The organism is Oscillatoria nigro-viridis PCC 7112 (assembly GCF_000317475.1).
In the GTDB taxonomy this organism is placed as follows: Bacteria; Cyanobacteriota; Cyanobacteriia; order Cyanobacteriales; family Microcoleaceae; genus Microcoleus; species Microcoleus nigroviridis.
Genome location: NC_019729.1, coordinates 173,015 through 229,102, shown reverse-complemented (window position 1 = coordinate 229,102; position 56,088 = coordinate 173,015). Strand labels below are relative to the sequence as shown.

Sequence of the window (56,088 nt, the reverse complement as noted above, 5' to 3'; positions counted from 1 at the left end):
TGCACTGCGGCTAATTTGGCGAACTTCTCCTGACCTTGAGGGTACACGCCAAGCAGTTGATGAAGCCCTAAAATCTGATTACTTCAGTAAAAGTTCAAGACTTAAACAGTTACGCACTGAATTAGATGCTGAGACTATCACCCCTGAAAAGCAAGTGAGATTAGGGGAAGTCTTAGAAAATTCTTCACTCTTTGGTCAGTTTATGACTAGGAGCCGCAAGCGAGAAGTGATGGAAAACAGAGTTCAACGGAAAGCTCAAACCTTAAGTGTGAAGTTTACCCCACAAGAAAAGCAGGTTTATGATTATATAACGCATAAAATTCGCCTCCAAGCTAGGGGACAAAAAGGGGTTTCAGTATTTAGACTAATTGCGCGTCAGCGACAAATGTCAAGCAGTATGGTAGCGGCACTGTCAGCATGGAACAATAAGGGAGTTCTGGATAATTTTTTAGTTACTGATGATGATGATGAAGAATTGCTATACGAAATTTTTGGAGATGAGTTAGAAGAGAACGACTTAAATCTGGACCGAATTTTTAATTATTCCCATCCAAAATCTAAGAATATAGACTGTCCATTTCCCGAAGGGAAAGCAGAATTTGAGCAGTTTATCGAAGACTTAAAAAAAACTGATACCAAGTATCAAGAATTAATCAAGTTTTTCAGGAATGAAATTAGCGCTAACAATGAGGAAAAGTTTGTTCTATTTGCCTTCTTTCGCGATACTCTAACATATCTGCAAAAGCGTCTTGAAGATGATGGAATTAATACCTGTCTGATTATGGGGGGGATAAAACGGGAAGAAAAGCAGGAAGTTTTAGAGAATTTTAAAAATAACAATACTCGCTCTGTATTGCTATCATCCGAGGTGGGGAGTGAAGGGATTGATTTGCAGTTTTGCCGATTTATCATTAATTATGATTTACCTTGGAACCCAATGCGAGTTGAACAACGAATAGGGAGATTGGATCGCCTTGGTCAAAAATCAGCGACTATTTGCATCGTTAATTTTAGCTTCAAAGATACAATTGAAGAGTACATTCTCGAAAAACTTTACGAACGGATTAAAATTTTTGAGGAAAGTATTGGAGACTTAGAAGATATCCTGGGGGAACGCACAGAACAGTTAATTATTGACCTCTTGAGTTCCGATCTCAGCGAGAAGGAGCTAGAAAAAAGAGCCGACGATAACATTCGGGCGATCGCTAGAGAAATAAATGAGCAGAGAAACCTAGAGAATGAAGCGATGAATCTAGTGGCTTTCTCTGATTATATTCTCAGTATGATTAATCAAGGTCGTGACCAAAGAAGATGGCTACATCCAGATGATATTAAAGCTTTTGTCAATGATTTTTTTAGGTTGCAATATCCGGGAACAGTAATTTCTCCTAATCCGAAGCAAGAGGGTTTGTTTGACATCAAGCTATCTGATGAAGCTAAACCTGACTTGAAACTGTTTTGCAATCAGCGCCGTGTTGAGAAAGGGACTCGTTTGCACAGTCAAACTGTTGCTTGTTTCTTCGATCCAAAGATTCCTGGTACTATGGGTAAGCCACATCATGAACTGCTCGCTCCCAGCCATCCTTTAATCCAGTGGATTCGGCATAAGTATGAGCCTGAATCACAAAATGAGGAAGGAGCGCAAACATTTCAACTTGTCTCTGCTTCCCGATTGAAAAGTCAAGATGTAGATGTAGGCTCAGGAGTGTATGTCTATCTTATTCATCTTTGGAAGTTGAAAGGATTACGGACAGAAACTCGTCTTGCTTACCAAGTAATGCGGTTATCAGATGGCTTGATTTTACCGGAAAATCAACCAGAAAGCTTGGTAAATAAGGCTGCATTTACTGGAGAAGAAAAACCTAATGCAATCAATCTAGTTGATGTCGATCGAGTCTTGAGTGCTTATGAAAAATGTGAGGAACATTTGCAAATAGCCTTTACCGAGAATGAAGTTGCTTTTGAAGCTGAAAATCAAGACAAATGTGATGTGCAAGAAGGTAGTGCTAAAGCTTATGCTAAACGCAAGTGGCAAGAATATGAACAACGAATTGAAAACTTGAATAGTCAAGGTAAAACAGGTTTGATTCCTGCAATAGCAGGGTTGGTCGGAAAAAATACTCAACAATTGAATCTGACGCTGAAAAGAATCGAACAGAAACGTAAGATTACAACTTCTAATCCAGCATTATGTGCAGGCTTAATTTTTGTGGAGGAATAAATTAATGGCTATCAACTTAAACTTGGGAATTGACTTCGGTACAAAATTTACAAAAGTTTGTGTACGGGATGCCGATCGGGAACGCTCTTGGGTAATCACCTTTACTAATGGTAGCCCTAACCTAGATGAAGCCCTACTTCCCACTAAGATCGGTATATGTAGCAACGGATCGTTATTAGCAGGTTTAACTGAGTCTGAATGGAAAACACAACCACAGACTCATATAGATGTCGATTTTATAAAGATGCGGTTAGCTAATATTGACCTTGCCCAAGAAGGAGAGGGATATTCATTTGATTCTCTACCAAATTTTCATAACAGTGATTTGAATACACCTGAAAATCTTGAAAATATCTCTGCTTATTATCTAAGCCGTGTTATTTTAAAGGCTATGACTTGGGTTATAAGAAATAATGCTGATTTAGTCAAGGGTCAAAAGATTAGCTGGAGTATCAATATCGGCGTTCCTGTTAAATACTTTGACTCTAATGCTATTAACAGGTTCCGCCAAGTTTTATCCTGGGCTTGCTTACTTAGTGAATCTCACCCTGAATCCTTGACATTTAATCAACTGAACGATTATGCAACCCTGCTCAAGAATGATGCTTCTAATATTCCTTGCTTTGCTAGGGCAGAAATAGCGGCTGCTGTTTATTCTTATACTATTTCACGGCAAGCAGAACCAGGGATATACATTTTATTTGACGTTGGTAGTGGCACAATTGAGGGTGCATCTTTCCGGTTTTTCCGTGAAAATAAGATGCCAAAAATTGAATTTTATACGGGAGAAGTAGAACCAATAGGTATGAATGCTTTAGCTAAACAAGTAAATATGAGAGTTGCTGACATCCCTGAATTTAACCTTGAGAAACAACTGGTTGATAATAGTTATTTGATCTTGCAAAACATTGAGAGTTTATCCAAACAAGTTGGACTGCAATCACCGAATGAGCCTTATCATGTAGCTAACAGTGTTGATGTTGGATTCAATGGAAAAGTAACAACTGAATCCATTGAAAGAGCTTTGAGAAATCAGCCTTCAATTGAAAAGCAAATGATACTTAACTTGATTTTACTAGGACAAAGACGAATCCACAGGCAAGTAGCTGAAGTAGTAGTAACTTGCAAGGAAAAAAACCCAGAGTATTTTAAGTCTTCATCTAGTTTAAGAGTTTTTTTGGGCGGTGGTGGCGGAATATCTGAATTTTATCGACACACTATTGAGTCTACACACACTGCTTTCGATCATAAGTACGCAGGCATACCTGTCTATGATTTAAGGGATGTTCCATTTCCGGGTCAAGGTGGGACTGAAGCAGACAAATTTGACATGAGTGGTATTGAACACAGTCACTTCCATCGCTTTTCCATAGCCTATGGCTTGTCAATTCCAGATTACGAAGCATCTGAAGTTACAGGCTTTCCGAGGCAATTTCCAATTGTACCTCCGCCACCACATCAACCAATTACTCCTGAAAGTGGTAGGTATCCAGACGATCATTCATCTATGTAACTAAAAAGAGCGATCGCCCTTACATCCCAAATTGTCAAAAAGCGCGATCGCGCCTCTTCCCCTGTACTTGCAAAAAAATTACATCCAAGATAAACTAGGAAATAGAAACTAAGCAACCTCTGATGCTGAAAGCAAAAATATAATGAAAACTAAAAGCTTCACAGTCATCATTTACAAAGAAGAAGATATGTACATTGCCGAATGTCCAGAAGTCGGCACAATTGACCAAGGCGAAACCATAGAACAAGCGCTCGCTAATCTCAAAGAAGCTACAAGGCTCTATCTCGAAGAGTGTCCTTTACCCGACGAAATCACTCCCAGGTTTGTAACTAGCATAGAGGTTAGCTATGCCTAGGTTGCCCAGAATATCAAGCCTAGAAGTAATTCGCGTACTAGAGCGTTTAGACTTTTATCAAGCCAGACAAACGGGTAGCCACGTTGTCCTTAAAAAGCCTCTTCCAGACGGAGAAATTGTTTGCGTTGTGCCACTCCACCGCGAGTTAAAAATTGGTACTCTCAGCGGTGTTCTAAAGCAAGCAAAGGTCACACCTGATGAGTTTATAGCTAATTTATAAGTGAGAATAACCGGGTTTCCCAGTAGATGAGTTTTTGTAGCTTGTAGGGGTCGATCGCGATCGTAATGAAATAGCGATCGCCCTTAAATCCCAACTTGTCCCAAAGGGCGTGAAGCGCAGCTATCCCGTAGGGAATCGCCCGTTTTGTCTGGGGAACGCGCCTACTGATATAGATTGTGGTTCGGATCTAACCAGACAATATAAAACAGATCCTCAATAAAAAAACCATGCACTCGACCGTGTTCGTTAGTTGAAAGAGAAAACTGATAAGGAATTGTTACCAATTCTTTTTCATTCGGGATGCCAAACCCATTAGGTTCTGTGGTTTCTCGCCACTTAATCGGATGACAGCGAAGAGATTGACTGCGATTCATCTTGATCTCTTGTGCTGTTAATGTCGATAAATCGCGCAATCTTTCCAGAAAAGCAGTAAAATAATTCGGATCGCGATCGCGAATTGAAAATTTTTCATTCTGGGTTTGCAGGTACTTGAACGAAAATCCCAGACTTTCCGGCGGTTTTGGTTGAGAAGGGACAATTTTAGACAGAGGTTTCTTCTTTGACACGGGCAGAATAATATTTTTTCATCGATTCTTGAGAAATAATCGCATGACAAGATTCGTCTCTGGGTATATCCCCTCTCGCTTCTAGCCAAGGCATTTCACTGCAAATCATTCGTTCCAAAGTTTCATCATCATACTCAAAATATGCCTCACCAACTTCTTCGATAAATTGCCCAATTTTTTGGGAAAGTTTCGGTTGTTCGATTTTCTCTGTAATTGGTTCCCAACTAAATTGGCATTGATACTTTTCTAATAAATCAGGAATAACTGGCCCGTGAATCCAGGCTTGAAAATCTGCATCAAATAGTGGCGTGCCGTAAACTCCTAAATACCAAGCTTGAGCGTAATACAAGAGTTTTTGTAGCTTGTAGACGTTGATTGCTACATTATTTTGCGAAGCTAACCAAATGAAAGCATTTGCAATATCTCGATCGCTGATTTTTTCAGAATTAGTTGGAACCGCAACAACTTTCAGTTGACCTTCGCCTATCTGTTCCAATAGTTCACAAACTGACAAGTTAAATTCTCCGGCTATTTGCTCAACTCTTTGCCATACCGGAGAACTTACAGTTATTTGATATTCAGGAGAACTTACAGTTATTTGATATTCATTTGTTATTGAATTAGCTTGATTCATGGCAGTCCTTAAAGCTGACTTAAATAATTGTAGCAAACAGTGCGGAATAATGACGTAAAGGCGATCGCCCTTACATCCCAAATTGTCAAAAAGCGCGTAGGCGTAACCAGCCGCAGGCAATGGGCGCACAATCGCTATGTCTGTAACAAATCCCCACCAGTCAACAGTTGATACTACTAAACATCGCTCTAAAAAATACTTGACAGTGAAAATCTGGCTGTGTATTATAGAAGTAGTGCAAACAATTAAAAACATGAGACTAAAAAGTTGGGAGTCTCCTCGCAGCGAGGGTAGAAACTCCAAAGGTAAAGGCGGCTCAGCCAGGGCTCGGCAACTCAAAAAGCAACAGCAAACTCTCCGAAAACAGTTAAAAGCTCAACACGATCGACAAAACGATCGACAAAACCACCAACAAAACCATCAAGGGAAGGAAACCAATAATTCCTTCCCTTTTTTTGTATCTTTCCGCTGCTCAATCCCGCTGAATGTTCGGACAAATCGTGCGAGTAATGCTCGCCTGCGAGGGTTGCTCTTGCCAGCAGTTGAGAATGCCTTGCAACTCCCCCTTCAAAGTTTCTAAGGCTGCAATTTGCACAGAAATTTCCTCTACCTTAGCCGTTAGATGCTGCTTCGCTTCAGAGCAAGGCAAATCTCCCCGATCGCGAACTTGTAAAATATCCTTAATCTCATGAAGGCTCAAACCCAAAGCCTGAGAACGTTTAATAAACGCCAACCTGTTGAATACCGTTTCCCCAAACAAGCGATAACCAGCGGGCGAACGCTTTACCGCAGGAGACAGCAAGCCCATCTCCTCGTAGTAGCGAACAGTTTTCACCGACAAACCGCTACAGGCAGCTACAGAGCCAATTTTGTACAGTTTCTCGGCAACAGAAATATTCATAAACTCAGCATCCAATTGGATCGAAAGAGTTTCTTGCCCTCTCTTGTAGTGCCTCAGATCCCCAGGGAGTCGATCGGCACATCGCCCAGTCACCATTGCCCGGTAATCTCAATAAGGAGGATTTTTTTTAGACACGTTAAGCACGGGTAACTGAGGTCTAGAAGACTGAGGAGGAAGATAGTATTCGGGAGCAGGTGCGGTTTGTTCGGCTCCAGAGCGGTAAAATTGCCACCAGCGGAGAGCCATCGCCACCCCAGCGGTGCCAAGCCCAAAAGCCAATAAAGAGCCACTGGCACCGATGCTGCCGATGGCTGCATCGACAACGCCCACTGTCACAACAAAGCTGGTAATTGGCTCTCTACGGTAAGCTGACCTCAAAAGTCGCGTCCACGAAGCATTCATTTGGTTTTACTCTGTTCTATATTTAATTTACAAGCTCTAAAACTTAGAGTTGGCGGAACGATCGGGATTTCTAGCTTAAAGACTAGCTTCACCTAAATTAATCTTCTCGCCTGTGGGGAATTGTACGGGAGCGAGGCAAAATTGCCAAGCTTGTCAAATCAAAATTCCACCCCATATATACCTCCAAAAGCCAGCTATTGCATTCGGGAACAGAACTCTCTAGGCAGAAAAGTCGCTGGGCTTGTTTGTAATTAATATTTTAATCAATTCCCGAATTTGTCGCGGTCAGCAGAAGTGACACCCGCTGCCGTTCGAGTCAAGACCAAGTGTAAGGCTGACCGCGCCATTGCTAAAATTAGTTGAGACCTAACCAGGACAGCAAGCCCTGGCCTGTGACATACTCGATAATTAAAGTTAGAGAAAAACCGATCATCGCGGCTCGACCGTTAAGGCGTTCCGCGTAGCTGTTGAAGCCAAACTTTGGCTGTTCCAGTTTGGGAGTGACGGTGGGTTGTAGTTGTGTCATTGCTTTGGGTACCTGGCGATCGACGCTATTCAAATGTGAAATCCAATGTTAGTTACAAATCTTAAACATTGCTACTTCTATTATAAAGAGGGTTAACCGCCGTCAACCGTCCCCGAAGAGAAAAAACTGCTGCCAACTAATGCCAATTAATTATACCCGCTCAAAATATGACTAATCAGTTAGATAACGATAAGCTTCCTGTTGCCGTACAGCGAGTTGCCTTTGCCCTTCGTACAACAGGCTGGGTTTGCTTCTGGGTACAGTTAGTGCTAGCGGTGGTAGCGGGGATCATTTTGCTCTTTGCCATCCCCTTCGCCATCCCCAGCGCTACCACCGCTGCGGGTTCAAACAGTGCCGGTACAGGCGGGGGGGTATTTTTTGCCATTTGCGGGCTGGCCGTACTCGCTTACAGCGTATATCGCTCTTTCCGCTTCACTCGCTTGTCGAGACAACTGCGATCGCCCGCTAACGCAGTCCGCCCCAAAAAAGCAGATACCATCAAAGAGGTGCGGCTGTCACTGATGAGCAACTTGTCAGGAATGCTGCTGACGCTGATCGGCGCAGAAGCCATCAGCGGCACGCTTTTAGCCAAATCTCTAGCTCAGCCGCAAGCCTTGTTCGGTGCCGCAGTTGATTTGGGGCGATTTATTCAGCCGCTAGATATATTTGTGGTACTCGCCAATACTCACGCCACTGTTGCCCATTTTGTCGGGATTTTCGGCGCTCTTTGGTTGCTCGATCGCATCCACAAGCAATAGAAAATTGGTAAGTGGGAATTGCGCCTCTCCCACTCTCCCACTCTCCCAATCTCCCACTCTCCCACTCTCCCACTCTCCCACTCTCGCCCAACCGACATCCGGAATCACTGCCAACCTGTCGAAGAACGTACTCAGATACCTTCTACCAAGACAACATGAATATCATGGCACTGAAACCCGAGGCTTATTTTGGGGTGACAGATCACCCAACTATTGAAATTTCTCAAGAAAGTTTTCGTTCAGTCCTGGGTCAAATAGAAGCTGAACTCCTCTGTAGCGACACCTACAGCCACGCTCTAGCTAGCCTGCAAACAATGTTGGGCGAAGCAGCCTCCGCTGCCGAAATTTTAATTAGAGCAGTTAGCAGAGAAGCCGTCAAGCTCGCATTTGACCGATTTCCCAAACAAAACAAAATTGAACCGCAAGTAGCCGAACAGAGTTTTGCTGCTGTAAGTCCCGCCATTGAGACGGTGACAGAAATTCAAGAATTGGAGCCACCAGTAGCTGTTCCTGTCTTCTATTGGCGCAGCGCTAGTGTGGAAGCGCCGCCCCAAACCGAGTCCGACACAGAAAATTCCGATCGAGACCCTAACACTTCTGAAGACAGCAAACAAGCGCCCCAAGACGAAATAAAAGTCGAGTCGGCTGCACCTGCAACTGTCACCGTCCCCGGAAAATCCTTCCTAGGGTTCGGTTTTCCCAAGAAGCCGAAAAAACTCACCAAGGAAGAAGCAGCAGCAATAGCTGTTCAAGAGCGAGAAGAGTGCCTGCAGGAGTTGGGTAGAGAATTGCGTAAGGGACGGCAAATTCGCTCCCTATCCCTGCAGCAACTCCACAGTCAAACTCTCGTGCCGCTGCACCACATCGAATCGATCGAAAATGGGGAAATCGAGAAACTGCCGCAAGATATTTACGTGAGAGGTTTTATCCGCAGACTGGGCGACGCCTTGGGACTTGACGGTAGCGCTATGGCGAATGCTTTGCCCAAACCCGATCCGAGTCCAATTCCCAGTATGTATGTGTCTGTTTCCGATTCCGACTCAGGCGAAGGCTTTCAAATGCGTCCGGTGCATTTGTACATTGGCTACACCGCTTTGATGGCCGGGGCTGTAGGGGGTTTGGGTTGGCTGTCGCAGCAACCCGTGGTGCCAGGAGCACAGGCAGTACCTCCAACGCAGGTGACACCGCCAGCCTCAGTTGCACCGGCTCAGAAGACCCCAGAAAAAGCACCTCAACCGGGCTTGAAGAAGTCTCAGAGTCACGGGGGATTGATTATGGGGGCTGACATGGCGCCGCCGGAGGTGATTTTTGGTTAGTGTGTGTCGGGCGAGCGCTCGTCCGACCACTCTCTTGGTGCAGGTGAATTCGGAAACCCGGTTTCCGAATTCACCTCCATAGGGATACTTGCTTGAAGAAATGAATCCTGGAGAGCAATTACGGTTGAGATTTTAGTTCAATCCCCTACCTTCATCCATCTGTAGAGTCAATTCTAAAATCTAAAATCTAAAATCTAAAATCTAAAATCTAAAATCTAAAATCGCCCGCCCGTGTACCCAAAGTGATTTTTCAACTGCATCAGGAAACCCGATATGTGCGATAAACTATCTATTTGACCACTCCTAAAAGAGGTTTCCGATAAGATGAGTTCCCCAGCCACCGCTGCTTTCTCCGATCTCGATCCGCTATCGACTCACTCGCCAACAGTCACGAGTTTGGCGGCACCAGACAGTGCTTTGGTAACGGCGGCTCAACTGCCACAAGCATCTTGGACTATAGAAGATAGTGAGAAACTCTACCGAATTCAAGGTTGGGGCGAACCGTATTTTTCGATCAATGCAGCCGGTCACGTTACAGTATCTCCCAAGGGCGATCGCGGCGGTTCTCTCGACTTGTGCGAACTGGTAGAATCCCTGAAACAGCGAAATTTGGCTTTGCCACTGTTGATTCGATTTTCTGATATTTTGGAAGACCGGATCGAGCGCTTAAATTCTTGTTTTGCCAGAGCGATCGCTCGGTACAATTACAAAAATGTCTATCGCGGTGTGTTTCCAGTTAAATGCAACCAGCACCGACAATTAATTCAAGATTTGGTGCGTTTTGGTGAACCGCATCACTTCGGACTGGAAGCCGGATCGAAACCGGAATTAATGATAGCTTTGGCGACCTTAAAAACCCCAGGCGCTTTGTTAATTTGTAATGGTTACAAAGACCGCGAATACATCGAAACTGCTATTTTGGCGCAGCGGCTAGGGCAAACTTCCGTAATTGTGCTGGAGCAAATAGAGGAAGTAGAACTCGCAATCGCCGCGAGCAAAGCATTAGGAATTAAACCGATTTTGGGAGTGCGAGCAAAACTCACTACCAAAGGGGTTGGCCGCTGGGGAGGTTCCACGGGCGATCGGGCAAAATTTGGCTTGACAATTCCTGAAATTATCCGTGCAGTCGGCGAACTAGAAAAAGCTGGAATGCTAGATTGTTTGCAGTTACTGCACTTCCACATCGGCTCTCAAATTTGCTCAATTAGTGTCATCAAAGACGCCATTCGAGAAGCCAGCCACATTTATGTAGAATTAGCTAAATTGGGAGCTAATATGAACTACTTGGACGTAGGCGGCGGACTCGGCGTTGACTACGACGGGTCTAAAACAAACTTCCACGCTTCCAAAAACTACAATATGCAAAACTACGCTAACGATGTAGTAGCGGGAGTGAAAGATGCCTGCGACGAGCGCAAAATCCCGGTTCCAATTATCATTAGCGAAAGCGGGCGGGCGATCGCTTCTCACCAATCAGTGTTAGTTTTTGACGTACTCGGTACTAGCGATGTCCCCAGAGAAGTACCAGAACCAGTAGATGAAAACGCGCACCAAATTCCGCGCAATCTCTACGAAATTTACCAATCTATCAGTCCCGAAAATTACCAGGAAGTTTATCACGATGCTATCCAATTCAAGGAAGAAGCAGTCAGTTTATTTAACTTAGGCTATTTGGGAATTGCGGAACGGGCGAAAACCGAACAGTTGTACTGGGCTTGCTGCGATAAAATACAGGCGATCGCGCGGCAAAAAGAATATGTATCGGACGATTTGGAAGACTTAGAAAAGGTGATGGCTTCCATTTATTACATCAACTTATCTGTTTTCCAGTCAGTACCGGACAGTTGGGCAATTAACCAATTGTTCCCAATTATGCCAATTAACCGACTCGACGAAGAACCAACTCAACGCGGTATTTTAGCCGATATTACCTGCGACAGCGACGGCAAAATCGACCAATTCATCGATTTGCGAGATGTGAAGTCGGTTTTGGAACTGCATACTCTCAAACCTGGAGAACCTTACTATTTGGCGCTATTTTTGGGAGGTGCTTATCAAGAAATTATGGGCAACCTTCACAACTTATTCGGCGATGCAAATGCAGTTCACATTCAGCTAACACCTTCTGGCTATCATATCGAACACGTTGTGAAAGGAGACACTATGAAAGAAGTCCTCAGCTACGTCCAGTACGATTCAGAAAATTTGGTTGAAAGCATCCGCCGCCAGACAGAAGCAGCTTTGCAGCAAAATAAAATTACTCTTTCCGAGGCCCAACTTTTGCTGCAAAATTACGAGCGGAGTCTCAGCCAATATACTTATCTTCAGTAGTGAAATGTAGGGTGCAACCTAAGCACATTACCAGAATTGAAAGCTGAGATCGTAAATGTAAAAGTAGGGTGCGCCTAGCGCACCTTACCTTGAGCAATTACCAATTACCAATTACCAATTATTCAGGACGGAGAATTTCTGCGATCGCCCGCCGCTCTTCTCCGTGTTGAGTCGGTAAAACTTGGCGAGCGTCAGTAATCAGCCAATCGAGAGCCGCCGCTTGCAAATCGATCGCAGCGCCGGTTTTATCAACGCAGTAGCGCCCGAACACCAGTTTGTCAACCAACCGCACCTCCGGCCCCAAACGGGAATACTCAAAAATCACGCTGTTTTCCACATTGGCGCCACTGCAAAGCCAACAATTTGGGCCGATCATTGTCGGGCCGATAATTTTTGCTCCATCCTCAATGATCGTCATCCCGCCAATGTAAACAGGCCCAGTAATATCAACCTTATCCCAGTTGACAGCTACATTCAAACCAGCGTAAATGCCGGGGCGTACTTCAATTCCCGGAATCGAAACATTTTTAACTTGTCCCAGCAGCACGCTCTGAATAGCCCGCCAATAGTCAGGAACTTTGCCGATATCCACCCACTCAAAGTCCATGGTAATCCCGTAAAAAGGCGCGCCTTCTGCTACTAGGTGGGGGAATAACTGCGAACCGATATCGTATTCCTGACCCGAAGGGATGTATTTGAATATTTCCGGTTCAAAAATATAAATACCAGTGTTAATGTCGGTACTCAGAGCTTCTTCTACAGAAGGTTTTTCTTGGAAAGCTTTAACTTTGCCAGACTCGTCTGTTACCACCACTCCGTAACTGGGAACCTCCTCGCGGGGAACCGATTTCATAACAATAGTAGCGATCGCCCCTTTTTCCCGGTGCCACTTCACGGCAGCAGTCAAGTCCAAGTCAATCAAAGCGTCGCCGCACAGCACCACAAAAGTATCGTCAAAAAACGGCGAGAAGTCCTGAATTCGTTTCATGCCACCAGCCGAACCGAGAGCCTCTCCAATCATTTCTCCCTCCTCAATTCGCCCTTCAAAAGAATAGGCAATTTGTACCCCAAACTTTTGACCGTCGCGGAAGTAGTTTTCAATCACGTCTGCCAGGTGGGAAACATTGACCATAATTTGGTCAAATCCGTGCTGGCGGAGCAATTCAACCAAAAACTCCATCACAGGCTTTTGCAGGATGGGAATCATCGGTTTGGGTATTGTCTGAGTAATAGGACGGACGCGAGTGCCTTTACCGGCCGCCAGAATCATCGCTTTCATTCTTAACTTCCTCAACCCTCTGTTAACTGATATCAACTGAACAATTAGATGCTAGCGGTTGCGATCGTCGAATCGATCGAGCACAGCAAAATCCTGACCTGTTTATAGGCGGCATCGTACCAGGCTATAAATCATTTATTCCGAATTTACCTGGATTTAAGAAACCAGGTATCGGGAACCAGCAATAATTTCACACTCCCGCTCTCCGCATTCGGGACTCAGCAACAGAATGCCAGATAGCGAGATTCTGCCTAGAATCTTAACCGACGCAGTAGCATAGTTATTAGTTTCCCCCGAGAACCTAATACCCTGCGAGCTCAAAGCGCGCGGATTTTGAGGTCTTGGTAAAACTCCTCTTGAAGCAACTCTACTTTAGACTGAGCCGATAGCAGCAACAACGCCCAAAAAATACCCACGCGGTCATGATTTGGCAAGTGAACTTCCCCAGTCGATAGCGGGAGTTCCGGGTTGACAGGAGAGTGCAAATCGTTATGATGCCAGAGCTCTAGCAATTTGTCCAAGTCGAGCCAACCCTCGTCAATTTCCGGGCCGCGCTGAGCCAGAAACCGTTCGAGTTCGCTAGCAGTTTCTACGAGATTTTCTTGGTGAGCTAGCTCAAAGATAGCCTGGGCAGCTTGCGATCGCATTTTTGAGGTAGGGCGGCGCCGGGGAGTAACAGTCTGCTGCTCCATAGCTGCTTTCATTAGCTGCAACTGCTCAATCAGTTCTGGGAGAGTCACCGGGCGTTTTTGCGGTAGTTGAGCTACACCGCGACGGCGCAATTGCCGCTCTAAATGCTGCGGCAAGTGTCGCCCGCCTGAGTGCTCTGCGTCTTCTACTGCCGGCTCGTCGGCAGAGTCGGGATTCGCGGGGGGTTCTGAGAGGACGATACTTTCTGCTTTGAGCAACACCAGCATTGAAGCGTACAAAAACGCTTGGCCGGAGTGGGACAAATCGGAGAAATCCTTACTTTGATCGGCATCGCAGGCGTTCGTAAGCTTGCTCAGACATCGATCGAACACTTCAATTACCTTAACGTCCCAAGGATCGATTTCTCCCCGTTCGGCTAGGTCAATTAAAATTGCGATCCCCTCTGAAATCGTTTCTAAGCCATCTTGGTCTCGGGAAACGGCCATTCGATTTTAAATTTTAGATTTTAGATTTTAGATTTTAGATTTTGCCTCTGAGAAAACCAGAGAGCATATCAAGTTAATTGGCGATCGTTTCAGCAGTTGTGCCCTCAATGGCAGCTATTTCTAAACTTATCGGTTCTGCACTTTCTAACAAAGGTTGTTTGGCTTCTACTTCGGCTTTATAGCGTTCAAGATTTTGTTCTAATTCCTGAATCCGCTGCTCTTTTTCGCGAACTTGGCGCATCTCTTGGCGCAACGCGAGGGTTCGCTGCATTCTCGACCACAGACTGAACAGCCACGCTAGTGTTGCCCCTAATCCAGTCGCTACAATTAGTTCTACGCACAGCGGAGCTTTAACTTGGACGCCTTCGATAACTTGAATCGCGACTGGCTGTGTATTTTCGATGCTGAATAATACTAGAGCCAAGCAAATCAGAAAGATGAAGAAGAAATTTAGCGATCGCATTTTCTCTGTTCCTAATTCTCAATTCAGATTAAGCAAATTCTTGCCCCTTTGTCAACTGTTTTTTGGCAGATACTGCCAGTTTTTTTGATAAGGAATGAGAATTAAATAACTTCCACTCTTGAAAGTGGGATGGGCGTCCCGCCCGTCCTTTTTGGACGGGCGGGACGCCCATCCCACAATAATAATTAAAATTGTAAGTTATTTAATTCGCGATCCTAAGATCAAATCGGGTCAATTAACCAAAATATCCGGGGACGGGCGGGTTTATTGGAGCTCGCGAGAGTTGATTGAAGATATTGGTTAACCCGCCCCTGCACGACATATCCTGTTTAGGTTTGACCGATGTTTTGCGGTTTCTTGCCGATTGAGAGTGCCGGCAATATTTGATATTTCAAAGCAATGCCCGTAGCTACAAATAAGGCAATAATCAGCGCCCCAATTCCTACGGGACTCGGAATCCAGAATATCGCCTCCAAATAGTTAACTTCCCCGGGTTTGAGCTTCCAAACTAACTGTTTTCCCTGCTGATAGCTTTCGGGAACCAGCGCACCGGCGACAGTTTCAATACTTTCGGCACCCCAAGGCGTGTTCAAACGAAACTCTAGCTCCAACAGTCCCCCCGGGCTCAGCAGCAGACTGCCATTAGAAGAAAGCAGTGAAAGAGAGCGCAAATCCAATTCCAAACTCAACCGATTTCGCAGCACCAATAACAAATTATTCTGCTTGACACTAAGGTGAGATTCAAACTTCGGCAAATCTGTTTCTAGCGGACTTGCGACCCGATATTTTGCGGTTGGTGCGATCGGATTGTAAAATTGGTTAAATTTGTCTTCCAACTCGGCTCCATTATTGAAAGGAATCCTCACTAGAACTTCTGTGGGCGAAAGCCGTTTAGTTTTTCCGTCAAGCAACCTCACCCGGCGTTCTACGCTTTTCAACCATTCTGCAACAGTTTCGCTGCTGAAGCTCGTCAACCTTTCCCCCAGTTTAATGTGCTGCACGATTTCGCCGCGAGTTTGACTCTCAAAGTTAACCCCGACATCGTACTGAACGCATCCAGTCACTAGAGTTAAAAGGCAAAAAACCAAAGGTAAAAGAAAGAAAAAATTCTTTTTATTCTTCCCAGTTCCATCCTTGACATTTTGCTCTTTCATGATACATTTTTCCCTATTTTTACGTATTTGCATGAATTAGCAAAGCGTTGAATTGCCGACACTGTTTCTATGTTTGTTCTGCACGTTTGAACTGGTTCCTAGGCTCTGCCGGGGAACCCATGTCCAGAGGCTTTGGCTCGCAAGCTTTCATCCAAATTCGAGGCAGAGCCTCACGATATGTATTACCAGGCAGAGCCTGGTAACGAGTAAAACCGCACTGAACTTATTGTCTCGAAGCTACACCCAACTGTTGAAACAGTATACTCGGCAAATATGCCGCACCGCCTACCCATTCGGCTTCGCTGCTCAAATCTGCCAAATTTTTAAAGGCTTCAAAAATGCTGCCTGCCACCATTGTATTCTTGACGCGGCCGACAATTTTGCCTTTTTCTACTTTATAGCCTAAGTCCAAATTGACAGAAAATTCGCCAGCTAACTGATTGGACTGACCGGCACCTAAAACCTGCTCTACTATTAGACCTTCGTCCATGCTAGCAATCAAGTCTTGAGTGGCGGTATTTCCTGGGGAAATGCAAAAGTTAGTCAAATCCGGGCCTGGGCGAGACAATCCGCTGCGAAAACCGTTGCCAGTCGATCGTACACCAGCGCGAGCGGCCCACCTGCGATCCCAATAAAATCCGGTGACAGTACCTTTGTCTATCAAGACTTTGCGGGTGGTGGGCGTACCTTCGTCGTCAAAGGGACAAGCAGAAGGGCCTAAAGTGGGGTCTTCAAAAAAGGTAAAGCGTTTGTCAAATAAGGTTTCGCCGATTTTGTCGGCTAGGGGAGAGGCTTTTTGAACTACTGTTTGACCTGAAAGGATGGTATCAAACAGGCTGCCGAGGGTGCTAGCGGCGGCTCTGGGGGTAAATAATACTGGGTAGGAACCGCTGGTGATGGTGGCTGGATGTTCGGCGAGGCGGTATTTTTCGAGGAGTGATTGGAGGATGCTGTCGGTGTCTAGGGGACGATCGCGCGCTACGTCGTAACTGTATGCTTGCATAAAGTCTTCTCCCTTGACCAAATTGCCAGCAATAGTGCCGCTGACTATTTGGCTGTACATTTCGGCGTCAACGTCTCGCGTCGTGGCAACTTTCACGCGACTGGTGCGGACGTGAAAGCCGACATCTACCATAATATCGGGATTGTAGGCGTGAACTTGCTCGATCAGGTTTTTGCCGTTTTCGACTAATTCTTGAGTTGTGGGCGGAGTGTAGGTGGTTTCCGGGCCTTTGAGGTGGAAGTTGGAGGCGAGTTCAAATTCTGCGGGGTCGCCGATTTCGGCTGTTTGAATCGCTGCATCTACTAAATCGTCTATCCGCGTCAAATCTGTGGAACTGGCAAAACCGATTTTGCCATTGTAAATCAGCCGGAGTGCTACGCCTCGGAGGGCTTTGGTTTGCAGGGATTTGAGGCGATTGTTTTCAAATTCGATGGGGGTGTCTTGACTCGACAGGTAGTATACTTCAGCCGCACCGGCGCGCTGAGAGGCCAATTTCAAAATCTGGTCTACGGTTGAATCGCTCACAATAATCGCCTTTCTGGTTTGGTCTTTTTTTTATTTTAGCAATTATCGCTATTCAACATCTGACCAAGAATTTCAAAGGTCGTACCCGCCACGTGATTTATCCGTGGAATCAATCCAAAATCTAAAATCTAAAATCCTCAAGAAAGAGCATTTATCTCGCGCAAGTCAATCTCAAATCTCAAATCCTCAAGAAAGAGCATTTATCTCGCGCAAGTCAATCTCAAATCTCAAATCTAAAATCGCGCAATCGATTGACTCCTGCCTCATGCTCGATAATTAATCCGTGTATCAGTGTCGTTCCTTACTTCTTCCTTGTCCTCTAATTGTAATTCACACTGTTTAAAAACATAGTTAACGGCTGCAAACAGTCGTTCTAAGTCCTGAATAGTATAGAAAATTTTATTTTGAGTAAACATATCTAATTTGAACTTGCCAAACTGCCAAACTGCCCCATTAGAAACAATACCAAAGATAGTTTGTTCCGGTTCATTGTTAAGTCGCTGCACGGCGATCGTTTCTGCCAAACACTGCCCCCATCCTTCATCAAATGCGCTCTCTTTCTTGGCTTCAACTAATATGAAATAGGGCTTGTCAAAAACTACTGTGCCAAGGGGGGAGCGCTTGGCCAATATATAATCTAGAATTCCTGACAGATTCTCATTATAGACTAAGGTTTGGTGACTCCAGATTAGAAAATTACTGCGATATTTTTTCCAAACTTCTTTTAATACAGGATAAATGATATTTTCACAAATGGCGATTTCCGAGTTGTCAAATACTCCCTCATTGAAAATCAATTCTAATTCATTCCGAAAAACGTCGCTGACTGCAAATTCTGTTTCGACAATGAAATTATCTCGCAGGTAATTAATTTGGAATTCTTTGGCGACCGCACTGATACTTTTATAATTGCTAAAAGGCATTGCTTAACTTCTCTCAGTAGGGGTAAGGTGCGCCTCGGCGCACCCTAGAGATAGAGTTGGTGAGAAGGAAAAAAATTATTAATAACTAATAAATAAGCCGATCAAAATTAGCCCGATCGCGATTAACGCCACCCAGATAAACCGATTGTCTTTCGTATTAACCTGACTCAAATCTACAGGCTCTGGTACGACTGGCTTGGGTTTAGCGTACTTGATATCAGCGTTCGGATTGGCTTGAAAACTGATTGATTGATTTTCATCTAAAGCTGCCAAATCGGGGATTTTCACCATCCATTCAGGAGGTATAGTGAGTTTGGGAGCTTCGAGAATGAACAGCAAGCGCTTTGCTTGCTGGCGGGTTTCTAGGCGGGGATGGCGGGTGAGTTGCCTGCAAAGCTCGATCGCCCTTTCTGTATTGCCAGAGGCTTCGTAGGCTGTCACTAACCACATCTGCACCTCACCGCCCAACCGCGAATTTCGATCGACTAAACCGGTAGCTGTTTCTAAACTCTGCACAGCTTGAGCATACCGGCCACTCTCAAAAGCTACTTGCCCAGCTTGGTACTCAGTTTGAACAATTTCTAACTTTTCTGAAGTCACGAGCACCCACCCAATTCACAAATATTAATTCCCAAATTCCCCAAACGCTAGAATTCGCTGTTGTGTTGCGGCATACCCGACTCGTTGTCGCGTTTGGAACCCAGCAAGTCTAAATGGTCTACTTTAATTACCGGCTTCGAGCGATTTGCTCCGCTATTGCGGTCTTGCCAGCGATCGAACTTCAAAGAGCCAGTTACGCCAATTAGAGAGCCTTTGCGAACGTAGTCAGCAGCAATCTGCGCTGTTTTGCCCCAGATTTCCAGATTGAACCAGTCTGGTTGATCGCTGTTCTTGGTTCTGCGGTTCACTGCCAGCGTCAAATTACACTTAACTGTACCCGACTCAAAATACTTTACGTCCGGGTCGCCGCCGACGCGGCCTACTAAAGTTACAACATTAAGACTCATAAACTTTTTTGGGAATGTGGTCGATCGGTGATGTAGTTAAACAGTCCACACGCGCATTAGCCTCCAAACTGAACTTGGAACAGCGCTTGTGAGGCTTCATCCTGATTGTACACCCAGTTAGGAGAACATATTGATTGTGGATGATTGGCAAGTCTGCGCTCACCTGAGCTCGACAATGTACATTTCTGACTAGACTCAGGATGAAAAACGTAATAGAATCCACCTCGGTTACACTTTTGTAACAACATTATTGCACACAATAGTATTTTAGTTTTTGGGGGGGGGTACAAATCAGTGGGTCTTCTCAATCGATTTTCGTTATCTAGAGATATGGGTATCGACCTCGGTACTGCTAACACGCTCGTTTATGTATCGGGCCAAGGTATTGTTCTGCAGGAACCTTCTGTAGTGGCGATCGACCAAGATTTAAAAATACCGCTGGCTGTTGGAGAAGAAGCAAAAAAAATGCTCGGGCGCACGCCAGGGAATGTCATCGCACTGCGCCCGCTTCGCGACGGCGTAATTGCAGACTTCGATACGGCAGAACTGATGCTCAAGACTTTTATCCGCAGGGTTCACGAAGGCCGAAGCTTAGTTTCGCCGCGGATCATTATTGGCATCCCCAGCGGTGTCACCGGAGTCGAGAGGCGTGCTGTCATTGAGGCGGCGACTCAGGCTGGTGCTAGAGAAGTACGGTTAATTGATGAACCCATCGCGGCGGCGATCGGGGCTGGACTGCCTGTTGCTGAGGCGACTGGCAATATGATTATAGATATAGGCGGAGGTACTACGGAAGTTGCGGTTTTGAGTTTGCAAGGTACGGTGATCAGCGAGTCTGTGCGGGTAGCCGGCGACGAACTCAATGAGGCGATCGTCCAATACATGAAAAAAGTTCACAATTTGGTCATCGGCGAACGCACTGCTGAAGAAATTAAGATTCAGGTTGGTTCTGCATATCCAACTCCAGAGGATGACGATGTAATGATGGAAGTGCGGGGCTTGCACTTACTGTCTGGTTTGCCGCGAACTGTTACTATCAAAGGCCCAGAAATTCGCGAAAGTATGTCGGAACCGCTTTCAGTAATTGTGGAAGCTGTCAAGCGTACTTTGGAACGCACCCCGCCGGAATTAGCAGCAGATATTATTGACAGGGGAATTATGCTGGCTGGTGGCGGCGCGCTGATGAAAGGTTTAGATACTCTGATCAGTCACGAAACAGGAATTGTCACTCACGTGGCAGCCGATCCGCTGTGCTGCGTGGTTTTGGGAACTGGTCGAGTATTGGAAAACAAACAGTTGGAACGGGTTTTCAGCGGGCAGTCGTCGCGTAATATGTAGTTAAAAAATTTGGGATTGTGGATTTAGCAATAAATACGGCTGCAATCTCAAATCTAAAATCCTGACTTAACAATTTTAGATTAGTGAAATTATGCTAAAAAATACATTCCGAAAGTGGTGGGATCTGCGGCTGCAAATTGCTCTTTTAGGTTTAGCTGTAACTGCCGCTTGGGGAGTTCGACAAACACAAGGTGCGGCAGTATTTGAAGTTTACAATTGGGTGACTCGTCCGTTTCACGCCAACGGATCTGCACAAGAGGAGCTCATCTCGGCGCGCACTCAAGAATTGCAAGCGCAGCTATTAGAATCAGAGACTCAAAATCAGAAGCTAAAAGAGCTTTTAGGTTACGTTTCTGCTAAGAAACCTAAAGGGATTGTAGCTCCTATTGTCGGTCGCAGCGCCGACCACTGGTGGCAGCAAGTAACCTTGGGGCGCGGCAGTAAGGATGGCATCAAAACAGATTTTACTGTGATGGGCCCCGGCGGTTTAGTAGGCAGAGTTGTCAGCGTTACTCCTAATACTAGCTTGGTGCTGTTAGTCAGCGACGCTACGAGTCAATTGGGTGTGGGAATTACCCGCAGTCGCCACATGGGTTTTATGCGCGGTAAAGGGGGTAATCAGGCTGTGATGGAGTTTTTTGATAATGTTCCCAATGTCAAGCCTGGGGATGTGGTTTCAACCTCTTCTTTCAGTCAGTTGTTCCCTCCTGGTTTGCCGGTGGGAAAAGTGGTTTCGGTGGATATGAATAAAACTCCGGCTCCAGAAGCTGTGGTTGAGTTTTCTGCACCGATGAATGCTCTGGAGTGGGCGGTGGTTTACCCCCACTCTAAGCAAGCCGAAACAAAGGATTCGCAGAGTCAATCTTCTGCACCATCCGAGGGAGCACAGCAACAATGAAAGCTTTATCTCGGATGTCTTCGCGATCGCGCCAATTTCTCAACTTCGCAGTTACATTTCTATCTGTGATGCTGTGCATACTGATATTGCCCACTCGGATGCCGGGAATGGAATTGCTGGGAATTGGACCGAACTGGCTGTTAATTTGGTTGGTAGCTTGGAGTATTAAGCGGAAACGTACAGTTTGGGGAGCTGCAAGCATGGGCTTGGTTTTGGGGTTTCTTCAAGATGCGATGACGGCTCCTCATCCCACCCACGCTGTCAGTCTAGTTGTTGTAGGAGTCTTAACAGTTGTTTTGCAGAAAACCTGGTCGATTCCGGTAGATATTGTTGAGAGAGATCCGATTCCGATGGCGTTAATTGTGTTTGGGATGGCGGTGGTAGCGGAAACGGTGATGGGGCTGCAATTTTTTACTATGGGCGATCGGGCTTTACTGGAAATTTGGAGCTATCATCAGCGAGTGGCTTTGTGTTCTGCTATTCTTAGCAGTCTTTGGGCTCCGGTGATTTATTTTCCGCTCAATCGCTTGTGGGAAATGACCAGGAATCTAGAAAAGCCTTAGTCAGTTATTAGTCAGCAGTCATGAGTCCTTAGTCAACAGTTAACCGTCAACAGTTAACTGTTAACTAATTACTGTTAACTGGAGTCATTCTACTATTATTTGTTGTCCGGAACCTAATAAGTGATGAACGGCAATAATCAAGTTGCTGAGAATGAAATTAGGCTGGTGCTTTTGGAGTTGATAGCGGCTGCGAATTCCGCAGGTAACGGCAATTGTAGGTATTCCCAATGCTTTTCCTGCGAGGATGTCTGCTTCTGTATCTCCGATCATCCAAGCAGAACCCAGCGATGACTCAAATTCTTCTGCCACTTCAGCCAACAATTCAGTTTTTAAGGCTGTATAGTTATGGTAGGCGGCATCGACCATCTGACTGCCGCGAATGCTGGTAAACAGTCTGGCTAAACCGTAATTTTGTAACAGTTGAACGGCTTGATTTCTCGGCCGCAGGGTGACTAAAATCAGCCGCACGCCGCGGGAGTGCAGAAGTCCGATCGCCCATTGCACTCCCGGCTGGATGCGATCTAAGTGCAACAAGTCTGGCTGATTGACAATCTGACTGACGCATCCGAGAAAAACGTGAATTTCTTCTCCCGACAAGCCGGAACTTTTGGCTATTTCAGCATCGGGCACTCGGTTTTGTTTCATTTGCCAAAACTGCTGTTTGCTGAGGATGTGAAGGTTGAGGTTGATTCCCCGATCGAGATAAGCTGCTTGAGTATCGGCCAATCCCTGTTGGTAGGTAGTGTAGTAGCGATCGGACACATCGACTATGGGCCCGTCTAAATCGCAAAATACCGTCATCCGGGGGGACGAGTCAGCCTCTGATGGTAGCTTGGACTGAAGGTTTTCGGAGTCTTGGGCGACAGCAGTTAACATAAAAGGTTAAGTAAATCAAGGGAGCTATACATTTCTTGACTGTAGCAAAAAATGTATAAGTTATAATACATAAATTTTAATCATTTTATTAAAAAAACCTATTAATTTTTTGAGGATGGGGTTCAATAAAGGCGAGGGGGCCTGTGCGTCCATAACTTCAAGGGAAAAAGTGATTTTTGTGGCTGTTGATCTGTGCTTTAGCCATTAAAGTTTAGAATTAAGTTTTTAGTCTTTTGTAATTTACCCATGCTCAAACAAAGCGATTTTGTTAGGAATTCGGACACTAATCGAGTAGAGGTGCTGTCCGAAGCACTGCCTTACATTCAACACTTTGCCGGTCGCACCATTGTGGTCAAATATGGCGGTGCGGCGATGAAAGATAGCAATCTCAAAGACAAGGTAGTTCGGGATATTGTGCTGCTAGCTTGCGTGGGGATGCGTCCGGTTGTGGTTCACGGCGGCGGCCCGGAAATTAATATTTGGCTGGAAAAATTGGGAATTGAGCCGCAATTTAAGGATGGTTTGCGGGTGACTGATGCCGCGACAATGGAAGTTGTAGAAATGGTTTTGGTGGGTAAAGTAAATAAGGAAATTGTTTCGTTAATCAACCAAGCTGGCGGCAAAGCAGTGGGATTGTGCGGCAAGGATGCCAATCTGATTCAAGCTCGTCCAGATGGCCGGGAAGGAATTGGATTTGTTGGTGAAGTCAGCGGCGTGAAAATCCAGATTTTGGAGTCTTTGGTGAACAGCGGTTATATTCCGGTGGTGTCGAGCGTGGCAGCCGATGAAAACGGTCAATCTTACAACATTAATGCTGACACGGTAGCTGGGGAAATTGCGGCTGGTTTGGGAGCAGAAAAGTTGATTTTGATGACTGATACGGCGGGAATTTTAGAGGATTATCACAAACCTGAGAGTCTGATTGCTAAGTTAGATATTCAGGAAGCGAGAGAGTTGGTTGAGTCGGGAGTTGTCTCTGGGGGGATGATTCCGAAGGTTAATTGTTGTGTGCGGAGTTTGGCTCAGGGTGTGAAGGGTGCTCACATTATTGACGGTCGAATTCCTCATGCTTTGCTGCAAGAAATATTTACGGATGCGGGGATTGGGTCGATGATTGTTGCTTCTGAGTTTAGCAGCGCGAACTTAAGGCCTAAGTAAGGTGTAAATCCTAGCGTGGGGAGGGCGGGTGCGTGAAAGGGGTAAACTCGCTGCGATTGGGTATATCCTAACTAAACCTGCCCCTAAAAACCTTGAGAAGGTACTGCTCGGAAAATACTTCAACTAATTCTAACCGTTGTTGGATTTCAGCTTTTGTTAAACTACGATCAAACACTTTAGAGTTTTGGATTCTGTTGCGATTCTCAAGCCGATTTCCAATACGCGATTAGCGCTAGTGGAACCAGAATACGCATCTATTTCTAGTTTGCCAGTTGGACTTGTGGGAACTATTATTGAAGTGTATGAGACGGGAAAGGAATGTCAGTATTTAGTGGAGTTTGCTGATAGTCAAGGGAGTGAATATGCTATGGCTATGTTGAAAGCTGATGAAATTTTAGTTCTGCAATATGAACTCGAAGTTGCTTAGTAATGCGAGGAGAATAGAAGTTAGATAAGGGCGATCGCACTTTAGGAAAAAAGGGCTATTTCCTACGGGATAGCTACGCACCCGCGTACTTTGAAAAAGCAACAATTGCGTTGCACCCAAAACATTAGGAAACTGCTTTGAGGTATGGCGTGACAGGCTTCAAATCGATGTCATCGTTGTCAGTCAGTATTTTAAATAAATGACGCGGGATGCCGGCTGCCATCAAAACTTCCAAATCGCGATCGAGCTTTGAGAAGTCCTCGTAGATACCCACAAACTGAGTTACGCAAGCTAAAGATGAATCTTTCGGGTCATTGACTCCCGTGTATTTGTACTGAATATCAAAACCTGCTTTTTCCCCAATTTCTTCGAGATCCCAGTCTACAAGATTAATATCTATCGCTTCAACGGCTAGGGCAATATGACCGGGCGGTATGGGGTCAAGAGGCTCGCAGCACCAACCCTCAGAATTGTTCCAGATGCTCTTACCAACTGATTCTCGAATTTTCATGTATTTTCCCTCACTGAAAGTAGCAGCGAAACCAGAGTTTGCGGCCGGGGCGAAGGCATTTTTTACCTGTCACTGAAGAGTCTGTACATCAGAATATGCCAGAATTTTTGCATCAGCAGTTAGTAAGGGACACCCGCAAATCCTCGCAGTTGCCACAATAATTTGATCTGCTGGATCGCGGTGAAAACCTGTGAGTTTAGTTGACTCGACAATGATGGGAATGGTGAGTTCGAGTAGCTGCACTCCGGGATAAGCCAAAGCTTGTTTTAACCACTCATCAACTGTAACGGACAAAGTAAGTCTTCCCATTTCTACTAATTTAGCAACCTCCCAACAAGAAATGATGCTGATTCCTAAACCTTGAGATTGATATTGTTGTATCCAGTCCCGATGTTTCTGAGTCAGTCGTGTGTTATCATCAACCCACCAAACCCATATATGAGTATCTAGTACAATCATTGTAACACTTCCCAATCTTCCAAGGAAACCGCAGGTTCAAACGGCTCATCATAGCCAATGACAGTGCCTCGCAAAGGATATAGAAAAGTATTTTTCATGGTTTCATTTACCAAATTTAGATAGCTAATGAATTCTCGATATCCATCCAATTCTGTTTGTTCTTCGGGAGTGAGATTTGATGCTTGTTGTTGAGCTGTTAAAGTTTGAATTCGTTCCTGGGTTTGAATAGAAGCGCTAAATATTAAGAGTCCGTTGACCAACTCAATGCGGACAGAACCTTCGCTGGGCAAGCTGTTGGGTAAGTGAGGCAGCTTGATGGGCAAATTAGCAATCATGGCATTAATTGACTGTATTTGATGTTGATTTTTTAATTATACCGATCGCTCTGGTGAATTTGATAGTGGTTGCCATGCTGAAATTATAGGTCGATCGCACTTTGGGAAAAAAGGGCGATCGTACTTTCTATAACTTTACTTAACGGGCTTCCAACTATCGAGAGATTCCCGAATCGAACTTAATTGACTGAGGTACTCAATAAGCTTGGCTTTTTGATACTCAAGACGAGCCAGAATTTCCGGCGCTTCTGCTTCTTTCGTTTCCCGTTCCTTCAAAACGCGATCGAAGTCATTTTGAAACCTGTTGATATAATCATTGATTTGCCGTTCGGCACTTTTAAAATCCGTAGAAACTTGTTGCTCTATCACCTGCTCTAGCAGCAACTGGCTTCCTGATACATTGTCATCAATTTTGTGCTTAATTTGTTTTACAGTTTGGCGCAAGTCAACTTGATAAATAGTACGTTGGTCTTGAACTTCAATTGTTTTTTCAATAGGAACGTCTACCGTGTAAGTTTGATCGCCCTTACATAAACTCTTTGATTTTTTTGTCCTGCTTTTCTTTTTAAGCTCAGTTATCTTTTCAGTCCTGGTAAATATCTCTACTTGACGTTGAATCCCTGCATCAATTCCGGGAAAATCAAAACTCGGAAACTGAATCGGGTTAATATTCAGTCTAACCTGTAAAGTATCACCCAAATAATTAGACAACTCATCAGATATTTTTTGAATATCTTCTTGAATCTTTTCGGCTAACTGCTCTCGGATGCTAGTACCCTCTCGAACTAACTGATCTTGAGTATCTATCCACCAACTTTCAATACTTGGCGCACAAACATCATTAATAGTTTTTAGGATTTTTTGAGCTTCAGTCTGAGTCTTACAACGGATAATGTATGGATCGAACTTTTCAGGCTTATCATCTTGTTCAGATACAGAACCATTGAAATTGTCAGGAACAGTTTCACTCAGTTTATCCCAGAGAGATGTGCTCAATTTGAATGCTTTGCCTAATCCCTCACCAAAAACAGGGATAGATCCTAATAGTGCTTCTCCAATTTCTCCCACTATTTGTCCGACGAAGCCCTTTTTTTCAACTTTGGATCGTGGTTGGGGAAGATATTTAGTATCTTTTGGTTTTGGAGAGTTAGCGGAACGTGCTCCTGCAATCTTATCTATCTCACTGGTTATCTGAGTTTTAGCTTCATCAGCAAATGTGTTAATGCCTTGACTAAATCCTTGAATTAGTATTTGCTTTTGTACCTCCACGGCTGTTTTTACTAATTCAACTCGGCTCCTCGCATTTTCTGAGCGTTTCCTGTACTCTTCTACTTTTTGTTTGAGGGCTTCAATCCCCATTTCCCAACCCCGGATCTCTGTATTCAGAGTATCCTCAATAGCCTTAGCAGCTTTATCGATTTCTGCCACCACCTCACTCAATAAATTCCAGCCAGAATTTTGAGTAATCCTTTGAATGACTGTTTCTTGAATGGTTAGGATACCGCTATCTGCTAGTGCTTGCGCTGCTATTTTTCGGGGTGCAGGAATAATCTGGTTTCCTTCCTCATCTTCCGTGGCATACCTAGCACTAAAGAATTTTTTAAAGTCTTTGGTTTCGCTTTCAGTGGCCTTTTCTTGCTGAATCAGTTTCGCTAGAAGTCCTTGTCTAGAACTAGCAGGGTAAATAACTGGATTGCAAAAGCCAAAGCCAACTAACTCTCGCTCTAAATCTTTAATGACATCAGCAATTTCTTTGTCTCTCTCTGTTTTTTGGTCAACTTTATTCAAAATAAAGTAAATTTTTCCCGTGTTCTCAGCTATAAAATCCTTACGATTTTCAACAACATCCTTAAACAAATCGGCAACTGCATTATCTTTGTAGGATGCGTAGTTTAAAATAAACAGAATGGCATTGCAGGTTCGCAGTGCTTCTAGTGCTGTCTGCTTTAGTTCATTAATGTTGAAGTTTGCAGACTCCCACTCATTAGGGCCGGGAGTATCAACTAAGGTAAAGCCTGTGAGAGAAGATAATTGGCTAATTGCTTCAATCGGATGCTCTATCTCAAAGCGTGTAGTGTTATCGGGATTGCCTTGTTCTCGGATTTCACGGGTACGCAGCAGGAATTTTTGCTGAATTTCGCCTGCATCACCCTCAACAAGAATGACTGGTTTTCTTTCTCCTTCTCGATACTCTAAAAGTTTAGGGGTTTCGCCTGGTTTAATGTGTCGGACATCTGTACGGCAGATAGTACAGGCGGCCGTTTCACTCGCCAGTACATCAGCACCGATGATAGAATTCAAGAAGGTGCTTTTGCCAGCTTTCATTGCTGCAATGACGGCTACTTGATATTTCTGATCTTGCAAAGCCTTTAAAGCTTTGTTAATTTCATCTTCAATGCTTTGTAGCCCTTGACTTTCATCTCCCTGAATGCCGAGCCCCTCTTGAAATTCTTTAAGATATTGTAAGAGGCGATAACCTGTGTCCTTGATGCTGTTGTAGGCTGCTTGGAATTCTTGAGAAGACATAAATTAATAATGGTGAAAAAAAAATGACACAAAGATAATTGCCCGATCATTTCAGTCGGTTTCAACCGACTTTAGTTATTAGCCAGGGACTTCAGTCCCTGGCGCGAGTCAATGTTTAGTCGTCAGAAAGAGCCTTGCTAATCCCGTAAAATGCCAAACCTGCTAATGCACCTACGGCTATACCAACGGGGCCAGCAGCAGCACCCATACCTGCACCTCCACCAACAGCACCAATTGCCGTAAAACCAGAAGCAGCTACCACACCAGCACCCGCAGCAGCACCCGCAGCAGCGGAACCTGCCGCTTTCGCTATTTCATCACCTTTAGCCATTGGAATACCTCAGTGTAAGGGACAAAAACTAACTGTTTGACTAACGAAAGTTAACTAAACAGGCAAAATTTGAAATATCGCGATCGCACTTTCCCGCTTTTCTAAGTATTTGCACTGAGACAATGAGTGGGTAATTTAATACTAAACTACCTATTGTTAGCAAACAACTAACAAACGCTAGCAATTTCGGTTATGCTATTGTTAGCCACATCTCACCACACCCGAAAATGGCATCAAAAGAAGATTTATTTGCCGAAGCCGCCAAACACTGGGACTTAGAAAGACTTTACCAAGCTTTTGCAGAAGCTAAACGGCAAATCTCTCCCCGATCGCGCAGGGGATTAACAGAAACAGAAAAACTTTACCTCCGAGGATTGCTTTCCGGTTGCAGTCCCGCCGAAATCGCCCGCCAACTGTTTCAGAGTTCCAAAAGTGCAGAGGTTTATTTGTGTAAAACTTTATACCAGTATGTTTAAAAAATCGCAGATGTACCTAACGAACCTGTAGGAAATTGGCGCAATATTTGCGATCGGCTAGAAGAAGCCGGATATAAAACTCAGTCTTCTCCTGAATTTAAAATAAATAATTCTGTACCTACAGAAGCATTAATAAAGATAGTTAATATAGCTTGGCTGGAGCAAAGTACAATATCAATGGATATTAACATCCAATTAACATTCCCCTCCACTTCAGAAACTCCGAAAACAGAAGATTTGGCTAAAAACGGTTAGATGGGCGATCGCACTTGGGGACAGAAAGGGATCTCGCCCCTCCACACAGAGGCAAAAATGTTAATAATCTTATAGCTGATAGTTTTAGAAGGAACTTTTTGATAAGATATCAAAATTAAAACTGTTTTACCGCTCGGATTTTACCTGAAACAATAAAATCAGTCAAATTTATGTCTCGATTAAGTATCAGATCGAACAACAAAGCTCTGGGCTTTGTGCTGGGTTTATTAATTTTTGTCATTTTCATTCCCGGCTGTTGGGCTTTAACAACTAATATTGCTCCCACAGCAGCACGGCAAACAGATAACAAAGTAGCTGTGCGTACAGATGTACAAAATACGTCAAATTCTCGCTCTTCTTTAGGAGTAGGGCTTAATGGTATTGCTGACTACTCCACACAATTACCCTTTTTAGATGCTTTCAAATCTTCTAGACAATGGATAACTCAATGCGTCAGCGGACAACCAAACTGTAAAGGTGAATGGGATACAGAGGAGTATAATCTTTTAAATCTTGATGAAAATGGGTGGGTGAAGTCTCTCCCATCCCCCGAAGATGCTCCTAAATATACTAGGGTAAGTACGCTATTACTTAGGGAAATCCCCAATCGCTATCCTTCAGGGCAATATATTGTTAGTTATGAGGGTGAAGGTGCGATCGAATATGGCTTTGATGCCAAAAAAGATGAGGCTGCGTCGAAACCCGGGAGGGATATCATTAATGTAGATGCCACACAAGGCGGAGGCATCATGATTACAATTACTGCTACCGATCCCAAGAAAACAGGGAACTATATCCGCAATATTAAAGTTGTTCACTCCCAGGATGAACAGCTTTATCAAAGCGGTGAAATATTTAATCCGCTGTTTATAGACAAGATTAAAAAATTTAGAGTCTTGCGTTTTATGGACTGGATGGCGACAAATGGTTCGGAACAAAAAGACTGGTCAAACCGACCTAAACCAGAGAGTATATCCTATGCTTACAGAGGAAATGTTCCCATAGAAGTTATGGTGAAGTTAGCTAACAAAATCAAAGCAGAACCCTGGTTTAATATGCCGCATCAGGCTACGGATGAATATATGACTAACTTTGCTAAAATGGTCAAAGATAGTTTAGATCCAAAGCTGAAAGTTAATGTAGAGTATTCTAATGAGGTTTGGAATTGGTCATTTCCACAATCGCATTATGCTTTGGAACAAGGTAAAGCGAAGTGGGGAGATAAAGGCGATGCTTTTATGCAATGGCACGGAATGCGTAGTGCTCAAATGTGCGATATCTGGAAAGGGGTTTTTGGGGACCAAAAGAATCGAGTTGTCTGCGTGTTAGGAACTCAAAGAGCTTGGAGAGAGTTAGAAACTTATGCTTTAGAGTGTTCCTATTGGGTGGCTGAAGGCAATAAACCTTGTTATCAACACGGTATTGATGCCTTAGCCATAGCTGGATATTTTAGCGGAAACTTGGGCGGGAAAGAAAGTCTCAGTACAGTAGAGTCTTGGTTGAAGGACGCAGATGGCGGGTTTGGCAAAGCTTTTAAACAATTAAGAGAGGGCGGGTTATTTCCTGGCTTCAAAGATAGTTTGCCCGATGTTGAGAATGACTTTAAGTATTTTTTAGATGTGGCTCAAAAAAAAGGTCTCAAGTTATTTGTTTACGAGGGGGGTCAACATATTGTGGGTATTGAAGGAGTTCAGGATAACGAAAAAATGACGAAGTTTTTTATGGAATTAAATAGGCGTCCAGAAATGTACGATCTGTACACTCAATTACTCAATAGTTGGAAACAAGCTGGAGGCAGTCTTTTCATGCACTTTGTGGATGTGAGTTCATTTAGTAAGTGGGGAAGTTGGGGGGCTTTGGAGTATGTGGAACAAAAAGGCTCGCCTAAGTATGATGCTTTGATGGATTTTATTGATAAGAATCCTTGCTGGTGGGATGGCTGTGCTGTTGAAGGATGATGAGGAATTTGGGTGCAATCAAGAATCGTTCGATCGCACTTCCTCAAACTCTTCAGCATCCCCCGGCAAACTAGAACCCTCGCTACTCCTCAACCTGGACAATTCCCCATTACTCGCACCAGCACCGTAACCCCCAGGATACCTATCCTCCAAACTCGAATCTCTCAGCGAAATCGCACTTCTTTGACTCGGTGACAATCTATCTGTCGAACGGCGATTTGTCCCAGAAATCGGCGGCTTGCGAGTTAAAGTTTTCCAAGCAGCCTTAATCCCAGTCACCACGCTGCGAGTAGTTACCTGTACGTTTTGCGCCTGCTTTTTGGCGCTACCAATACTTCGATCGACCTGTTTGACAACCTCGCCCGCACTTTGTACTCCCTCGCTGACATCATCTGTCAACTCGCTAATTTCCAGCCCCGTCAACCGAATCGCCTCCAAAGTAGGCGGAAATTCGCGAGAAAGCGTGTCAGCGAGCTTTTCCACGCTGCGGGCCGCCCGTGCCAGCGCTTGTACCGCAGGTATTAAAGTCACTAAAACAGCAGTCAGGCTAACTGCCACTAGCAAAATCGAAAGTCCTAGCCAAAATATGGGATCGCTCACTTGAATCTGGGATTGGGGGTGGAGAATTTCATGCCATTTAGCGGATGGGAGGGCGCGACGGGGGACTCACTTCAGCTTCAGCTTCCGTCAGTGTTTGGCGTTCCCGCTGAGTCGCTTCCAAACCTGCCGCGATCGCCTCTTTGAGTCTAATCAAAGTTTCGTCCCAATTTCGGATTGCAGTTTCAGAAAGTCGATCGGCCTGCAACTGCACGCTAGTCGATAAATCTTCCGCCAACTCCGGCAAAGCATCGGCAGATTTTTTCAATATCTGCCGCGTCTCCTTGCCCGGTCGCGGTGCCATCAGCAACCCAGTCACGGCCCCGATCGCAGAACCCACAAGCAAACCGCCAATAAATAATCCTGAACGTTTAGTTGACATTTTTATAACTTCTCTCAATACACCAATTTTAGGTACGTTTGCCCGATCGCAGCCCTTTACAAAGGTAGAAATCTTGTTGAAAACCCTAGGGAGTCAGCACGGGCGGCAGTTTTAGGATAGCTTACCTCAAACGTCGATCGCGCCTGGACCAAAGCATCTGTCCCAAACCCAGCAATCCCAAAAGTTGCTGAACCTGTTGCAGTTGCAATTCCAGTTGTTGATAACGCTGTCGCAGTTGGCGGGTACCTTGCTGCCTTTTACCAAGGAAATCCGGCGACATACTGAGGACATTGCTGCTACAGCGTTCGATTGCTGCGATCCGAATTTCAAAAAGTGCGATCTTCCGCCTGATTTTCCACACCTTCGCAGCGATATAAAAGCAGACCAGAGATATCATTAAGTTGATAATTACCACACCAGCCAGCATTATTTTACCTGCTTTCAACTAATCCCTTTGACCATCTCAATAACCTTTCAGTCGTCTTCAGACGACTTAAGCTTTGAGGCAGGGGTTTAAACCCCTGCCAGACTGCCGGACTGCAACAGCCCCAAGATACCCTTTGTAAAAGTTTTAAGCCTGAGACATAGCAGGCAAACAAACCTTAGTACCGCCCAAACCGCAATAACCGTTCGGGTTTTTAGCAAGATACTGCTGATGATAGCTTTCTGCGTAATAAAACTCAGGAGCATCAATAATTTCAGTAGTAATCTTGCCGTAACCGGCCGCACTCAAAGCCTGCTGGTAAGCATCGCGCGAAGCTTCAGCTAGCTGCTTTTGGCTGGCTGAATACGTGTAAATTCCCGATCGGTACTGAGTACCCGAATCATTGCCCTGACGCATTCCTTGAGTAGGATTGTGACTTTCCCAAAAAACTTTTAGCAGCGTTTCGTAACTAATTACTTTGGGATCGAACACAACTAGAACTACTTCATTATGCCCCGTCATCCCGCTGCAAACTTCGTTGTAAGTAGGATTCGGAGTAATCCCGGCTGCGTAGCCAACAGCCGTCGAAAAAACTCCATTTTGCTGCCAAAATTTGCGTTCCGCTCCCCAAAAACAGCCCAAGCCAAACAAGGCAGTCTCCATACCGTTTGGAAAGGGAGGTTTGAGCGGATTGCCGTTAACAAAGTGACTTGCCGGTACCGACATCGACTCTGCCCGTCCCGGCAAGGCCTCTTGGGGAGAGGGCAGGCTCGACTTTTTGCCAAATCCAAATAGCACCATAAGTTTGTAAGGGGGATCTCTGATAAACGTCTTTACCTTACTTAATAATATCAGATGTATACTGAAAATAGTGGCCCTCTTAAAGGTAGAAGGTAAAAACCAGAAGGCAGATTTTTTTTACGGAAGGTTTTTGGTGATACGGCTCACTGCCAACGCAGTTTTAAATCACATTATGCCGTGTTATATGTCACCAAAACATACCTAAAATATCACCTATTGTTGAGCTAGAAATCACGCGGATTTTAGGCAAAATATCCGATTATTAAAAGTATGGTGTTGTAGTAGTTATTCAATACCAGTTATTGGGAGTGTGTAGAAATGGCCGCTAAACCTTGCAGTCAACCTTTAAAATCTAATCCGTTTATTACTTATCGCGACCCGATTACAGGCAAATGGATTGTGGTAAATCCGACTTTGCCCCAAGCAGTAGAACAAGCACAGCTAGGAGCAGCTTGAGTTCTCCTATTAATTTTATACCTGAAAGATCAACTATAATTTCCGATTGCGTAGGGGCGGGTTTTACCAACCATCTCTGCCTAAAATCAACAATCTCGTAATCCCGCCCCGCTCAACGGTCAAGTGGAATATATAGCGTTTCTCATAAAGATGAGGTACAATAACAGCAGTGAGTAAACCAATTCCTCATATCGGATAATGTAACTTGATTGAAGGCAAACTCTATCGCTTTTGCTAATTCTCGGTAATTAGTCGTCTTGATAGAACGGAGAATGTTTTTGAGTTTTGACCATAAATGTTCAATTGGTGAGAAGTCGGGCGAATATGGTGATAAGTATATTATTTTTGCCCCTTGACTTTTGATGGCTTTTTCTATTTCTTCGCTTGTGTGAATAGTACAATTGTCCATCACTACACAAGCACCTTTCCAGAGTTTTGGTACGAGCTTTCGGATGATAAAAGCCTCAAATGTAATTGTATCAGTTGTACCTATTAAGTTGACTGATGTTAGGACTTCATTGACTGATATAGCTCCAATTATTGAGACATTTTTCCCCCGTTTATTTGGTTTTTGTCCCCGAGCCCTTGAACCTTTTAGAGAACGAGCATATAACCTAACCATTGCTAAGTTGACTCCTGATTCATCAATGAATATTAAGTCTTTAAAACAAACTTCTCGGACTTTTTGCCAGAACTCATATCGCAGACCCTGAACTCGGTCAGTGCCTTTCGCGCTCGGAAAGAGAGTTTTTTTTAAAAGTCATGTTTAAGAGTTTTGCCATTCTTCCCATCGTTGCCACGCTGATGGTAAAACCAATTTTCTGGTACAGTAAATAACGGAGTTCTTCGAGAGTTGCATCATTATTTTCTTCAATCAATTCGGCTAAAATCAGTAGTTGTTCTGCATTGAGTTTCAATTTGACTCCGCATCGCTCAGTTCGAGGAGCAATGTTTTGGGTCTCACGATACTGCTTAACCAATTTTTGGACGAAACTTAGGGCCACACAAAAACGGTTAGCTATTGCTCTTTGTGACAGCGGTTCATTATGGTACACATCCATAATTTTTTGTCTAAAATCAATCGAATAAGTTTTCATTTTTACTAATGTGTGATACTTACTAAAATCCTTGATATTTGTCATTCGAGTGACTGCTGTGGGTCGAGCGATTGTTCGCTCGCGCTCCATTTAATTAGAGCTGCATAACATTTTGGGGTTCTATATTTTTCACTCCGTTCAAGTCAGTTATATCATACCTCATCTTTCTGATAAATGCTATACATTTTTTTATTATATCAAATAAATGGTTGACGTAGATGATTAGTTGCGTGGGGCGGGTTTAGGTAGATTGTTTGCTGTTATTAAATATTATTGGCACAACCCGCCCTACGGTATTTAGGGTTATTTAATCGCAGCTTATTTCATCTCTTTTTGTATTTCAAATATCGCTATAAATATTTCTAGATCCCGTGCAAAAACAAGTCGCGTGCCGCATTAAACCGACTGTTTTGCCCTAGCGGATGGCGGTAGACAATTACATGATTCCAGTCGAAATTTCCGGTAATATCGCTGACATCAGCCAAATCCATACTAACTCCCGCAACGAATAAGCTTGCGGAGAGTTGGGTTGTTCCGGTTTAACGCTTTCGAGAGTCGAAGAGTCGGGCAACTCAAGAAAGTTATAAATTTTAAAAATCATAATTTTCTTGGTATTTTTCCTAGCAAATAACATCATGTATGCCGTTGTAAAACGGCAGCTTTCTGGGACAAAAAATTTTTTGCTGCCCGGGCAGCAACTTCTTGCCAAAATTGAACAATTTTTATAGCCTTAAATAAATCCAAGCACAACCTATATTTGCCTGAGTTTATAAGTTTATAATGAGCATATCATGTTTGTAAAAACACTTATTTTGGCTCCGTCATTCTGGCTATTTACTCGCAGCAATAGAGCCTCAAAACTCCTATTTATAGCTGGGGTAGTTTCATTGATATGCTCCCGTTAGTAAACCAGTTGTCTTCAGGAATCATGCAGCCTGCTTGTGCCAGAAGTTCTACAATTTATCCCTATAAAAAGTGAGACGAATAGTGGTACAGCAGCCAGTCGATTTCCTGCGGACAAACTCTCCCGGCTTTAATCAACCGCAGCCAACCTTCAACACCTAATTTCATTATATTGTTCAGCAAGCGAATATTTTGCCGCAAGTCAAAATCTCCCGCTGTGGCTGCATCGAGGTAGGAAGAATAATCCAACCAGCTTTTAGAATCCTGAATAAATACAAACTGGATAGACGTTGGCGTGAGAAACGAGTTCAATCCATTCTATTTTTAAACTAATTCCCCTGGAGTTGGGATGGTTTGGCAGCAACAACGATCCGGCACCGTCGGAGAGCATCCAGCGCAGAAATTCTGTATCGAAAGGCAGGGGTTTTCCCGCTTGCACTGAAGTCTCTGCTTCAAATAGTGAAGTTGCAACGAGAAACTAGCCATCTTGTTAAGCTTCTCGAAATCACAGAAATCGAGCAACAGCGAGCACAAGTCACCTGAAGCATGGTGAAGTTTTTTGGGAAAGTGAGCCAATATGTAAGTATAGTTCCTTCACTGCTTGGCAACTACAATGGATTTTGAAGAAATAAATGTTTGGTATTCTCAATCTCAACGCCGCACGGCTGTCTCGCTGTTGATGAAACGAGTCGGCGTAACTCGCACTAGGGCTGAATGCTTTATCAGGCTGTGGATTTATTTATTGGTGAAACAGCTTCAGGAAAATCAGCCCCGCCTCAAACCGCCGCTGGCGAAACTGGAAGTGCCAGCAACAGAAGTGCAGTGCACTCACCGGGAAGCCGCCGAACTATTTTACTCCGATTCCGATCGCGGGAGCGATCGCGCCGCCGGAATGATGTTAGATAAATTAGCAGCCCTGGGATTAATTAAAAAACATTTTGACGGTAACACTACCGAAATAGAAATTCAACCCGTTCCAGAACTTTTAAATTTCCCCGAATCTCAAAATCCCGTCCAACTGGAATTAGATAATTTTGACCCTCGGTGCGACGCGATTCCCGTTGCCAATTTATTAGCCACCAATTACAACTGGATGAACCGCAACACTAACGCCGTTCCCTACAAAATTGCTAAAATCCTCCGGCTTTTGGCCAGTCAATACTCAAAGGGAATGCGAGTTTTGCGGCGCTCAGATAACCTCAATCCAGTCGGGTTTTACTTACTTTATCCCACAGTTAGCGAATCGGAAGTCAATTTTTTTAACGCTCCTAGCAAAAGCCTTCATTTAAGTTCTATTTCCGACATCGATCCTTTCAAGATGGCGTTACCAGGAGATCGAAATTGCCAGTCAGTATTTGTCCGCAGTTGGATGATCGAGCCGCAGTATTTGTCAGAATACCGGATTACTTTTCTGGAAGACACACAGAAAGTTTTAGGCGAAATGCAAACAGATTTTCCGAATCTTTGCGACTTGTACACGCTGATGATTCACCCCATGTACGAAAAACAGGCCCTGGCTTTGGGATTTCAAAAGACTAGCAGCGATAGCCAGTTATCTGTTTATTGGATGTATCTAGCATTAGATAGATTTTTAGCATTAAATATCAAAGAAGCGTTGCTCCAACTGTAAGGATCGTCAATTAAATAATTTCCATTTTTTCTTGTGGGATGGGCCTATGAGCCCGCCCAGAAAGGACGGGCTCATAGGCCCATCCCACAACAGTCATGAAAAGTGGATTTTATTTAATTCTCATCCCTAAGTAGAAGAACGAAGAAGTCGATCGAACATAGAACACCCAGAACCCCGAATTCGCCGAAGTAGTCGGGGATCTAACAGCATTCGCGTTTTAAGTTATTTTTTAGTCCGCTTCTGCTGGGACGAAAGTTTGTGTAGGATCGATTTCAATCGCCCAGTAATATCAAATCCGGTAGCATCGTCGGGCGTAAAATCCAGTCAACATTCAACCACGAACGGTACAAACGGACTCGCTCTAATTCATCTGCGTTAATCCGCGTTAATCCGCCCTCATCTGCGGTTAAAAAAAGAGAATTTATGAACTGCCGATTACAATGGATTCACGCAGATTCACGCAGAAGTCGAGAATAGAGAGAGGAATAATTCCCAGGCTAACAGATTTGATCTAACTACAAACTTGTCTATAAAACTTCCCGTCCCAAATAGGGTTGCAAAGCTTCCGGCACTTTTACAGTTCCGTCTGGCTGCTGGTAATTCTCCAAAATAGCCGCCATTGTGCGGCCCACAGCTAAACCGGAACCGTTCAGCGCGTGAACGAATTGAGTGCCTTTTTTACCCGCTTCTTTAAAGCGAATATTTGCCCGCCGCGCCTGAAAATCTGCCACGTTGGAACAACTGGAAATCTCGCGGTATTTGCCTGCAGATGGCAGCCACACCTCTAAATCGTAGGTTTTTGTCGCCGCGAAACCCAAGTCGCCGGTACACAGCGCGATCGCCCGATAAGGCAATTTCAGCGCCTGCAAAACTCCCTCAGCATCCTGCACTAACTTTTCGTGCTCTGCCTCGGAGGTACTCGGATGCACGAGTTTTACCAATTCAACTTTATTAAATTGGTGCAATCGAATTAATCCCCGCGTATCTTTGCCGTAACTGCCAGCTTCGCGGCGAAAGCAAGGAGTGTAAGAACAGTGATAAATGGGCAACTGTTCTGCTGTCAAAATTTCACCTCTGTACAAATTGACAACCGGAACTTCGGAAGTAGGAATTAACCACAAATCATCTTGGTCGCACTTGAAACTTTCTTCAGCAAATTTGGGTAATTGACCCGTAGCCGTGAGGGATTCAGTGTTAACTAAAAATGGGGGAATAACTTCTACATAACCGGCTTTTGTGTGGCGGTCGAGCATGAATTGAATAATCGCTCTTTCCAGGGCTGCCCCGGCTCCCATTAAGCTCACAAAGCGGGGCTGAGCGATTTTTACTGCCCGTTCAAAGTTGATAATTCCTAATTTTTCGCCGATTTCCCAGTGCGGTAAAATACCGGAATTTTGGGGAATGTATTCGTCTCCCCAGCGCCGGATTTCGATGTTTTCCTCTTCATTTTTGCCGATCGGCGTTGAGGCAGCCGGCAAGTTTGGCAGCGGCAGCAATAAAGCTTCTATTTGAGCTTTTAGGTCTTTTTCCTGTGCTTGCAGTTCGTTCGACTCGGTGCCGACTGCGTTGCCTTCTGCTTGCAGTTCCTGAACTTCGGGAGATTCGAGGGTTAAACCCGATTTTCTTTTTTGACCGATTATTTTGGCAATTTCGTTGCTGCGGGCTTGCAGTTGCGATCGCTTGCCTTCCAACTCCCGCTGCTGTTTGTCTAATTGCAAAATCGGCTCGATTTCATAGTTACCTCCGCGCAGGTTGAGGCTTTCTTGCACGGCTTGCGGGTTTTCTCGGATTAATTTGAGGTCTAGCACAGATTTATTCTAAATCTTAAATTTTAGATCGGCTGGGACAGAACGAGATAATATAGAAGTTTTGTTAATTACTTACAGATTAAACAATAACTTATTCTGATTGCAAATTTTCGTTGGGTGTCACCCTTAAGGGGTGACACCCCACAGATGTATGTTATAGTTGCAAATATTAGTAGATGCACCCTGATAATTTTCTACCCCAGCCAGCAATGGTAGGGGTTTTTTGTTTTGTGGCATGGAATTAAAGCCCTGGATGCACGATCGGTCTAAAAAACCAGGTTTATCGTGATTATCGTCTCAAATGAGGCAATTACGTCAAGAAACTGGGTTTTTGCGTTCTGGACTAGGTTACTAAAATATCTTTCCGGTTAAAAGTTAAAGCCAGTGCGGAGCAACCAAACCCATTGAGTGTCGTTGCGGCTCTCATTCTCAGGATTAACAACGGCCCAAACACCAGGGGTTCTCAGCATATCGCGACCGGTGAAGCTGGTTTCAAAATTTAATCGCCCCCGGTTGGCAACTATAGTGTTGGTGCGATCGCGCGAATCCCCAACACTGTTGCCGGAGGTATCTGTTACCACCACGATAATTTCCGCATTCAGCTTCGTCGCAGTCGAGAACTGATTCGCTTCTAGTTGTGCCGTGCGTGCATCGAGAGCATCGACTCGACCCCGCAACACCGATAATTCAGTGGCAAATTCTGCTTGCAGCTTTTGGACGATCGCTAAATCTTCCCCAGTAATCTGGTTGGTTGTTCCTGCGGCAATTAGTTCGCTGACTCGATCGAGACAGCTATTCAATCCTGCTGCAAATTCGTACCGCGTCAGCGCCCGGTTTCCTCTGTAAGTTCCGTCGGGATAACCGACAATGCAGCCGTAGCGTTCTACTAGAGATTGCAGCGCCTAAAACGCCCAGTCAGTAGGTTTTACATCCGAGAGTTGAGAGACAGAATTCACCTGCGCGAAGGGGTCTTCTGTCAAAGTATTTAACGGTTCAGGAGCAACTAATCTATCAATTGGTACAGCAAAACTTGGGGATGATGTTAGCAGAAATACAGCAGGCGATCCCAGGATAAAAGCAGTAATCAGGTGAGGAAAATGCTGGATGTGCATAGGACAAAGCTCCACATAAAAACCGATATTGCATCATTCTCAAGAACGGGCTCTCCGGCCCGTTCCACAAAAAAATTCACTCTTTGTGGAACGGGCCGGAGAGCCCGTTCCTAAACAAGTAATTGAGAAAGGTGCAATATCTCAGTTACATCCGTTAAATTAGTTACAGAATCCTTGGCCGAACTTCCTTCTTCCTTTTCCCCCTTGGGGGGCTGGGGGGGTTGGCTTCCCCTACGCTGCGCTTGAACCGGTGCGAACTTTGTCAATCGTCACTGCGATAATTATCACCAGACCTTTGACAACTAACTGCCAGAAGAAAGACACGTTCATGAGAGTTAGTCCATTATTGAGCAGGGCAATAATTAAAGCCCCCAGCAAAGTACCCCAAATAGTGCCAATTCCACCTGTGAAACTCGTTCCTCCCAAAATTACAGCAGCGATCGCATCTAATTCGTAGCCTTGCCCCAACATCCCCGTCGCACTGTAGAGGCGCGACGCGCTCATAATGCCGCCTAAACCAGAAAGCAACCCACTCACGCCATAGACAAATAACAGCACGCGACTCACCTTAATACCTGTCAATCGTGCTGCCCGAATGTTGCCTCCCACGGCGTAAATATGCCTCCCCAGAACAGTCCGCCGCAAGACAAACCAACTCGCTAAAACTGCGAGAAAAGCGATAATAACCAACCAGGGAATTGGGCCGACATAGCTGTTACCTACCCAAGCAAAATTCAGATTTCTATTGATAACGGTAGTGCCGTTAGCGACTAAATAAGCAACTCCCCGCAAAGCTGTGTAAGAACCCAGGGTGACGATGAACGGAGGCAAACCTAAATAGGCAATTAGCGAGCCGTTAAGCAATCCCAAAAATACTCCGGCTATTAACGCCGCCGGTACGGCAAACCAACCCAGACCTGGAACTAAGGAAACCAGCACCCCGACAACTGCCGTCACGCCCAAAATTGACCCGACTGAAAGGTCAATCCCGCCCGTCAAAATCACAAAAGTCATGCCAGTAGCTAGGACAATATTGATCGATGCTTGCCGAATGACATTGATCAAATTTCCTACTGAAAGAAAGCTGGGCGTTACCAGGGAAAAGATTATACAGATGGCAATCAAAATCGGCAGGATGCCGGCTACTTGGATAAAATTTCTCCAAGCTTGAGCTTTACTGGCTTTTTGGCGATCGCTTGATTGATTTCTGGTGCTTTTTACTTCTGTTTGACTCATGATTTTTTTACCTCTGTTGCCCCGGTGGCATAAGCCATAATGTTCTCTTGCGTAATTGCTTCCCCAGTCGATCCGCCTACTTCACCGACGAGGCTTCCCGATCGCATCACTAAGACGCGATCGCTCATTCCCACAATTTCCGGCAGTTCGCTGGAAATCATTAAAATAGCTACGCCCTTGGCTGCCAAATCGCTAATAATTCGATAAATTTCGCTTTTAGCGCCAATGTCTACACCCCGCGTCGGTTCATCTAGCAAAAGTACCTTTGGGTTGATAGCCAACCAACGCGCTAGCAGCAACTTCTGCTGATTTCCCCCAGAAAGATCCATTGCCCTGATGCTCGGACTTGCAAGGCGAATCTGCAAATTATTAATAGCATCATTGACAACTTTCAACAGAAAATTTGAGTTAATAATGCCAGCTTTTGCTTCTCGATCGAGGACATTCATGGTGATATTCTCACCAGAACTAGCTTCTAAAAATAGTCCGAGATCCTTGCGATCTTCTGGCACGTAAGCAATTCCGGCGGCCATTGCTTCATTGGGTGTCGAGACATTGAGATGACGACCTTCCAGTTTTATTTCACCGCTTACCTTCCGATCTGCACCAAAAATTAGGCGGGCAAGCTCTGTTCTGCCGGCGCCAACTAAACCCGCTAAACCCAAAATTTCGCCCGCATGAAGTTTAAAACTGGCAGGCTTTACTTTGTAGCCGTCGCTTAAATTTGTTACCTCAAGAACAACTGCACCCGGTGTTATTTGATGCTTGTTTTCGTACAAATCCTGTAAAGAACGGCCCACCATCATTTCCACCAGGCGTTCGGCCGAAATTTCGTGCTTTTCAAGAGAGCCAATATACCCGCCATCTCGGATGACGCTCACGCGATCGGCAAGGGCATAAATCTCTTCCATCCTGTGGCTGATATAAATAATAGCAATACCTTCATTCCGCAAGCGGCGAACCACTTCAAAAAGCTTATCTGTTTCGCGCTCTGAAAGCGCGGCAGTCGGCTCGTCCATCACTAAAATTCGGCTTTTATCTTTGAGCGCCCTAGCTATTTCCACTTGCTGCTGTTCGGCAATTGAAAGTGTGGAAACCAGGTCTCCAGCCTCAAAATTTGCATCGAGGTTTTTTAATACCTCAGATGCCTTGCGCCGCATTTCATCTTGGTCTAAAAATGTACCTCCTTTCTTCAGCTCGCTGCCCATAAAAATGTTTTCAGCAACTGTCAGATTGGGGGCAAGATTGAGTTCTTGATAAATAATCGCTATCCCTAAATTTCTGGCTTGACCGGGGTCTGTCATCTTAACAGCTTGACCGTCAATTCTGATTTCGCCTGCATCAGCTATGTAGGCTCCCGCCAGAATTTTCATCAGCGTACTTTTGCCCGCACCGTTTTCCCCCATGAGGGCGTGGACTTCCCCTGGGTAAACGGTGATATTTACATCGTGCAAAGCTGTAAAACCGTGAAAGGTTTTTGTAATACCTTGCATTTCGAGGACGGGCTTAGTTTTAATTGAATTTTGAGTGCTATTTACCATCGTAGATTTGGTGTAGGAGGATGTCACTTGCCATTGATACCAACTTTCCACGCTCTTTCCCGCTGTACGGCAGGGGTTGAAACCCCTGCCTCAAAGCTAAAGTCCTCGCTATGAGGACTAATAGACATCTCCCATAATTCTTGTGGAACAGGCAATATGCCTGTTCTTGACAGCCTTTTTGGGAGAGATCTAATGAGTTTGAAAAGTCTTCTTCTGAGTCCTCATAGCGAGGACTTTAGCTATTAGCCAGGGACTTCAGTCTCTGGCGGACTGGCGGACTGACAGCTTAAGTTGACATCTCTGGTCACTCACTTGTCCAGCCTTTATGTTGATTGACGTTTTCGCGAGTAATCAGCGCGACTGGAATCAGAATGTTTGGATTGGCTGGCTTGTTTCCTTTGAGAATGTTGTTACCGACTTCAACTGCCTTGGCTGCCATGCGAAATGGATCTTGAGCTGCTGTAGCCACAAATAAACTGTTTTTCTGCTTGAGCGCATCTAAAGCTTCAGGTGCACCATCGACTCCAACAATAAAGAATTCGCTCCTTTGTGCTTGTTTGGCTGCTAATTCTGCACCGATGGCACAGGGGTCATTAATTGCAAAAACAGCATCAATTTTTGGGAAGGAAGTAAGCAAATCGCTCATGACTCTCAACCCGCCATCGCGGCTGCCTTCAGCGTTCTGATCTTTGGAAAGAACTTTGAGATCGGGATATTTGGAGAAGACACTCTGGCAACCCTGAACTCGCTCGACTACTGAAGCGACGGGAGGCCCGTTGATAATCACAACGCTGCCTTTTCCTTTCAAGCGATCGGCTATATATTGACAGCTTACTTCGCCAGCTTGCACGTTATTTGAAGTAACTGTGGCATCAACGCCTCCCTCGGCGGCGGTATCAACTGCAATTATCGGAATTCCGGCTTGCTTGGCTTTTTCGACAGCCGGGGCAATGCCTTTGGTGTCAGCAGCATTGAGTACAATCATGCTGACATTAGAGGCAATAAAGTTTTCGATTTGATTAAATTGCTGATTTAAATCGTCGCCGCTGGAAACGAGAGTTGTCCTCACATTTGGACCGCCGATTTTCTTGGCTTCGGCTTCAGCGCCCTTGCCCACTTGTACGAAGAATGGATTGCCGAGGTCGCGGACTGCTACAGCAACTGATGAAAGTTCGGAGTTGCTTGGTTTTGTGCTGTTTTGAGCGTTCTGGGAAGCTGCGGTGCAACTTGCCAGAGTGCTGCTGAGTAGACTAAAAAGACTGAGTGCGATCGTTGCTCGTTTCACCTCAAACTCCAATAAAGGCTCGTTTGGAGAGAGTCCCTCGTACATATGACGTTGCCAACCTAACATTAGCTTTTGTCAGGTTTAAGCTCAAATACCTCATGTTTTAGGTGAGCGGCTTTTCTTTGTACGTGATTGTACGAGATCCTGTGTATTTTCTGCTCGTAAAACTTTCTCGCTCGGCTCGCTAGATTACTTTAGTAAACGGAAAAGATATGAATATTCAATCTCTCTCCTCGATTCAAAAATAATCAACTATCTGAATTTTTTTAATGCTTGATGAGCATTAGTTTTTAGCAAGGCGTGAGAAAATTTTCGGAGAATAATTTAGACAAAATCTTTCAGAAATTGTTTTTTAAACCTGGCAGAGTCATATTTAATTTAACTCTCTATGTTGCTGATGATAACAGTTACATACTGGCTCGATATCTATCTTTGGATAGACCATACTTTTACCAAAAAGTAAAGATGCGATCGCCCCGATCGGCATCGGTCTGCCGATCCCCAGTCTGGTCGGACGCGCTGCACCAACTCAATAAATCTTAATTTTTGTTTGGTGCATAATATTGTAAAAAATCATTAAGTTTACAGTCAATTACGGTAGATTATAGTAAACTGCAAACAAAGTCTCGCACTCACCGATGCAGCTAGTTAAAAAGCCCTAGTAGACGTAGGCGGGAGTTAACCTACCATTGATTATTTCTTCAATGCTTTGCCCGAATAAGTCCATTTGAAGGGTTTAGCCATTGTGCAATTGAAGTAATCGATGAATTCAAGGAGACGGGTTTTGAGTTGAGCTTTACTAAGGAAATTGGCTCGCCTGAGTAACTTACGAACCAAAATACTGAACCAAATCTCAATCTGATTGAGCCAAGAACAATGCTTGGGGGTGAAGTGAAACACGATTTTATGAGTGGGGTCACGCAAGAAATCGGATCGAGTTGGCATCGATTTAAGAATACCCGATACCCCTTTCACCCCGAGAGGAACCTCCAGCCCTTCAAATTTTGCCACAAACCGAACCAAGGATTCCGATTGATGAGTGTTCAAACAATCCATCACCAGATGCCATTTGACAGCATCAGGGTCACTAGCCATCAGGTGTTCGACGTGGCTCAGATAGTCCAACTCAGTTCGGGTATCGCCAATGGTCGCAGCGACCACCTGACCTTGAGCAACATCAAAACTCGCGATTAATGTTTGGGTGCCGTGGCGAATATACTCAAATTCTCGCCGCTCCCGTTTGCCGGGACGCATCCCACGGTCGGCAGACTTGCGCTCGATGGCTTGAATTCCTGTCATCTCATCCATCGAAATCGTCCGCTCTCCCCGCTCGGCACGCTCTATTGCACTCAGGTAGACCTCACAGATGTCTTTGATTTTTTCATCAAACTGTGGGTCGGGGGGGATTCAACCAGTATTGTGACTGGTGCGGTTTTAAATCGGCTTCTGCCATCAATCTCCCAACATGACGAGGGGAGATGCTGGTGACTATGCCTTGTTTGACCGCTTCATCTGCTAGCTCTCGTGCACTCCAATGACTCAGCGGTCGCCCAGATATTTCCGGTTTCTCACAAGCGAGCGCAAATAATTGAAGAATCTGTTCTAAGCTGAAGGTCATTGGACCTCCGAGTCTCTCGGCATCGGCTAATCGCTGCACCACTTCCAGATTTTTGACACTCAACTCTAACCAACGATGCCGCCACAACGAAGCCATCTCTCGACTGATGTTGAGGGCACGAGCGATTTCTCGATGATTGTATCCTTCGTCTGCTAACAGAATAATCCTGGCTCTTAAGGCAATTTGCTGGGGAGTCCGATGACGGTTGACAATCTGCCACAGTTGCTCTCGTTCTGGCTCTGCCAATTGCAATGGCTTTGGGGCTAGTCTGGGCATCGATCTGTTCTACCTTCTACATCTACATATAAATGGTAGCTCTATTCACGCCCAAGTGTACTAGTTAAAAAGCCCTAGTTAAAAAGCAGAGCGTCCCTTAAAGCCAACGGTGAGAGCAGACAAGTTCAATATTTGGCTGTAAAACCTGCAATTACAGTCATCTTGACATGGTTTAAAAGCTCTGGATAATGGCGATCGCCCGGATTAGCAAAATCACTATACTGCAATAATTGTCTGCGCTGTTAATGCCTAAATCTGAGATGCGATCGACAAATCACTTATTCTGTTTCCTAGAAATATTTGCCAGCGAAGGCGGCATTCAATCCTACGTTAAAGACATTTTCAAAGCTTACGTGTCAATAACCGCAACGACAAACTCGCCGCCGCAAGCTGAAGTTTTGCTGTTGCGAGATTACCCAGACTGCAACAATCCTTACGAGTCAAACAATCTGAAATTTTATTACCTCAAAACCGAGAATCCCTGGTTTGACCGTCTTAAATTTGCTACAGTATTACTAACTCGCTTGCTGCAAAAACGACCGGAACGGGTTTTTTGCGGTCACATCAAACTCGCACCGCTGATTCAAACTTTATGCCAGCCGCTGGGAATTCCCTACACGATTTTAACTTACGGCAAGGAAGTGTGGGAACCGCTTGGGCCCAAATATCAAACAGCAATGAGACAAGCTGACAGTATTTGGACTATTAGCAGGTACACGCGCGATTCCCTACGGGATAGCTTCGCTTCACGCACTTGCGAAATTAACAACTTAAATCCCGAAAAATTCCACATAGTGCCTTGTACTGTAGATGAAAATATATTTACGAATCGGCCCAAGCCACAGGATTTATTAGAGCAGTACAATTTGGTTGGTGCTAAAATATTGATGACTGTAGCCAGATTGCGATCGACAGATATTTACAAAGGCGTCGATGTCACCATTCAAGCTTTGCCGCAAATAGCCGAAACTTTTGCCAATGTGAAATACTTAGTTATTGGCAGAGGAGACGATCGACCCAGATTAGCCAAACTCGCTGATGATTTGGGAGTTACCGAAAGAGTAATATTTGCGGGTTTTGTACCCACAGAAAATTTAGCAGCACATTACCAGTTGGCCGATGCTTATGTAATGCCGTCCCAGGAAGGCTTCGGTATAGTTTATTTGGAAGCGCTGGCTTGCGGAGTACCCGTACTCGCGGGGGACGCGGACGGGTCGGCAGATCCGCTGCAAGATGGTAAACTGGGGTGGCGAGTTCCCCACCGAGATGCAGCAGCAGTAGCGGTTGCTTGTGTGGAAATGCTGCGAGGAGAGGATAAAAGGTGCGATCGCCGCTGGTTGAGGGAACAAACCCTCGCAAGATTTAGTTTTGAATCCCTTTGTCAATCCTTACAAGGAATTTTTCAACCCTCTGACTCTGATTAACTGATAACGTAGAGAGCGGTTTCTCCGTGTACAATGGGGAAATTAACTCGATCGACTGCGTGATTTTCTGAGTAGGATAGAGTTATGCCTACGTGCAAAGACACCCAAGGAGACCACCGTGAACCAAGGCACCCCCAAAATCTCTTTAAAGCTACCCCGTATTAGCAATTGGTTGATACTGCTGGGCATCGCGTGTTTGTTGGTGTCTATTGGTTTGGGTTGGGTAGTTAAATCATTGTTGATTGTAGTAGCTTTTTTGCTGCTGACACCTGTAGTCGCCTTTTTCGCCCTTCAGTGGTGGCTGAAACGCAATTTAATTGAGGACAAGTGTCCAGTTTGTCAATACGAGTTTACAGCTTTAAATCAAACTCAGTTTCAGTGTGCCAACTGCGGCGAACCTCTGAAAATAGAGGAAGGTCATTTTAGTCGCTTGACACCGCCCGGTACGATCGATGTTACCGCAGTTGAAGTATCATCGGTTCAACAGTTGGAAGACTAACCGATTTTAGATTTTAGATTTTGGATTTTAGATTGAAGAATTGTTGACTTTTAACTGTTAACCGCTAACGGCTAACTGTATTACCAATCCCCATACCCAAAATTACTTTTCTAGACGCACTGCGTACCACTGCAAAAATTTTCCCGGCCCGATATCTAATTCACAATAAGTATTAATTAAATACTTAGCTTGAGCTTCTACGCCAGATATTTTATGCACGTCCTGCGGCAAATCTTCGTGTTCCTCGGTTAACACGGCTTTCAGCTTTTCTAACAGTTCCGCCGCATTCAAAAACTGCTCTGGCTGGTTTGTTTCTAAAACCACAAATGTGTCTTCGTCATACAGTGACATAGTTTCAATGGTTGAGGTTAATTATTTCTAAAGTTTCGTACACTTAAGCGATCGAAAGTATAAACTCTTAATTACAATTTTTCAGCCCCGGCTAGATCGTGTTACAATTGAACAACATCAGAATTCCTACCGGATTACCGTTATTAACTTAGTTATTAACCGAGTTGTCAACAGATCCGACACAGCATTTCTGAGGAGATTTGTCAAGTGCAAATTTGTCAAGTGTCAAATTGTCAAGAAATATTCGATCGGCTGTATCTAATTATAACTGGCACTATACATTCCCATGATCACATCTTCCACTTCAACCCCTGTTGCGCGCAAGCCCTCTAAATCAGAAGGTCTCAAAGAACGCAGCAACTATTTACGAGAACCCGTTGCGACTGAACTGTTACAAGAAACTACCCACTTCACCGAAGACGGGATTCAGATTCTCAAATTTCACGGCTCGTACCAGCAAGACAACCGCGACAATCGAGTTAAAGGACAAGAAAAAGACTATCAGTTCATGCTCCGCACCCGCAATCCCGGCGGGTTCACTCCGCCGCAATTATACTTAGCCTTAGACAAGCTATCTGAAGAATACGGCAACCACACGATCCGCGTTACAACGCGCCAAGGTTTCCAACTGCACGGGGTGTTGAAAAAAAATCTTAAAGCAGTGTTTTCCTCAATTATTAAAAATATGGGGTCAACCTTGGGAGCTTGCGGCGACTTGAACCGCAACGTCATGGCACCTCCAGCACCCTACAAAAATCGCCCAGAATACAAGTATGCGCTGCAATACGCCAACAATGTCGCCGATTTGCTGACGCCGCAAACCGGTGCTTATTACGAAATTTGGTTGGACGGCGAAAAAGCTATTTCGGCCGAGGAAGACCCCGCAGTGAAGGCGGCGAGACAGAAAAACGGCAACGGCACAATCTTTAGCGACAAAGAAGAACCGATTTACGGCAGCCATTATATGCCGCGCAAGTTTAAGTGTTCCGTTACCGTGCCGGGAGACAATTCAATTGACTTGTACTCTCAGGATTTGAGCTTGGTGGTAATTACCAATAAAGCTGGCGAGTTGCAAGGTTTTGACGTGTTTGCTGGCGGCGGTTTGGGCCGCACTCACAATAAAGAAGAGACTTTTGCGCGGGTTGCTGACGAGATTTGCTATGTTGCCAAGGATGATGTTTACGATTTGGTCAAGGCAATTGTAGCAACGCAAAGAGATTACGGCGATCGCACAGACAGACGGCACGCGCGGCTGAAGTACCTGATTAACGACAAAGGCGTACAGTGGTTCCGCGAAAAAGTAGCCGAATATTTTGGCAAGCCGCTAGAAGCCTTTAAACCGCTGCCTGAGTGGAAGTATTTTGATTTCTTGGGCTGGCACGACCAGGGAGACGGTAAACTGTTTGTCGGCATTTCTGTGGACAATGGCCGGATCAAGGATGAAGGTTCATTTCAGCTAAAAACAGCTTTGCGGGAAATTGTGCAGAAGTACAACTTGCCGGTACTGGCGACGCCACACCAAAACGTGCTGATTTACGATATTTCGCCGGATCTCAAACAGGAAATTCAGGGAATACTCGATCGATGCGGCATTCAGCGGGAAACGGCGATCGACCCCTTAGTGCGCTATGCAATGGCTTGTCCGGCAATGCCGACTTGCGGGCTGGCGATTACCGAGTCTGAGCGCGTGATTCCCAGCATTTTAGAGCGAATTCGGGCGCTTTTGACCAAAGTGGGATTAGAAGACGAGCATTTAGTGGTGCGGATGACTGGTTGCCCAAATGGATGCGCCCGCCCTTATATGGCAGAATTGGGGTTTGTCGGGAGTTCGCCGGAATCCTACCAGATTTGGCTGGGCGGTTCTCCCGATCAAACGCGGCTGGCAAAACCAATTGAGGAAAAGCTGCACGTCAAGAATTTTGAAGCTTTTCTGGAGCCGATTTTTGTTTATTTCAAGCAAAAACGGCAACTGAGCGAGAGTTTTGGCAATTTTTGCGATCGCGTCGGGTTAGAATCTATCCGTCAATTTGTAACCAACTACCAATCTGCTGACTCGATGACAACTGAGATTAATGAATTAGAAGTTACGTCTAGTAACGGCGAGGAAAACGAGACTGCCACTGCTGGCGGTGGCAAAGTCCGCCGTCGAATTAGCGTCCGCGATGAAATCTACAACGAGCTCAAGGAAGAAGCAGCCCGTCAGGGCAAGCCAATCACGCAGCTAGCTACAGAAGCGATTTCCACTTATTTAAAGAAGATTAAGGAGGAAGCTTAAGCCGATTTTCAATTTGCGCTTGGTGATTTTCGATTGTATTCAATAGACTTCTGGCAACACTAATATAAAGGCAGAGCATTTGCAGAAAAAAACTTGAATTTGTAAAAAAAATTCCGGTTGTAGATGCTTTGCCTTTATTGTTTTTTGAACAGTTGAAACCCCCCCTGCCTATCTCCTCTCATTCCCTCTTCCTCTGCGTTCTCTGCGTTCTCTGCGGTTAAATAAAAAAAATCTCTAATAGAAAACGAACAATCCCAAATTCAATGCCTCAATTACAAAGATTAGCAATTACTGCCGCTCAAATTGGCGATCGCCAAATCGACCTAACTAGAGAACAGCAGCATTATTTAAATCGAGTGCTGCGTTTGCAAGCGGGCGATCGATTTATTGCAATGGACGGACGGGGACATTGGTGGTCTGCCGTCCTAGAAGTACGGGAAACCGGGTTATTTGCCTCCATAGCAGAGGAGATTGCTGTGAACAGAGAGCTACCCGTAGAGGTGACTTTGATGGCGGCATTGCCCAAGGGAAACGGCTTTGACGAGGTTGTGAGACAGGCGGCGGAGTTAGGTGTGGCAAGTATTGTGCCGGTAACGAGCGATCGAACTTTGCTCAAACCAAGCGATCAAAAAGTTGAGCGGTGGAGAAGAATTGCTGCGGAGGCGGCGGAACAGTCGGAACGTCAAATTGTGCCGACGATTTTAGAGCCTGTTTCCTTTGATGTTGCAGTGAAAGATTGCACTCAAAAATATCGATATATTTGTGTTGCTCGCGGGGAAAATCGGCATTTGTGGGATTGTTTGTTGGGTAATTTAGAACCCCCCCAGCCCCCCTTGTTAAGGGAGGAGGAAGATGCAGCAACTGGTTTCGATCCCCCCCAGCCCGCCTTAATAAGGGGGGAGCAAGAACGGCAGGAATTAGCGATTGTGATTGCTGTTGGGCCGGAGGGTGGATGGACTGAGGGTGAGGTGAAAAGAGCGATCGAATTTGGTTTTGAAGCTGTTTCTTTGGGTAGTAGAATTTTAAGAGCGGTGACAGCACCGATTGTGGCTTTGTCTTTAGTTGGCGCGGCATTTGAGAAGTGCTAATATCCACCAAGCCGATCGGAGACTTGAGGGGTTTGGCGATCGCAGCTAAAATGTAAATAGATAATTATCAGAAGAGTAATATGTTACAGTCAGTAGAGGGGATATACCGAAATGGCAAAATTGAGTTATTGGAAATACCCGCCGACATAGAAGAAGCGCAAGTTATTGTTACTTTTATGCCAAAAGTAGGGTTAGTAAACTTGCAATCTCGCGGTATCAACCAGGAACAAGCAGCAGATTTACGGGTTCGGTTGAGTAGATTTGCTCCTGATTGGGAACTACCGGAAATGGATGCTTACGATGCCTTATAGTCGCGGTGATGCGGTTTTGGTTTTGTTCCCCAGCTCGGATTTGCGTACTGCGAAACGCCGTCCAGCTTTGATAGTTCAAGCTAATAATCTTGGGACTGGTTTAGGGCAAACAATTACGGCAATGATTACTAGCAACTTAGCCCGTTGAGGACACCAAAGCCTGGTTTTTGTTTCCCTAGCAACACCGTTCGGGCAGCAAACGGGATTGCTAGCTGACTCGGTAATTATGACAGACAATGTTGTGACGCTTCTAGAAGTTGAAGTCGATCGCAAAATTGATACTTGGTCAGATATGGTGGCAGTAGATGCAGCACTCAAGCACTGTTTGGGAATCTGATAAAAAAAGTCGTTTTAATTCAGTAAATATAAAAAAATACTTAAATTAATCAAATCAACTCTGTCTCGTGTTAAGAGGAATTATCAGATAAATGAGTTGACGAGTCATGAAAATAAAGTTGAGAAAAGGTCGATCGCTCTTTTTGCCGATTCCCTACGGGATAGCTTCGCTTCACGCGCTTTTGGCAATTTTCGGTACAACATCAGTTTCCGCACAATCTCCGAGCTTTCCCATTGCTCAACAGATTAATTGCGATCGCCCTCAAGGAGATGCCCAAGTCAGAACTTGTATTCGGTTGAAGTATGAGGCCTCGGATCGACGACTGAACGAGGTTTACAAACAACTGATTTCCCAATTGAGCGGCGAAGAGCGATCGCTACTTTCCGAAGCACAATTAGGATGGATTAAGTTAAGAGATAAAACCTGTGAATTTGAAGTTTATAAAAGTCGTGGCGGTAGCGGTTATGGAGGTTTCCTCAATGAATGTTTGGATCGCATGACTAAACAGCGCACTGCGGAACTAGAAAAGTATTTAAACGGGTTTAATTTCCTTTAGCGCCGATGGAGAGCGACCTGTTTCGATCGATTGGATCGTAGCAACTCCGGCTTTAATATTCTGTTTATTCTTTAGTCTCAACGAGAGGGACGAAAGTTTGTACAGGATCGGTTTCAATCGCCGATTTTTATCTGTTTTATGTAAAATTTTGTGACAAAAATCGCTATTTCGCATAGAAATAGCGGAATGATGCCGAGAGAGATAGATATATAGATATAGGCTTTTGGGTATCGCTACAGTTGCTGTTGAGCAAGGCTGAGGGTTTGCAATAAGAAGACGTTTTTGGAAACAGAGAGGAAAATTCATGAAAGGGCGATCGATATTTTTGACGTTATTCATCAGCACAATAGTCATTGTTTCTATGTGGGCAACATCAGTCAACGCTCAAGCCAAACTGACAGAGCGATCGAAACTAGCGCTTAATGGAATTGGGCCGATCCGAGTAGGAATGACAGTTGATGCAGCCTCACGCTCTGCTGGGATTAAATTAATTAAAAGTGGGAGTAGTGGCCCAGACGACTATTCTTGTTCGTATTTTAAGCCACAAACAGAACCAAAAGGAATTAATTTTATGGTAGCAAAGGGTCGCATTGCTAGAATTGATATTAGCAACCAGCGGTTTACTACAATCAAAGGCGCTAAAATTGGGGATACTGAAAACAGAATTTTATCACTTTATCCAGGTCAGATTAAAGCAACACCACATCCTTATATAGGTAGGCCACCTTACAACGGGAAATATTTAATTTTTGTGCCGAAAGATGCGGCGGACAAAAACTACCGTATGATTTTTGAGACTAGCAGCAATCGGGTAACAGGTTTCAGGTCTGGAAAACTTCCTGAAGTTGAGTACACAGAAGGCTGTTCGTAATATGGCAAGTAATTTGTGTTTGAGATATCACTTATAAAGGAGATAAAAAAGACGATCCACAAAGGAAGAGAGTTTTTGAGTGCCGTCGTGACTGTGACAATTTTAGGTGCAACATCATTGTATTTGCACAATAAGTGATGCCAATCCCGCTGAAAGAGCTCGCTAACTCATTTTATGGGCGTGACACATCTATAATTCTCCCACAATTTCAGGCGACGGCTTGTACTGCTTGTTTGCCAAACAAGCAATAGATTGATACTTCTGAACCCATCAACACAAAAATGAGGATAAAAATCATGAAATTTCGATCGCCCTTCACGTTCACCCTCACCCTCATCTCAGCAATTGTAACTACCACCGTACCAGCAGTTTTCGCCCAGCGACAGCCATCAGCCAACGAAATATACATCGATAAAAATTGCCACCGCAACCAGCAACTACCGCAACTTGAAAGATTCACTATTTTTAGCCGAAATGAATTTACAACTAACGGTCAAAACTACTGGTTCTACGCCGCCCGCTATCAAGATGGAGGCGTACTTCTCTGTAGGTCGCAACCAAATTTTAACCAACCCAAACCTATAAATGAACAAAAAGTAGAAGCGAATTTTATTGACAAAATAGTCCGAGACCCCAACAACAAAACAGCCTTTATCATCGCAGTCAGAGAAGGAAACGGTCCCGAGGCACCCGTGACAAATTACGGCTTAGAATTGAGCAATGTCGATCGACCAAAACTCACCTCCCTTTCCATCCTACAGCAGCGGGGAACCCTCAAAGACGGCGATCCCAGCGAACACACATTTCAAGGACGGGCAGGTCAATCTATTACGATCGACCTCAAAAGCAGAGCATTCGACCACAACATAACACTGTTCGACACCAGCGGCAAAAATATTGCCCAAACAACAGGCAACTCCCAGAATCGCCGAGAGTCTCAACTCACCGTAAAATTGCCCAATAACGGCACTTATAAAATAGTTGTTAAAGGAGGCGATCGCACAAGCAAAGGTACTTACACATTAAGCGTTAATTCCAATCAACTTTAACTGAACTTTAACCAACTCCTAAGCAAATTCAAAAACAGGTGTTTCAATCACCCTAGTCGGCTTTCTATCTTCCCAAATCATCTTTTGCAACTGTTCCACAGTTTCAGGCGAAAAAAATCGCTCTCCCGTTTCCAAACACACTCTAGCAGGAACATTTTCAATAATAATAAACTTACCCTTGATTTCAAGGGTATAACTTACTTTTTGTTCCACCATTGTTTCTTGCCAAATATCATTGTTCATTTTGATTTATCCTTAACTTAAAATCAATCCAAATTTTCGGATCTGGTTCGTATAAAGTAATGATTTTTACCAAAGGACGAGATGGATAAGTGCACTGAACGTGCAAAGGTCTATTGGCAATAGTGAAGCCGAAAATCAAACAGCTTGGACCATATTTGTCATTCGGATACTCTTCGATAACTTCACCAGCCATTATTGCTTCCCGGAGTTCTTGTACCCTGATACGGCGAACTATGCTTTGGTTTACTGCGTGTTGTGAAAGCTCAAAATCATTTTTGACAATTTTGACACGTATTTTTTCAATGATTGTCATAGTTTCATATCATATCTATAAGTTAACACAACAGCGAAATTTGTTAACCAGTGGCGAAACCACCCAAACATCAGCCAAGATAGAAACAACGCCATTCCCGCAATCGCCATGACAGACATCAACCAAATAGCCGCCGCCCTAGAGGATAAAGAATACAAACAAGCTGCCCAACTCATCAAACAACTACAAAAAGAATCCCCCGAAAATCCGTGGGTACAATACTATATCGCCCGCTACTACGAACTCACCAAAAACCTCGAA

At 44.6% G+C, this 56,088-nt stretch carries 62 protein-coding genes and 1 pseudogene (2 of these 63 only partly in view); 26 read left to right on the top strand and 37 right to left on the bottom strand.

Annotated features, from left to right (window positions below):
* The 4 genes from OSC7112_RS01030 to OSC7112_RS01015 form a co-directional block, all read left to right on the top strand.
* On the top strand, positions 1–2,221 hold the 3' portion of the coding sequence (locus OSC7112_RS01030; protein ID WP_015174176.1) for an SNF2-related protein. 968 nt of this gene lie to the left of the window's left edge; only the last 2,221 of its 3,189 coding nucleotides appear in the window; its start codon lies off the left edge, out of view; the stop codon is at positions 2,219–2,221.
* Positions 2,222–2,225: 4 nt separating this feature from the next.
* A complete protein-coding gene (locus OSC7112_RS01025) occupies positions 2,226–3,734 on the top strand; it encodes an acetate and sugar kinases/Hsc70/actin family protein (RefSeq protein ID WP_015174175.1) in 1,509 nt (502 codons plus the stop codon).
* Between the two features lie 142 nt (positions 3,735–3,876).
* Positions 3,877–4,089 carry a type II toxin-antitoxin system HicB family antitoxin gene (locus tag OSC7112_RS01020; RefSeq protein ID WP_015174174.1) on the top strand — a complete coding sequence of 71 codons (213 nt, stop codon included), beginning with the start codon at positions 3,877–3,879 and terminating at the stop codon, positions 4,087–4,089.
* The gene (locus OSC7112_RS01015) at positions 4,082–4,309 is read left to right on the top strand and encodes a type II toxin-antitoxin system HicA family toxin (protein WP_015174173.1); all 228 of its coding nucleotides are present in this window, start codon (positions 4,082–4,084) and stop codon (positions 4,307–4,309) included. Before OSC7112_RS01020 ends, OSC7112_RS01015 begins: the two co-directional genes overlap by 8 nt.
* Before the next feature lie 161 nt (positions 4,310–4,470).
* Here the strand turns inward: OSC7112_RS01015 and OSC7112_RS01010 are convergent, their stop codons facing one another.
* From OSC7112_RS01010 to OSC7112_RS39215, 5 genes are all read right to left on the bottom strand, one after another.
* Positions 4,471–4,875, bottom strand: a complete 405-nt coding sequence (locus OSC7112_RS01010) for a hypothetical protein (protein ID WP_015174172.1) — start codon at positions 4,873–4,875, stop codon at positions 4,471–4,473.
* Complete coding sequence (locus OSC7112_RS01005; protein WP_223300731.1) at positions 4,850–5,638, bottom strand: Panacea domain-containing protein; 789 nt, start codon at positions 5,636–5,638, stop codon at positions 4,850–4,852. The genes OSC7112_RS01010 and OSC7112_RS01005 overlap by 26 nt, the downstream gene beginning before the upstream one ends.
* 343 nt (positions 5,639–5,981) lie before the next feature.
* Complete coding sequence (locus OSC7112_RS00995) at positions 5,982–6,410, bottom strand: heavy metal-responsive transcriptional regulator (RefSeq protein ID WP_041622844.1); 429 nt, start codon at positions 6,408–6,410, stop codon at positions 5,982–5,984.
* A gap of 108 nt (positions 6,411–6,518) precedes the next feature.
* On the bottom strand, positions 6,519–6,812 hold the full coding sequence (locus OSC7112_RS00990; RefSeq protein ID WP_015174169.1) for a hypothetical protein: 294 nt from the start codon (positions 6,810–6,812) through the stop codon (positions 6,519–6,521).
* 355 nt (positions 6,813–7,167) lie between these two features.
* Entirely contained in the window at positions 7,168–7,338 is a 171-nt protein-coding gene (locus tag OSC7112_RS39215; protein WP_172186391.1) for a CAB/ELIP/HLIP family chlorophyll-binding protein, read from the bottom strand.
* A 167-nt stretch (positions 7,339–7,505) separates the two neighbouring features.
* On the opposite strand from OSC7112_RS39215, the gene OSC7112_RS00980 reads away from it, so the two are divergent.
* The 3 genes from OSC7112_RS00980 (at position 7,506) to speA (ending at position 11,743) form a co-directional block, all read left to right on the top strand.
* Complete coding sequence (locus tag OSC7112_RS00980; RefSeq protein WP_015174167.1) at positions 7,506–8,096, top strand: DUF3611 family protein; 591 nt, start codon at positions 7,506–7,508, stop codon at positions 8,094–8,096.
* 164 nt (positions 8,097–8,260) lie between these two features.
* Positions 8,261–9,412, top strand: coding sequence for a helix-turn-helix domain-containing protein (locus OSC7112_RS00975; RefSeq protein WP_041622306.1), 1,152 nt, complete (start codon positions 8,261–8,263; stop codon positions 9,410–9,412).
* A gap of 324 nt (positions 9,413–9,736) precedes the next feature.
* Positions 9,737–11,743, top strand: a complete 2,007-nt coding sequence (gene speA / locus OSC7112_RS00970) for a biosynthetic arginine decarboxylase (protein WP_015174165.1) — start codon at positions 9,737–9,739, stop codon at positions 11,741–11,743.
* A 118-nt stretch (positions 11,744–11,861) separates the two neighbouring features.
* Here the strand turns inward: speA and OSC7112_RS00965 are convergent, their stop codons facing one another.
* From OSC7112_RS00965 to OSC7112_RS00930, 8 genes are all read right to left on the bottom strand, one after another.
* Positions 11,862–13,022, bottom strand: coding sequence for a nucleotidyltransferase family protein (locus OSC7112_RS00965; RefSeq protein WP_015174164.1), 1,161 nt, complete (start codon positions 13,020–13,022; stop codon positions 11,862–11,864).
* Positions 13,023–13,339: 317 nt separating this feature from the next.
* Positions 13,340–14,158 (bottom strand): segregation/condensation protein A, encoded by an 819-nt coding sequence (locus OSC7112_RS00960; RefSeq protein WP_015174163.1) that lies wholly within the window; start codon positions 14,156–14,158, stop codon positions 13,340–13,342.
* A gap of 73 nt (positions 14,159–14,231) precedes the next feature.
* The gene (locus tag OSC7112_RS00955) at positions 14,232–14,621 is read right to left on the bottom strand and encodes a LapA family protein (protein WP_015174162.1); all 390 of its coding nucleotides are present in this window, start codon (positions 14,619–14,621) and stop codon (positions 14,232–14,234) included.
* A 329-nt stretch (positions 14,622–14,950) separates the two neighbouring features.
* On the bottom strand, positions 14,951–15,775 hold the full coding sequence (locus OSC7112_RS00950) for a DUF3153 domain-containing protein (RefSeq protein WP_015174161.1): 825 nt from the start codon (positions 15,773–15,775) through the stop codon (positions 14,951–14,953).
* Positions 15,776–15,998: 223 nt separating this feature from the next.
* Positions 15,999–17,303 carry a TldD/PmbA family protein gene (locus tag OSC7112_RS00945; protein WP_015174160.1) on the bottom strand — a complete coding sequence of 435 codons (1,305 nt, stop codon included), beginning with the start codon at positions 17,301–17,303 and terminating at the stop codon, positions 15,999–16,001.
* 263 nt (positions 17,304–17,566) lie between these two features.
* A complete protein-coding gene (locus OSC7112_RS00940) occupies positions 17,567–18,226 on the bottom strand; it encodes a hypothetical protein (protein ID WP_015174159.1) in 660 nt (219 codons plus the stop codon).
* Positions 18,227–18,304: 78 nt separating this feature from the next.
* The gene (locus tag OSC7112_RS00935; protein ID WP_015174158.1) at positions 18,305–18,826 is read right to left on the bottom strand and encodes a tetratricopeptide repeat protein; all 522 of its coding nucleotides are present in this window, start codon (positions 18,824–18,826) and stop codon (positions 18,305–18,307) included.
* A gap of 47 nt (positions 18,827–18,873) precedes the next feature.
* Positions 18,874–19,233, bottom strand: coding sequence for a single-stranded DNA-binding protein (locus tag OSC7112_RS00930; protein ID WP_015174157.1), 360 nt, complete (start codon positions 19,231–19,233; stop codon positions 18,874–18,876).
* 330 nt (positions 19,234–19,563) lie between these two features.
* Here OSC7112_RS00930 and OSC7112_RS00925 point away from each other — a divergent pair, with 330 nt between their 5' ends.
* The 3 genes from OSC7112_RS00925 to mreD all read left to right on the top strand — a co-directional run bounded on the left by OSC7112_RS00925 (position 19,564) and on the right by mreD (position 22,032).
* Positions 19,564–20,571, top strand: a complete 1,008-nt coding sequence (locus OSC7112_RS00925; protein WP_015174156.1) for a rod shape-determining protein — start codon at positions 19,564–19,566, stop codon at positions 20,569–20,571.
* A 91-nt stretch (positions 20,572–20,662) separates the two neighbouring features.
* Positions 20,663–21,469 carry a rod shape-determining protein MreC gene (gene mreC, locus OSC7112_RS00920; protein ID WP_015174155.1) on the top strand — a complete coding sequence of 269 codons (807 nt, stop codon included), beginning with the start codon at positions 20,663–20,665 and terminating at the stop codon, positions 21,467–21,469.
* Positions 21,466–22,032, top strand: coding sequence for a rod shape-determining protein MreD (gene mreD, locus OSC7112_RS00915; RefSeq protein ID WP_015174154.1), 567 nt, complete (start codon positions 21,466–21,468; stop codon positions 22,030–22,032). Before mreC ends, mreD begins: the two co-directional genes overlap by 4 nt.
* Positions 22,033–22,116: 84 nt before the next feature.
* Here mreD and OSC7112_RS00910 read toward each other — a convergent pair whose 3' ends face one another.
* Positions 22,117–22,908: an HAD family hydrolase gene (locus OSC7112_RS00910; protein WP_015174153.1), complete on the bottom strand. Its 792-nt coding sequence runs from the start codon at positions 22,906–22,908 to the stop codon at positions 22,117–22,119.
* A 246-nt stretch (positions 22,909–23,154) separates the two neighbouring features.
* On the opposite strand from OSC7112_RS00910, the gene argB reads away from it, so the two are divergent.
* Both argB and OSC7112_RS00900 read left to right on the top strand, forming a co-directional pair.
* A complete protein-coding gene (gene argB / locus OSC7112_RS00905) occupies positions 23,155–24,066 on the top strand; it encodes an acetylglutamate kinase (RefSeq protein ID WP_015174152.1) in 912 nt (303 codons plus the stop codon).
* A gap of 184 nt (positions 24,067–24,250) precedes the next feature.
* Entirely contained in the window at positions 24,251–24,493 is a 243-nt protein-coding gene (locus OSC7112_RS00900) for a DUF4926 domain-containing protein (protein WP_015174151.1), read from the top strand.
* Between the two features lie 124 nt (positions 24,494–24,617).
* On the opposite strand, the gene OSC7112_RS00895 is transcribed toward OSC7112_RS00900, so the two are convergent.
* The 5 genes from OSC7112_RS00895 to OSC7112_RS00875 form a co-directional block, all read right to left on the bottom strand.
* The gene (locus OSC7112_RS00895; RefSeq protein WP_015174150.1) at positions 24,618–25,004 is read right to left on the bottom strand and encodes a hypothetical protein; all 387 of its coding nucleotides are present in this window, start codon (positions 25,002–25,004) and stop codon (positions 24,618–24,620) included.
* Between the two features lie 69 nt (positions 25,005–25,073).
* Positions 25,074–25,463 (bottom strand): type II toxin-antitoxin system VapC family toxin, encoded by a 390-nt coding sequence (locus tag OSC7112_RS00890; protein WP_015174149.1) that lies wholly within the window; start codon positions 25,461–25,463, stop codon positions 25,074–25,076.
* Positions 25,460–25,798, bottom strand: a complete 339-nt coding sequence (locus OSC7112_RS00885) for a hypothetical protein (protein ID WP_015174148.1) — start codon at positions 25,796–25,798, stop codon at positions 25,460–25,462. The genes OSC7112_RS00890 and OSC7112_RS00885 overlap by 4 nt, the downstream gene beginning before the upstream one ends.
* 135 nt (positions 25,799–25,933) lie before the next feature.
* The gene (locus OSC7112_RS00880) at positions 25,934–28,324 is read right to left on the bottom strand and encodes a dynamin family protein (protein ID WP_015174147.1); all 2,391 of its coding nucleotides are present in this window, start codon (positions 28,322–28,324) and stop codon (positions 25,934–25,936) included.
* Between the two features lie 115 nt (positions 28,325–28,439).
* Positions 28,440–28,655, bottom strand: coding sequence for a hypothetical protein (locus OSC7112_RS00875; RefSeq protein ID WP_015174146.1), 216 nt, complete (start codon positions 28,653–28,655; stop codon positions 28,440–28,442).
* Between the two features lie 227 nt (positions 28,656–28,882).
* Here OSC7112_RS00875 and OSC7112_RS40610 point away from each other — a divergent pair, with 227 nt between their 5' ends.
* Together OSC7112_RS40610 and OSC7112_RS00865 are read left to right on the top strand one after the other, a co-directional pair.
* Entirely contained in the window at positions 28,883–29,131 is a 249-nt protein-coding gene (locus OSC7112_RS40610) for a helix-turn-helix domain-containing protein (RefSeq protein ID WP_223300730.1), read from the top strand.
* A gap of 425 nt (positions 29,132–29,556) precedes the next feature.
* Positions 29,557–31,344: a hypothetical protein gene (locus OSC7112_RS00865; RefSeq protein ID WP_015174145.1), complete on the top strand. Its 1,788-nt coding sequence runs from the start codon at positions 29,557–29,559 to the stop codon at positions 31,342–31,344.
* Between the two features lie 18 nt (positions 31,345–31,362).
* Here OSC7112_RS00865 and OSC7112_RS00860 read toward each other — a convergent pair whose 3' ends face one another.
* From OSC7112_RS00860 to msrA, 4 genes are all read right to left on the bottom strand, one after another.
* The gene (locus OSC7112_RS00860) at positions 31,363–31,944 is read right to left on the bottom strand and encodes a hypothetical protein (RefSeq protein WP_015174144.1); all 582 of its coding nucleotides are present in this window, start codon (positions 31,942–31,944) and stop codon (positions 31,363–31,365) included.
* 37 nt (positions 31,945–31,981) lie between these two features.
* Entirely contained in the window at positions 31,982–32,323 is a 342-nt protein-coding gene (locus OSC7112_RS00855; RefSeq protein WP_015174143.1) for a YtxH domain-containing protein, read from the bottom strand.
* A 121-nt stretch (positions 32,324–32,444) separates the two neighbouring features.
* Complete coding sequence (locus tag OSC7112_RS00850) at positions 32,445–32,750, bottom strand: hypothetical protein (protein WP_015174142.1); 306 nt, start codon at positions 32,748–32,750, stop codon at positions 32,445–32,447.
* A 144-nt stretch (positions 32,751–32,894) separates the two neighbouring features.
* On the bottom strand, positions 32,895–33,548 hold the full coding sequence (msrA, locus tag OSC7112_RS00845; protein WP_015174141.1) for a peptide-methionine (S)-S-oxide reductase MsrA: 654 nt from the start codon (positions 33,546–33,548) through the stop codon (positions 32,895–32,897).
* Between the two features lie 318 nt (positions 33,549–33,866).
* Here msrA and OSC7112_RS39210 point away from each other — a divergent pair, with 318 nt between their 5' ends.
* Positions 33,867–34,004: a hypothetical protein gene (locus tag OSC7112_RS39210; protein WP_015174140.1), complete on the top strand. Its 138-nt coding sequence runs from the start codon at positions 33,867–33,869 to the stop codon at positions 34,002–34,004.
* 142 nt (positions 34,005–34,146) lie between these two features.
* On the opposite strand, the gene OSC7112_RS36775 is transcribed toward OSC7112_RS39210, so the two are convergent.
* The 4 genes from OSC7112_RS36775 to OSC7112_RS40600 form a co-directional block, all read right to left on the bottom strand.
* A protein-coding gene (locus OSC7112_RS36775) for an IS630 family transposase (protein ID WP_150111637.1) occupies positions 34,147–35,101 on the bottom strand; the annotation gives its coding sequence in 2 pieces (ribosomal slippage) (positions 34,147–34,759 and positions 34,758–35,101; 957 coding nt in all).
* Between the two features lie 436 nt (positions 35,102–35,537).
* The gene (locus tag OSC7112_RS39205) at positions 35,538–35,702 is read right to left on the bottom strand and encodes a hypothetical protein (RefSeq protein ID WP_190274311.1); all 165 of its coding nucleotides are present in this window, start codon (positions 35,700–35,702) and stop codon (positions 35,538–35,540) included.
* 365 nt (positions 35,703–36,067) lie between these two features.
* Positions 36,068–36,253, bottom strand: coding sequence for a hypothetical protein (locus OSC7112_RS40605; protein WP_041622302.1), 186 nt, complete (start codon positions 36,251–36,253; stop codon positions 36,068–36,070).
* Between the two features lie 7 nt (positions 36,254–36,260).
* Complete coding sequence (locus OSC7112_RS40600) at positions 36,261–36,443, bottom strand: hypothetical protein (protein ID WP_041622301.1); 183 nt, start codon at positions 36,441–36,443, stop codon at positions 36,261–36,263.
* A 174-nt stretch (positions 36,444–36,617) separates the two neighbouring features.
* Here OSC7112_RS40600 and OSC7112_RS00815 point away from each other — a divergent pair, with 174 nt between their 5' ends.
* The gene (locus tag OSC7112_RS00815) at positions 36,618–37,634 is read left to right on the top strand and encodes a hypothetical protein (RefSeq protein WP_015174137.1); all 1,017 of its coding nucleotides are present in this window, start codon (positions 36,618–36,620) and stop codon (positions 37,632–37,634) included.
* A gap of 527 nt (positions 37,635–38,161) precedes the next feature.
* Here OSC7112_RS00815 and serS read toward each other — a convergent pair.
* From serS to OSC7112_RS00780, 7 genes and pseudogenes are all read right to left on the bottom strand, one after another.
* Positions 38,162–39,442 carry a serine--tRNA ligase gene (gene serS, locus OSC7112_RS00810; RefSeq protein ID WP_015174136.1) on the bottom strand — a complete coding sequence of 427 codons (1,281 nt, stop codon included), beginning with the start codon at positions 39,440–39,442 and terminating at the stop codon, positions 38,162–38,164.
* Between the two features lie 458 nt (positions 39,443–39,900).
* Positions 39,901–40,554 (bottom strand): annotated as a pseudogene (locus OSC7112_RS36770) (iron uptake porin); the annotation flags it as partial.
* Between the two features lie 231 nt (positions 40,555–40,785).
* Positions 40,786–41,790, bottom strand: coding sequence for an ABC transporter permease subunit (locus OSC7112_RS00800; RefSeq protein WP_015174135.1), 1,005 nt, complete (start codon positions 41,788–41,790; stop codon positions 40,786–40,788).
* The gene (locus OSC7112_RS00795; RefSeq protein ID WP_223300729.1) at positions 41,787–43,382 is read right to left on the bottom strand and encodes a sugar ABC transporter ATP-binding protein; all 1,596 of its coding nucleotides are present in this window, start codon (positions 43,380–43,382) and stop codon (positions 41,787–41,789) included. Before OSC7112_RS00795 ends, OSC7112_RS00800 begins: the two co-directional genes overlap by 4 nt.
* A gap of 253 nt (positions 43,383–43,635) precedes the next feature.
* A complete protein-coding gene (locus tag OSC7112_RS00790) occupies positions 43,636–44,682 on the bottom strand; it encodes an ABC transporter substrate-binding protein (RefSeq protein ID WP_015174133.1) in 1,047 nt (348 codons plus the stop codon).
* Positions 44,683–45,309: 627 nt separating this feature from the next.
* Positions 45,310–45,924 (bottom strand): transposase, encoded by a 615-nt coding sequence (locus OSC7112_RS00785; RefSeq protein ID WP_015211734.1) that lies wholly within the window; start codon positions 45,922–45,924, stop codon positions 45,310–45,312.
* 76 nt (positions 45,925–46,000) lie between these two features.
* Positions 46,001–46,510, bottom strand: a complete 510-nt coding sequence (locus tag OSC7112_RS00780; protein WP_190274310.1) for a helix-turn-helix domain-containing protein — start codon at positions 46,508–46,510, stop codon at positions 46,001–46,003.
* A gap of 245 nt (positions 46,511–46,755) precedes the next feature.
* Here OSC7112_RS00780 and OSC7112_RS00775 point away from each other — a divergent pair, with 245 nt between their 5' ends.
* Complete coding sequence (locus tag OSC7112_RS00775; RefSeq protein ID WP_015174132.1) at positions 46,756–47,934, top strand: glycosyltransferase family 4 protein; 1,179 nt, start codon at positions 46,756–46,758, stop codon at positions 47,932–47,934.
* Between the two features lie 118 nt (positions 47,935–48,052).
* Positions 48,053–48,433, top strand: coding sequence for a hypothetical protein (locus tag OSC7112_RS00770; RefSeq protein ID WP_015174131.1), 381 nt, complete (start codon positions 48,053–48,055; stop codon positions 48,431–48,433).
* Positions 48,434–48,535: 102 nt separating this feature from the next.
* Here OSC7112_RS00770 and OSC7112_RS00765 read toward each other — a convergent pair whose 3' ends face one another.
* Positions 48,536–48,784 (bottom strand): CRR7 family NDH-1 assembly protein, encoded by a 249-nt coding sequence (locus OSC7112_RS00765; RefSeq protein ID WP_015174130.1) that lies wholly within the window; start codon positions 48,782–48,784, stop codon positions 48,536–48,538.
* Positions 48,785–49,070: 286 nt separating this feature from the next.
* Here OSC7112_RS00765 and sir point away from each other — a divergent pair, with 286 nt between their 5' ends.
* From sir to OSC7112_RS00730, 7 genes are all read left to right on the top strand, one after another.
* A complete protein-coding gene (gene sir, locus OSC7112_RS00760; RefSeq protein WP_015174129.1) occupies positions 49,071–51,059 on the top strand; it encodes a sulfite reductase, ferredoxin dependent in 1,989 nt (662 codons plus the stop codon).
* A 263-nt stretch (positions 51,060–51,322) separates the two neighbouring features.
* Complete coding sequence (locus tag OSC7112_RS00755; RefSeq protein WP_015174128.1) at positions 51,323–52,147, top strand: RsmE family RNA methyltransferase; 825 nt, start codon at positions 51,323–51,325, stop codon at positions 52,145–52,147.
* 80 nt (positions 52,148–52,227) lie between these two features.
* Positions 52,228–52,458 (top strand): hypothetical protein, encoded by a 231-nt coding sequence (locus tag OSC7112_RS00750; protein ID WP_015174127.1) that lies wholly within the window; start codon positions 52,228–52,230, stop codon positions 52,456–52,458.
* Positions 52,448–52,606: a type II toxin-antitoxin system PemK/MazF family toxin gene (locus OSC7112_RS40595; RefSeq protein WP_223300728.1), complete on the top strand. Its 159-nt coding sequence runs from the start codon at positions 52,448–52,450 to the stop codon at positions 52,604–52,606. Before OSC7112_RS00750 ends, OSC7112_RS40595 begins: the two co-directional genes overlap by 11 nt.
* Before the next feature lie 295 nt (positions 52,607–52,901).
* Positions 52,902–53,351 carry a lysozyme inhibitor LprI family protein gene (locus OSC7112_RS00740; RefSeq protein WP_015174126.1) on the top strand — a complete coding sequence of 150 codons (450 nt, stop codon included), beginning with the start codon at positions 52,902–52,904 and terminating at the stop codon, positions 53,349–53,351.
* A 304-nt stretch (positions 53,352–53,655) separates the two neighbouring features.
* Positions 53,656–54,222 carry a hypothetical protein gene (locus OSC7112_RS00735; RefSeq protein ID WP_015174125.1) on the top strand — a complete coding sequence of 189 codons (567 nt, stop codon included), beginning with the start codon at positions 53,656–53,658 and terminating at the stop codon, positions 54,220–54,222.
* A 296-nt stretch (positions 54,223–54,518) separates the two neighbouring features.
* Complete coding sequence (locus OSC7112_RS00730; protein WP_015174124.1) at positions 54,519–55,271, top strand: PPC domain-containing protein; 753 nt, start codon at positions 54,519–54,521, stop codon at positions 55,269–55,271.
* Between the two features lie 18 nt (positions 55,272–55,289).
* Here OSC7112_RS00730 and OSC7112_RS00725 read toward each other — a convergent pair whose 3' ends face one another.
* The gene (locus OSC7112_RS00725) at positions 55,290–55,514 is read right to left on the bottom strand and encodes a YgiT-type zinc finger protein (RefSeq protein ID WP_015174123.1); all 225 of its coding nucleotides are present in this window, start codon (positions 55,512–55,514) and stop codon (positions 55,290–55,292) included.
* Positions 55,504–55,827, bottom strand: coding sequence for a DUF4258 domain-containing protein (locus OSC7112_RS00720; protein ID WP_015174122.1), 324 nt, complete (start codon positions 55,825–55,827; stop codon positions 55,504–55,506). The genes OSC7112_RS00725 and OSC7112_RS00720 overlap by 11 nt, the downstream gene beginning before the upstream one ends.
* A gap of 108 nt (positions 55,828–55,935) precedes the next feature.
* Between OSC7112_RS00720 and OSC7112_RS00715 the strand changes: the two genes are divergently transcribed.
* Positions 55,936–56,088, top strand: the beginning of a protein-coding gene (locus OSC7112_RS00715; protein WP_015174121.1) for a tetratricopeptide repeat protein. Its footprint extends 1,005 nt past the window's final position; the window shows 153 of its 1,158 coding nt (coding positions 1–153); it begins with the start codon at positions 55,936–55,938; the stop codon falls past the right edge of the window.

Excerpts from the sequence above, each read along its gene's own strand:
- OSC7112_RS00865 (WP_015174145.1), top strand. The coding sequence starts at position 29,557 with ATGTCTCGATTAAGTATCAGATCGAACAACAAAGCTCTGGGCTTTGTG.
- OSC7112_RS00980 (WP_015174167.1), top strand. The coding sequence starts at position 7,506 with ATGACTAATCAGTTAGATAACGATAAGCTTCCTGTTGCCGTACAGCGA.
- OSC7112_RS00960 (WP_015174163.1), bottom strand. The coding sequence starts at position 14,158 with ATGGCCGTTTCCCGAGACCAAGATGGCTTAGAAACGATTTCAGAGGGG.
- OSC7112_RS39205 (WP_190274311.1), bottom strand. The coding sequence starts at position 35,702 with ATGATTTTTAAAATTTATAACTTTCTTGAGTTGCCCGACTCTTCGACT.
- mreC (WP_015174155.1), top strand. The coding sequence starts at position 20,663 with ATGCTAAAAAATACATTCCGAAAGTGGTGGGATCTGCGGCTGCAAATT.
- OSC7112_RS00880 (WP_015174147.1), bottom strand. The coding sequence starts at position 28,324 with ATGTCTTCTCAAGAATTCCAAGCAGCCTACAACAGCATCAAGGACACA.
- OSC7112_RS00925 (WP_015174156.1), top strand. The coding sequence starts at position 19,564 with ATGGGTATCGACCTCGGTACTGCTAACACGCTCGTTTATGTATCGGGC.
- OSC7112_RS00930 (WP_015174157.1), bottom strand. The coding sequence starts at position 19,233 with ATGAGTCTTAATGTTGTAACTTTAGTAGGCCGCGTCGGCGGCGACCCG.
- OSC7112_RS00800 (WP_015174135.1), bottom strand. The coding sequence starts at position 41,790 with ATGAGTCAAACAGAAGTAAAAAGCACCAGAAATCAATCAAGCGATCGC.
- OSC7112_RS00735 (WP_015174125.1), top strand. The coding sequence starts at position 53,656 with ATGAAAGGGCGATCGATATTTTTGACGTTATTCATCAGCACAATAGTC.
- OSC7112_RS00790 (WP_015174133.1), bottom strand. The coding sequence starts at position 44,682 with ATGTTAGGTTGGCAACGTCATATGTACGAGGGACTCTCTCCAAACGAG.
- OSC7112_RS00850 (WP_015174142.1), bottom strand. The coding sequence starts at position 32,750 with ATGCTGGCTGGTGTGGTAATTATCAACTTAATGATATCTCTGGTCTGC.
- OSC7112_RS00730 (WP_015174124.1), top strand. The coding sequence starts at position 54,519 with ATGAAATTTCGATCGCCCTTCACGTTCACCCTCACCCTCATCTCAGCA.
- OSC7112_RS00895 (WP_015174150.1), bottom strand. The coding sequence starts at position 25,004 with ATGAAAATTCGAGAATCAGTTGGTAAGAGCATCTGGAACAATTCTGAG.
- OSC7112_RS01020 (WP_015174174.1), top strand. The coding sequence starts at position 3,877 with ATGAAAACTAAAAGCTTCACAGTCATCATTTACAAAGAAGAAGATATG.
- OSC7112_RS39210 (WP_015174140.1), top strand. The coding sequence starts at position 33,867 with ATGGCCGCTAAACCTTGCAGTCAACCTTTAAAATCTAATCCGTTTATT.
- OSC7112_RS00740 (WP_015174126.1), top strand. The coding sequence starts at position 52,902 with ATGAAAATAAAGTTGAGAAAAGGTCGATCGCTCTTTTTGCCGATTCCC.
- OSC7112_RS00995 (WP_041622844.1), bottom strand. The coding sequence starts at position 6,410 with ATGAATATTTCTGTTGCCGAGAAACTGTACAAAATTGGCTCTGTAGCT.
- OSC7112_RS00940 (WP_015174159.1), bottom strand. The coding sequence starts at position 18,226 with ATGCCTTTTAGCAATTATAAAAGTATCAGTGCGGTCGCCAAAGAATTC.
- OSC7112_RS40595 (WP_223300728.1), top strand. The coding sequence starts at position 52,448 with ATGCCTTATAGTCGCGGTGATGCGGTTTTGGTTTTGTTCCCCAGCTCG.
- OSC7112_RS00765 (WP_015174130.1), bottom strand. The coding sequence starts at position 48,784 with ATGTCACTGTATGACGAAGACACATTTGTGGTTTTAGAAACAAACCAG.
- OSC7112_RS00955 (WP_015174162.1), bottom strand. The coding sequence starts at position 14,621 with ATGCGATCGCTAAATTTCTTCTTCATCTTTCTGATTTGCTTGGCTCTA.
- OSC7112_RS00875 (WP_015174146.1), bottom strand. The coding sequence starts at position 28,655 with ATGGCTAAAGGTGATGAAATAGCGAAAGCGGCAGGTTCCGCTGCTGCG.
- OSC7112_RS00815 (WP_015174137.1), top strand. The coding sequence starts at position 36,618 with ATGGATTTTGAAGAAATAAATGTTTGGTATTCTCAATCTCAACGCCGC.
- OSC7112_RS01025 (WP_015174175.1), top strand. The coding sequence starts at position 2,226 with ATGGCTATCAACTTAAACTTGGGAATTGACTTCGGTACAAAATTTACA.
- OSC7112_RS00885 (WP_015174148.1), bottom strand. The coding sequence starts at position 25,798 with ATGATTGCTAATTTGCCCATCAAGCTGCCTCACTTACCCAACAGCTTG.
- speA (WP_015174165.1), top strand. The coding sequence starts at position 9,737 with ATGAGTTCCCCAGCCACCGCTGCTTTCTCCGATCTCGATCCGCTATCG.
- OSC7112_RS00855 (WP_015174143.1), bottom strand. The coding sequence starts at position 32,323 with ATGTCAACTAAACGTTCAGGATTATTTATTGGCGGTTTGCTTGTGGGT.
- sir (WP_015174129.1), top strand. The coding sequence starts at position 49,071 with ATGATCACATCTTCCACTTCAACCCCTGTTGCGCGCAAGCCCTCTAAA.
- OSC7112_RS00720 (WP_015174122.1), bottom strand. The coding sequence starts at position 55,827 with ATGACAATCATTGAAAAAATACGTGTCAAAATTGTCAAAAATGATTTT.
- OSC7112_RS00950 (WP_015174161.1), bottom strand. The coding sequence starts at position 15,775 with ATGAAAGAGCAAAATGTCAAGGATGGAACTGGGAAGAATAAAAAGAAT.
- OSC7112_RS00755 (WP_015174128.1), top strand. The coding sequence starts at position 51,323 with ATGCCTCAATTACAAAGATTAGCAATTACTGCCGCTCAAATTGGCGAT.
- OSC7112_RS00965 (WP_015174164.1), bottom strand. The coding sequence starts at position 13,022 with ATGAAAGCGATGATTCTGGCGGCCGGTAAAGGCACTCGCGTCCGTCCT.
- OSC7112_RS00780 (WP_190274310.1), bottom strand. The coding sequence starts at position 46,510 with ATGCCCAGACTAGCCCCAAAGCCATTGCAATTGGCAGAGCCAGAACGA.
- OSC7112_RS00785 (WP_015211734.1), bottom strand. The coding sequence starts at position 45,924 with ATGGATGAGATGACAGGAATTCAAGCCATCGAGCGCAAGTCTGCCGAC.
- OSC7112_RS00975 (WP_041622306.1), top strand. The coding sequence starts at position 8,261 with ATGGCACTGAAACCCGAGGCTTATTTTGGGGTGACAGATCACCCAACT.
- OSC7112_RS00725 (WP_015174123.1), bottom strand. The coding sequence starts at position 55,514 with ATGAACAATGATATTTGGCAAGAAACAATGGTGGAACAAAAAGTAAGT.
- OSC7112_RS00890 (WP_015174149.1), bottom strand. The coding sequence starts at position 25,463 with ATGATTGTACTAGATACTCATATATGGGTTTGGTGGGTTGATGATAAC.
- msrA (WP_015174141.1), bottom strand. The coding sequence starts at position 33,548 with ATGGTGCTATTTGGATTTGGCAAAAAGTCGAGCCTGCCCTCTCCCCAA.
- argB (WP_015174152.1), top strand. The coding sequence starts at position 23,155 with ATGCTCAAACAAAGCGATTTTGTTAGGAATTCGGACACTAATCGAGTA.
- OSC7112_RS39215 (WP_172186391.1), bottom strand. The coding sequence starts at position 7,338 with ATGACACAACTACAACCCACCGTCACTCCCAAACTGGAACAGCCAAAG.
- OSC7112_RS40610 (WP_223300730.1), top strand. The coding sequence starts at position 28,883 with ATGGCATCAAAAGAAGATTTATTTGCCGAAGCCGCCAAACACTGGGAC.
- OSC7112_RS00990 (WP_015174169.1), bottom strand. The coding sequence starts at position 6,812 with ATGAATGCTTCGTGGACGCGACTTTTGAGGTCAGCTTACCGTAGAGAG.
- OSC7112_RS00775 (WP_015174132.1), top strand. The coding sequence starts at position 46,756 with ATGCCTAAATCTGAGATGCGATCGACAAATCACTTATTCTGTTTCCTA.
- OSC7112_RS00910 (WP_015174153.1), bottom strand. The coding sequence starts at position 22,908 with ATGTTAACTGCTGTCGCCCAAGACTCCGAAAACCTTCAGTCCAAGCTA.
- OSC7112_RS01015 (WP_015174173.1), top strand. The coding sequence starts at position 4,082 with ATGCCTAGGTTGCCCAGAATATCAAGCCTAGAAGTAATTCGCGTACTA.
- mreD (WP_015174154.1), top strand. The coding sequence starts at position 21,466 with ATGAAAGCTTTATCTCGGATGTCTTCGCGATCGCGCCAATTTCTCAAC.
- OSC7112_RS00750 (WP_015174127.1), top strand. The coding sequence starts at position 52,228 with ATGTTACAGTCAGTAGAGGGGATATACCGAAATGGCAAAATTGAGTTA.